Annotated in this window: 53 protein-coding genes (2 of these 53 cut by a window edge); 17 read left to right on the forward strand and 36 right to left on the reverse strand. The window is 66.5% G+C overall.

All coding sequences use genetic code 11. The annotated features are described in order from the left end of the window. The 3 genes from ACSQ1X_RS05575 to ACSQ1X_RS05585 form a co-directional block, all read right to left on the reverse strand. Nucleotides 1–156, reverse strand: the 5' end (the start) of a protein-coding gene (locus ACSQ1X_RS05575) for a glycosyltransferase family 4 protein (RefSeq protein ID WP_436056965.1). 1,035 nt of this gene lie to the left of the window's left edge; 156 of the gene's 1,191 nt are visible here — the first part of the coding sequence; its start codon is at nt 154–156; the stop codon falls past the left edge of the window. A gap of 272 nt (nt 157–428) precedes the next feature. Beyond that, nucleotides 429–581: a hypothetical protein gene (locus ACSQ1X_RS05580; protein ID WP_156372449.1), complete on the reverse strand. Its 153-nt coding sequence runs from the start codon at nt 579–581 to the stop codon at nt 429–431. A 90-nt stretch (nt 582–671) separates the two neighbouring features. Beyond that, nucleotides 672–1,676: a hypothetical protein gene (locus ACSQ1X_RS05585; protein WP_436056966.1), complete on the reverse strand. Its 1,005-nt coding sequence runs from the start codon at nt 1,674–1,676 to the stop codon at nt 672–674. Nucleotides 1,677–1,855: 179 nt separating this feature from the next. Between ACSQ1X_RS05585 and ACSQ1X_RS05590 the strand changes: the two genes are divergently transcribed. Beyond that, nucleotides 1,856–2,035 carry a hypothetical protein gene (locus ACSQ1X_RS05590; RefSeq protein ID WP_436059268.1) on the forward strand — a complete coding sequence of 60 codons (180 nt, stop codon included), beginning with the start codon at nt 1,856–1,858 and terminating at the stop codon, nt 2,033–2,035. An 81-nt stretch (nt 2,036–2,116) separates the two neighbouring features. On the opposite strand, the gene ACSQ1X_RS05595 is transcribed toward ACSQ1X_RS05590, so the two are convergent. Together ACSQ1X_RS05595 and ACSQ1X_RS05600 are read right to left on the reverse strand one after the other, a co-directional pair. Next, nucleotides 2,117–2,365, reverse strand: coding sequence for a hypothetical protein (locus tag ACSQ1X_RS05595; RefSeq protein WP_055804300.1), 249 nt, complete (start codon nt 2,363–2,365; stop codon nt 2,117–2,119). Then, nucleotides 2,358–3,791, reverse strand: a complete 1,434-nt coding sequence (locus ACSQ1X_RS05600; protein WP_436056967.1) for a flotillin family protein — start codon at nt 3,789–3,791, stop codon at nt 2,358–2,360. Before ACSQ1X_RS05600 ends, ACSQ1X_RS05595 begins: the two co-directional genes overlap by 8 nt. 251 nt (nt 3,792–4,042) lie before the next feature. On the opposite strand from ACSQ1X_RS05600, the gene ACSQ1X_RS05605 reads away from it, so the two are divergent. Further along, a complete protein-coding gene (locus ACSQ1X_RS05605; RefSeq protein WP_436056968.1) occupies nt 4,043–5,428 on the forward strand; it encodes a phenylacetate--CoA ligase family protein in 1,386 nt (461 codons plus the stop codon). A 75-nt stretch (nt 5,429–5,503) separates the two neighbouring features. Here the strand turns inward: ACSQ1X_RS05605 and fdxA are convergent, their stop codons facing one another. The 10 genes from fdxA to ACSQ1X_RS05655 form a co-directional block, all read right to left on the reverse strand. Beyond that, nucleotides 5,504–5,830, reverse strand: coding sequence for a ferredoxin (gene fdxA / locus ACSQ1X_RS05610; protein WP_436056969.1), 327 nt, complete (start codon nt 5,828–5,830; stop codon nt 5,504–5,506). Nucleotides 5,831–5,836: 6 nt separating this feature from the next. Further along, complete coding sequence (locus tag ACSQ1X_RS05615; protein ID WP_436056970.1) at nt 5,837–7,327, reverse strand: aldehyde dehydrogenase family protein; 1,491 nt, start codon at nt 7,325–7,327, stop codon at nt 5,837–5,839. A 36-nt stretch (nt 7,328–7,363) separates the two neighbouring features. Next, complete coding sequence (locus ACSQ1X_RS05620; protein ID WP_436056971.1) at nt 7,364–8,152, reverse strand: SDR family oxidoreductase; 789 nt, start codon at nt 8,150–8,152, stop codon at nt 7,364–7,366. Continuing rightward, entirely contained in the window at nt 8,152–9,135 is a 984-nt protein-coding gene (locus tag ACSQ1X_RS05625) for a dihydrodipicolinate synthase family protein (protein ID WP_436056972.1), read from the reverse strand. Before ACSQ1X_RS05625 ends, ACSQ1X_RS05620 begins: the two co-directional genes overlap by 1 nt. Nucleotides 9,136–9,162: 27 nt before the next feature. Continuing rightward, on the reverse strand, nt 9,163–10,005 hold the full coding sequence (locus tag ACSQ1X_RS05630) for an enoyl-CoA hydratase-related protein (RefSeq protein ID WP_436056973.1): 843 nt from the start codon (nt 10,003–10,005) through the stop codon (nt 9,163–9,165). Next, nucleotides 10,002–11,261 (reverse strand): CaiB/BaiF CoA transferase family protein, encoded by a 1,260-nt coding sequence (locus tag ACSQ1X_RS05635; RefSeq protein WP_055804279.1) that lies wholly within the window; start codon nt 11,259–11,261, stop codon nt 10,002–10,004. The genes ACSQ1X_RS05630 and ACSQ1X_RS05635 overlap by 4 nt, the downstream gene beginning before the upstream one ends. Beyond that, nucleotides 11,258–12,640, reverse strand: a complete 1,383-nt coding sequence (locus ACSQ1X_RS05640; RefSeq protein ID WP_436056974.1) for an FAD-dependent oxidoreductase — start codon at nt 12,638–12,640, stop codon at nt 11,258–11,260. Before ACSQ1X_RS05640 ends, ACSQ1X_RS05635 begins: the two co-directional genes overlap by 4 nt. A gap of 9 nt (nt 12,641–12,649) precedes the next feature. Then, the gene (locus ACSQ1X_RS05645) at nt 12,650–13,990 is read right to left on the reverse strand and encodes an MFS transporter (protein ID WP_436056975.1); all 1,341 of its coding nucleotides are present in this window, start codon (nt 13,988–13,990) and stop codon (nt 12,650–12,652) included. Nucleotides 13,991–14,153: 163 nt separating this feature from the next. Beyond that, nucleotides 14,154–14,753: a helix-turn-helix domain-containing protein gene (locus ACSQ1X_RS05650; RefSeq protein ID WP_436056976.1), complete on the reverse strand. Its 600-nt coding sequence runs from the start codon at nt 14,751–14,753 to the stop codon at nt 14,154–14,156. Between the two features lie 324 nt (nt 14,754–15,077). Then, complete coding sequence (locus ACSQ1X_RS05655) at nt 15,078–15,539, reverse strand: DUF4383 domain-containing protein (RefSeq protein WP_055804268.1); 462 nt, start codon at nt 15,537–15,539, stop codon at nt 15,078–15,080. A 125-nt stretch (nt 15,540–15,664) separates the two neighbouring features. Here ACSQ1X_RS05655 and ACSQ1X_RS05660 point away from each other — a divergent pair, with 125 nt between their 5' ends. Further along, nucleotides 15,665–16,270, forward strand: a complete 606-nt coding sequence (locus ACSQ1X_RS05660; protein ID WP_436056977.1) for a hypothetical protein — start codon at nt 15,665–15,667, stop codon at nt 16,268–16,270. Between the two features lie 62 nt (nt 16,271–16,332). Then, on the forward strand, nt 16,333–17,649 hold the full coding sequence (locus tag ACSQ1X_RS05665) for a cell division protein PerM (protein ID WP_436056978.1): 1,317 nt from the start codon (nt 16,333–16,335) through the stop codon (nt 17,647–17,649). A gap of 34 nt (nt 17,650–17,683) precedes the next feature. Here the strand turns inward: ACSQ1X_RS05665 and ACSQ1X_RS05670 are convergent, their stop codons facing one another. After that, complete coding sequence (locus ACSQ1X_RS05670; protein ID WP_055804261.1) at nt 17,684–18,115, reverse strand: hypothetical protein; 432 nt, start codon at nt 18,113–18,115, stop codon at nt 17,684–17,686. A gap of 39 nt (nt 18,116–18,154) precedes the next feature. Between ACSQ1X_RS05670 and purN the strand changes: the two genes are divergently transcribed. Next, entirely contained in the window at nt 18,155–18,718 is a 564-nt protein-coding gene (gene purN / locus ACSQ1X_RS05675) for a phosphoribosylglycinamide formyltransferase (RefSeq protein WP_436056979.1), read from the forward strand. Between the two features lie 571 nt (nt 18,719–19,289). Further along, nucleotides 19,290–19,799 (forward strand): endonuclease domain-containing protein, encoded by a 510-nt coding sequence (locus ACSQ1X_RS05680; RefSeq protein WP_436056980.1) that lies wholly within the window; start codon nt 19,290–19,292, stop codon nt 19,797–19,799. Nucleotides 19,800–19,894: 95 nt separating this feature from the next. Here ACSQ1X_RS05680 and ACSQ1X_RS05685 read toward each other — a convergent pair whose 3' ends face one another. Then, nucleotides 19,895–21,247, reverse strand: a complete 1,353-nt coding sequence (locus ACSQ1X_RS05685) for an MFS transporter (RefSeq protein ID WP_436056981.1) — start codon at nt 21,245–21,247, stop codon at nt 19,895–19,897. Between the two features lie 152 nt (nt 21,248–21,399). Here ACSQ1X_RS05685 and purH point away from each other — a divergent pair, with 152 nt between their 5' ends. Then, nucleotides 21,400–23,070 carry a bifunctional phosphoribosylaminoimidazolecarboxamide formyltransferase/IMP cyclohydrolase gene (gene purH / locus ACSQ1X_RS05690; protein ID WP_436056982.1) on the forward strand — a complete coding sequence of 557 codons (1,671 nt, stop codon included), beginning with the start codon at nt 21,400–21,402 and terminating at the stop codon, nt 23,068–23,070. 112 nt (nt 23,071–23,182) lie between these two features. Here purH and ACSQ1X_RS05695 read toward each other — a convergent pair whose 3' ends face one another. Together ACSQ1X_RS05695 and ACSQ1X_RS05700 are read right to left on the reverse strand one after the other, a co-directional pair. Continuing rightward, nucleotides 23,183–23,383, reverse strand: coding sequence for a hypothetical protein (locus tag ACSQ1X_RS05695; protein WP_436056983.1), 201 nt, complete (start codon nt 23,381–23,383; stop codon nt 23,183–23,185). A 6-nt stretch (nt 23,384–23,389) separates the two neighbouring features. Continuing rightward, nucleotides 23,390–24,379 carry a trypsin-like serine peptidase gene (locus tag ACSQ1X_RS05700; protein ID WP_436056984.1) on the reverse strand — a complete coding sequence of 330 codons (990 nt, stop codon included), beginning with the start codon at nt 24,377–24,379 and terminating at the stop codon, nt 23,390–23,392. Between the two features lie 290 nt (nt 24,380–24,669). Here ACSQ1X_RS05700 and ACSQ1X_RS05705 point away from each other — a divergent pair, with 290 nt between their 5' ends. Next, entirely contained in the window at nt 24,670–26,892 is a 2,223-nt protein-coding gene (locus ACSQ1X_RS05705) for an NADP-dependent isocitrate dehydrogenase (protein WP_055804243.1), read from the forward strand. Nucleotides 26,893–26,988: 96 nt separating this feature from the next. Here the strand turns inward: ACSQ1X_RS05705 and ACSQ1X_RS05710 are convergent, their stop codons facing one another. From ACSQ1X_RS05710 to ACSQ1X_RS05765, 12 genes are all read right to left on the reverse strand, one after another. Next, nucleotides 26,989–27,624, reverse strand: a complete 636-nt coding sequence (locus ACSQ1X_RS05710) for an SRPBCC family protein (protein ID WP_055804240.1) — start codon at nt 27,622–27,624, stop codon at nt 26,989–26,991. 226 nt (nt 27,625–27,850) lie between these two features. Continuing rightward, complete coding sequence (locus ACSQ1X_RS05715) at nt 27,851–28,360, reverse strand: mucin-associated surface protein (protein WP_436056985.1); 510 nt, start codon at nt 28,358–28,360, stop codon at nt 27,851–27,853. Next, on the reverse strand, nt 28,357–29,553 hold the full coding sequence (locus ACSQ1X_RS05720; protein WP_436059269.1) for a serine/threonine-protein kinase: 1,197 nt from the start codon (nt 29,551–29,553) through the stop codon (nt 28,357–28,359). The genes ACSQ1X_RS05715 and ACSQ1X_RS05720 overlap by 4 nt, the downstream gene beginning before the upstream one ends. A 228-nt stretch (nt 29,554–29,781) precedes the next feature. Next, nucleotides 29,782–31,029 (reverse strand): hypothetical protein, encoded by a 1,248-nt coding sequence (locus ACSQ1X_RS05725; RefSeq protein ID WP_436056986.1) that lies wholly within the window; start codon nt 31,027–31,029, stop codon nt 29,782–29,784. A gap of 84 nt (nt 31,030–31,113) precedes the next feature. Then, nucleotides 31,114–32,085 (reverse strand): hypothetical protein, encoded by a 972-nt coding sequence (locus tag ACSQ1X_RS05730; protein ID WP_436056987.1) that lies wholly within the window; start codon nt 32,083–32,085, stop codon nt 31,114–31,116. 130 nt (nt 32,086–32,215) lie between these two features. Beyond that, complete coding sequence (locus tag ACSQ1X_RS05735; RefSeq protein WP_436056988.1) at nt 32,216–33,286, reverse strand: Gfo/Idh/MocA family protein; 1,071 nt, start codon at nt 33,284–33,286, stop codon at nt 32,216–32,218. A 180-nt stretch (nt 33,287–33,466) separates the two neighbouring features. Then, nucleotides 33,467–34,174 carry an ABC transporter ATP-binding protein gene (locus ACSQ1X_RS05740; protein WP_436056989.1) on the reverse strand — a complete coding sequence of 236 codons (708 nt, stop codon included), beginning with the start codon at nt 34,172–34,174 and terminating at the stop codon, nt 33,467–33,469. Between the two features lie 2 nt (nt 34,175–34,176). After that, nucleotides 34,177–35,646, reverse strand: a complete 1,470-nt coding sequence (locus ACSQ1X_RS05745; protein ID WP_436056990.1) for an ABC transporter permease — start codon at nt 35,644–35,646, stop codon at nt 34,177–34,179. Nucleotides 35,647–35,840: 194 nt separating this feature from the next. Continuing rightward, nucleotides 35,841–36,938: a substrate-binding domain-containing protein gene (locus ACSQ1X_RS05750; protein WP_055804214.1), complete on the reverse strand. Its 1,098-nt coding sequence runs from the start codon at nt 36,936–36,938 to the stop codon at nt 35,841–35,843. Between the two features lie 50 nt (nt 36,939–36,988). Next, entirely contained in the window at nt 36,989–38,260 is a 1,272-nt protein-coding gene (mmsB, locus tag ACSQ1X_RS05755) for a multiple monosaccharide ABC transporter permease (protein WP_436056991.1), read from the reverse strand. A gap of 45 nt (nt 38,261–38,305) precedes the next feature. Further along, a complete protein-coding gene (gene mmsA, locus ACSQ1X_RS05760) occupies nt 38,306–39,865 on the reverse strand; it encodes a multiple monosaccharide ABC transporter ATP-binding protein (protein WP_055804210.1) in 1,560 nt (519 codons plus the stop codon). 130 nt (nt 39,866–39,995) lie between these two features. After that, nucleotides 39,996–41,186, reverse strand: coding sequence for an ROK family transcriptional regulator (locus ACSQ1X_RS05765; protein WP_028270515.1), 1,191 nt, complete (start codon nt 41,184–41,186; stop codon nt 39,996–39,998). 228 nt (nt 41,187–41,414) lie between these two features. Between ACSQ1X_RS05765 and ACSQ1X_RS05770 the strand changes: the two genes are divergently transcribed. Next, nucleotides 41,415–42,245, forward strand: a complete 831-nt coding sequence (locus tag ACSQ1X_RS05770; protein WP_436059270.1) for a nitrilase-related carbon-nitrogen hydrolase — start codon at nt 41,415–41,417, stop codon at nt 42,243–42,245. Here the strand turns inward: ACSQ1X_RS05770 and ACSQ1X_RS05775 are convergent. Together ACSQ1X_RS05775 and alr are read right to left on the reverse strand one after the other, a co-directional pair. Further along, on the reverse strand, nt 42,188–43,867 hold the full coding sequence (locus ACSQ1X_RS05775) for a PucR family transcriptional regulator (RefSeq protein ID WP_436059271.1): 1,680 nt from the start codon (nt 43,865–43,867) through the stop codon (nt 42,188–42,190). The genes ACSQ1X_RS05770 and ACSQ1X_RS05775 overlap by 58 nt on opposite strands. Next, complete coding sequence (alr, locus tag ACSQ1X_RS05780) at nt 43,857–45,065, reverse strand: alanine racemase (protein WP_436056992.1); 1,209 nt, start codon at nt 45,063–45,065, stop codon at nt 43,857–43,859. The genes ACSQ1X_RS05775 and alr overlap by 11 nt, the downstream gene beginning before the upstream one ends. Nucleotides 45,066–45,167: 102 nt before the next feature. Between alr and ACSQ1X_RS05785 the strand changes: the two genes are divergently transcribed. Both ACSQ1X_RS05785 and ACSQ1X_RS05790 read left to right on the forward strand, forming a co-directional pair. Then, entirely contained in the window at nt 45,168–46,703 is a 1,536-nt protein-coding gene (locus ACSQ1X_RS05785; protein WP_436056993.1) for an amino acid permease, read from the forward strand. Next, nucleotides 46,700–48,430 carry a flavin monoamine oxidase family protein gene (locus tag ACSQ1X_RS05790; RefSeq protein WP_436056994.1) on the forward strand — a complete coding sequence of 577 codons (1,731 nt, stop codon included), beginning with the start codon at nt 46,700–46,702 and terminating at the stop codon, nt 48,428–48,430. The genes ACSQ1X_RS05785 and ACSQ1X_RS05790 overlap by 4 nt, the downstream gene beginning before the upstream one ends. Nucleotides 48,431–48,448: 18 nt before the next feature. Here the strand turns inward: ACSQ1X_RS05790 and ACSQ1X_RS05795 are convergent, their stop codons facing one another. Further along, complete coding sequence (locus ACSQ1X_RS05795; RefSeq protein WP_055804202.1) at nt 48,449–48,970, reverse strand: gamma carbonic anhydrase family protein; 522 nt, start codon at nt 48,968–48,970, stop codon at nt 48,449–48,451. 105 nt (nt 48,971–49,075) lie between these two features. Between ACSQ1X_RS05795 and ACSQ1X_RS05800 the strand changes: the two genes are divergently transcribed. After that, nucleotides 49,076–49,663 (forward strand): DUF2231 domain-containing protein, encoded by a 588-nt coding sequence (locus tag ACSQ1X_RS05800; protein WP_436056995.1) that lies wholly within the window; start codon nt 49,076–49,078, stop codon nt 49,661–49,663. Between the two features lie 80 nt (nt 49,664–49,743). Here the strand turns inward: ACSQ1X_RS05800 and ACSQ1X_RS05805 are convergent, their stop codons facing one another. Both ACSQ1X_RS05805 and purU read right to left on the reverse strand, forming a co-directional pair. Next, nucleotides 49,744–50,412, reverse strand: a complete 669-nt coding sequence (locus ACSQ1X_RS05805) for a class I SAM-dependent methyltransferase (RefSeq protein WP_436056996.1) — start codon at nt 50,410–50,412, stop codon at nt 49,744–49,746. Between the two features lie 26 nt (nt 50,413–50,438). Further along, nucleotides 50,439–51,299, reverse strand: a complete 861-nt coding sequence (purU, locus tag ACSQ1X_RS05810; protein ID WP_055804196.1) for a formyltetrahydrofolate deformylase — start codon at nt 51,297–51,299, stop codon at nt 50,439–50,441. 354 nt (nt 51,300–51,653) lie between these two features. Here purU and glyA point away from each other — a divergent pair, with 354 nt between their 5' ends. From glyA to ACSQ1X_RS05835, 5 genes are all read left to right on the forward strand, one after another. After that, nucleotides 51,654–52,961 (forward strand): serine hydroxymethyltransferase, encoded by a 1,308-nt coding sequence (glyA, locus tag ACSQ1X_RS05815; RefSeq protein ID WP_436056997.1) that lies wholly within the window; start codon nt 51,654–51,656, stop codon nt 52,959–52,961. Nucleotides 52,962–52,969: 8 nt separating this feature from the next. Then, nucleotides 52,970–53,881, forward strand: coding sequence for a bifunctional methylenetetrahydrofolate dehydrogenase/methenyltetrahydrofolate cyclohydrolase (locus ACSQ1X_RS05820; RefSeq protein WP_436056998.1), 912 nt, complete (start codon nt 52,970–52,972; stop codon nt 53,879–53,881). A 100-nt stretch (nt 53,882–53,981) separates the two neighbouring features. Then, nucleotides 53,982–55,148 carry a sensor histidine kinase gene (locus tag ACSQ1X_RS05825; RefSeq protein ID WP_436056999.1) on the forward strand — a complete coding sequence of 389 codons (1,167 nt, stop codon included), beginning with the start codon at nt 53,982–53,984 and terminating at the stop codon, nt 55,146–55,148. After that, a complete protein-coding gene (locus ACSQ1X_RS05830; RefSeq protein ID WP_436057000.1) occupies nt 55,145–55,816 on the forward strand; it encodes a response regulator in 672 nt (223 codons plus the stop codon). Before ACSQ1X_RS05825 ends, ACSQ1X_RS05830 begins: the two co-directional genes overlap by 4 nt. Nucleotides 55,817–55,951: 135 nt before the next feature. After that, a protein-coding gene (locus tag ACSQ1X_RS05835) for an SHOCT domain-containing protein (RefSeq protein WP_051628801.1) crosses the window boundary here: on the forward strand, nt 55,952–56,109 show its 5' portion. Its footprint extends 118 nt past the window's final position; only the first 158 of its 276 coding nucleotides appear in the window; it begins with the start codon at nt 55,952–55,954; its stop codon lies off the right edge, out of view.

Genomic DNA, 56,109 nt, shown 5'->3' on the forward strand with positions numbered 1-56,109 from the left:
GTGCACCACATCCAGGACCTCTGTGTCCTGTGTCGACGGGGCGATCACCATCACGTCATCGCCCCTCTCCTGCAGATGCTCAAGCACCCGAAGGATGGAGTGTGTCACCCCGTTCATCAGTGGCAGGAATGATTCAGCAACAATTGCGATCCTCACACCTCCACGGTGCGGGCGGTGCGTTGCGCCGAGGGGGAGCGGGCATGACGGGCAAGGGAAGGTTGGGTTAACAGCGGGGCTGCCTTGAGGCGCGACGGCCGCGGTGCACGACGGCGGCGGGCACGACGACGGCGGCGCTCGCCGCCGGCGGGCTGCCAGTGGCAGCCTCGTAGTGGGCCTCCGATTACATGACCCGGTAAATTACAGGGCCCGGATGCTGCCCCTTGACACCCCCAGGCAGACAAGGGACAGCATCCGGACCGGCCTGATGATCAGCGGCCTGCCGCCGAACCCGCCCGGCCCATGGGGTCGGGCCAGTTGCCGATGCGGGACTGCATGGGGTCGGGCCAGTTGCCGATGCGGGACTGGGCGGGTGCGGAGCGGACAATCACGGTGGCGCTGGAAAGCTGGGTGTGGACGGACATGACTTTTCTCCTGACTGAGTTTTCTATTCCGTACGCCGATGGCGTCGGTGGTGGCCATGTTCTGCCTGAAAAAGCGCAGAGGTGACCTGCTCAGTCGGGGGAAGACCCCGGATCAAATGACGGGCTCGCGGCCAGGACGAGGGCGGCGTCCGGCACGAGGCAGCGGCCGGCATCGGGCAGCAAGTTCCAGAACCCGTCGACATCGCCCGACGTCTCGGCGCCTGCGCTGCCCGTGCCTGAGGACGCCGACCCGGACTGGTTCTGGACGCCAGCGAATCGGAACCCCCCTTCGGGGGCAGGTTCGTCAGCCGGCGTGGGCCCGGCGGAAACCACATAGCCGATGGTTGCTGCCAGCGCTCGCACAGCGTGCGTATTCGCCAGGAACTGCAGCGAAGAAAGCGCGCTCCTGACCAGCTGCGGCGCACCTCCTGCGGGCTGGACTCGGGCAACGCTGGAGGCTGCCTCAACGCCGCTGGTGGCTGCGGCACGTTGTGAGGGAAACTCCGACGGCGGGACTCGGGTTCCGTGTGGGTGACCGGGCGCGGCCGTGTCCGGCTTCTGCCTTGGAACCTGGGGCGGGACCTGTGGTCGTGGAAGAGTGGACACGGGGTCCGTCGGAAGTGGCGCCGTAGGCACATGGAGGTCCGGCAGGGTGGAAGCGAGGGAATCCACCACCGACCCGAACTCGTCCACTGTGCCGGTCACCGAATCTGTGACCGTATCAACGAGCGGCGCGGCCGGAAGGAGCGGAGCGGCGGTGTCCACGACGTCGCTGACGACTTGAGTTGTTCCGCTGAGCACAGGATCCACAACGTCCACGACGATCGCAGCAGTGCGGACGGCCGGAGTTGGGACGTCATGGACAGCCTGAACGGGAGGTTCGTCGGGTTCCTGAACGGCTTGCGGCTCGGCGTCCGGGACGATGTCCTGGACGAGCGACGCGGCCGCCTGCCCAATCCCGCCCAGCGGGTTCGGAGCATCAGAGGCGGCATTCGCCGGGCCGGCGGCCAACGCCAGCCAGGAACCGGTCAGAACGACGGCGAGCAGGAGCGGGCGCACGGAAGACCGGCAACGATCACGGAAAGTACGCACCATCCAGATCACCCCCCAGAGGCAATGGAAAATCAGGATACGCCCGGAGCTGTCTCACCGTCCAGACCTCCACGCTTGCGGACCGGAAGACGGCGGACCGGGAGCGTGCCACCGACCGGTGTGCGGGGTTCTCTACAGCCGGATCGGGACGCCGTAAAATTGATAGCAGAGGTGTTCCAGTGATGTCCGGGCCAATCGTCGTCGTCCTGATTTTCCTTGCCGTCGTTGCCCTGCTGGGGGTGATCGGAACGGTGGTGGTGGTCCTACGCGACGGCCGGGGGATCCTGCCGCGGGAGGAGTCCGAACGGCCCTGGATGGCGGGCAACCTGCCCAGTGTTCCGTACTCCCTCTGGAGGTTCTGATCCCGGCCGGCCGCGGATGCCGGCTGCCACGGTTGTCGGTCGGTCACGGCTGCAGGCGCCCAGCGGCGCCTGAAGCGCGACTCAGCGGCCGCCGTCGTGCCTCAACACCTCCGGCAGTTCATCCACATAGACCGTCTGCGGCGGATCAAAATAGATCACCAGTACTTCATCACCCACCGCGTACACGCTGGTCTTATCGAACGGGTGTGCATGGAAAGCCATGATGCCGCCGAGGTAGGGCAGCATGACTTCGCCGATGGTGCCCGGGCCGATGCGCCCGGTCACCCGCCCGATCTTGCCGGTGAGGCTGCGGTCGACGTCCTTACGCATCAGGGGCTTTCGCCGGACGTTTGCCTTCCCTGCTGTTCCTCAGCGCCGAGGAGAGGGCCGGGAGGTAGTCGCCCACCTGGGCGAGGATGCCGCCGAGCATCTTGTTGACGCCTTCCCCGCCGTTGAGCACCGTCATCTGTCCCACGTGCGAGAACGGCTCCGCCGCAGCTGCGATGATGGCTGGCATGTTTTCGGCGAGCTGCTGCGAAATAACAGCGTCCTGGTTGGTCCCGAGGGCCTCGGCGCGTGCTTTGATGCCCTCCGCCTCCGCCAGCGCCTTCGCCTTGATGGCAGAGGCGGCAGCATCACCGCGCGCCCGGGTGGCTGCAGCTTCCGCCTCGCCGGTGACCTTGGTGGCCCCTGCCGCGGCCGCAGCAGCGGTGGCATTTGCCTGGGCCTGGAGTTCCGTCCGGCGGGCGTTCACCTGGGCTTCGAGTTCGGTGCGGCGGGCAAGCGCCTCGGCGGCGCTGATGTCGGCCGCCTTCTGGCCCTCGGCGTCCGTGCGCTTGGCGTAGGCCTTGGCGTCGGCGGGCTTGCGGATGGTGGTTTGGAGTTTCTGCTCTTCGCGGTCAGCCTCAAGCTTGGCCACCTCGGTTTCCTGGACCACCACCTGCTGCCGCGCGGTTGCATCTGCCAGCGGCCCGGCCTGGGCGGCATTGGCCTTGGCCCGTTCGGCGTTGGCCTGCGCCACGGACTGCCGGATGGCCGAGACACTCTGCGCATCGGCAATGAGTGCGGCGGCCTCCGCTTCCTTCTCCGCCGCCTCGCGGTTCCTGGTGGCCTCGGCAATCCGGGCTTCCATCTTCACTTGGGCGATGTGCGGCTTGGCGATGTTCTGGATATAGCCAGTGGGGTCCTGCAGGTCCTTGATCTGGAGCGAATCCACCACCAGGCCCAGCTTCTCCATTTCCACGCCGCTGGCGCTGCGGACCTGCGAACCGAGCTTGTCACGCTCGCGGATGATTTCCTCCATGGTCATGCTGCCAATGATCGACCTCAGGTGTCCTTCAAAGACGTTATATACCTGGCTTTCCATTTTGGGCTGCTGGCCCAGAAAGCGCCTGGCCGCATTTGCAATGAAGGGCGGGGCGTCGCCGATTTTGTAAATAACAACACCCTCCACAATTACCTGTATGCCCTGCGAGGTAACACAGGAAACTTTGAGCTCAGTTTCGTTCAGCGTCAGGGACAGGGTCCGCACTGTCTGAAGTCCGGGAAATACCAGCGCACCCTTGCCCGTGACAATCTTGAAGTCCATTCCGGCCCGCGTTTCCAAGGTTCCGCGGGTCAAACCGGAGATGATCAGGGCCTCGTTGGGTTCGGCCACCTTCCACATCAGCTTTATTGCCACCCAGACAAAGCCGACGACGAGAACCGCCCCGATGATGGCGGCAATTAGCGGGAAGAATGCTGACAAGTCCGGCATGGCCAGGTCCTTTCGAGGGTGTGGATCAGGCATTTCGGTAAAGCCCCAATATTCCAGCTGTTCGTTCCTGGAAGGCCGGAATGCGGGTAATTCCGGACGGCCGGGCCAGCTGTTGTAGACAGTCTGATCGGCGCCCGCTGCGAAGTCCAGCAATTGGGCGGGACAGGGGGAAGAAGGCCCCTGTTATGGTGCCAGCAGACGTGCGATGGTGGGACATGGGTCCGAGGACTGATCCGGAGAGGACACTTGCCGTGCGTGGACTTTCCGGATGGACGCTCCGGGTCGCGTGGGACACCTGGCGTGCTGAGCGCGGGGGCCCGGAGGCGATCAAACGCCTGCAGCAGGCCCGGCTTGCGGAACTCGTGGAGTTCGCCCGGTCCGCGTCGCCGTACTATCGCCGCCTTTACCGGGACCTCCCGGACACGGTCACCGGGCCGAACCAGCTTCCGCCGGTGGGCAAACGGGAGCTGATGGCGAACTTCGACGACTGGGTGACGGACCCGCACATCTCGTTGGCGAAGCTGAAGTCGGACCTGCTCTCCGACCTGTCACAGCTGGGCAGCCTCTACCGCGGGCAGTACCTGGTGGTGACCACGTCCGGCACGTCAGGTGAGCCGGCTGTCCTGATCCATGACCGGTTCTCCTGGGTGATGGTGAACGTGGTGGTCCGGATCCGGGAACGCGGGACCCTGGTGAGGGCCTCGGAAGTGCGGCACTTCCTGCTCCGAGGGCTGCGGGCGGCGGCCCTCGTGGCGTCTGGCGGCCACTTCGCCGGCGTCGTGTTGACCGAAAACGCCCGACGGCGGGCCCCCGCCATTGCCCGGCGCCTCCGGGTCTTCTCGGTGCTGAGGCCGCTGCCCGAGCTGGTGGAGGAACTGAACACCTTCAAGCCGACCCTGCTGTTCGGCTATCCGAGCGCGGTGATCCAGCTGGCCGCGGAGCAGAAGGCCGGGCGCCTCAGGATCCGGCCCGTCCTGGCCATTTGTTCCGGCGAGAACCTGTCCGCCACCGGACAGGCATCCATCGAAGCGGCGTTCGGCTGCCGGGTCACCCAACGCTATCTTTCCTCGGAGGTCCCGGCGCTGACCAGCCAGTGCCGGTACGGCGCTTTCCACATCAACACGGACTGGTACATCCTGGAACCCGTGGACGCGAACTACGTGCCGGTCCCGGCAGGCACCACCTCACACACGGTGCTCGTCACCAACCTGGCCAACCGGGTGCAGCCGCTGATCCGCTACGACCTCGGTGACCGCGTAACGCTCGCCACGGAACCGTGCCCGTGCGGCAGCCCGTTTCCATCCGTGAGTATCGACGGCCGGACGGGCGACCTCGTCTCCTTTGCGGCACCGGACGGGACCGCCGTGACAGTCCTTCCGCTGGCACTCGGCACGGTGATCGAGGAGACGCCAGGAGTGCGCAGGTTCCAGGCCATCCGCACGGGACCGGGGAACCTGACAGTGCGGCTCGAGGCGGAGCCGGGTGCCGCGTTGGCCGTGCTGCGCACGGCGGTGACGGCGCGGTTGGACGAGTACTTCGCTGCCGTTGGCGCCGGACCGGTCGCGATTGAGCACGCAGACGAGCCGCCCCGGCCCGACCGCAGCGGCAAGTTCCGGCAGGTCTGGTCCGCACGGTGAGGTGACGGCGGCTTAAGCGCGAACGGACAGTTGAGGCCCCGAACGGCGGGGCCTCAACTGTCCGTTCGCGCTGATCTAGTGGGTGGGTTCTGCCACCGGCTCGGCCGCCACCACCGGGTGGTCGCGGCCGAGGTTCCCGAGGGCGGAGGCACCCTGCGGCGACCCCAGCTCCTCGAAGAACTCCACGTTGGCACGGATGTATTCGGCCCACTCATCGGGAACGTCGTCCGAGTAGTAGATCGCCTCCACCGGACACACCGGATCGCACGCACCGCAGTCCACGCATTCGGACGGGTGGATGTACAGCGAGCGTTCACCCTCGTAGATGCAGTCCACGGGGCACTCCTCGATGCAGGCCTTGTCCTTCACATCCACGCACGGCTGCGCGATCACGTAGGTCATGGTGCGCTACACACCGGTGTATACGGTTTTGCCCCAGGTGAAGAAGTCCAGCGCGGACTTCCCCTGCTCGCGGAACGTGTTGGTGGAGGAGTCCTTCACGCCGCCGAACGGCACGTTCAGGTCCAGTCCCGCCGTCGGCCGGTTGACCTTGACCACGCCGGCCTGTGCCCGGGCGGCGAAGTCCGTGGCGAGCTTCAGCGAATCAGTACAGATGCCGGCGGTGAGGCCGTAGCGGGAGTCGTTGATGGCGGCCAGCCCGGCCTCGTAATCGGCCACTTCCAGGACCGCTACGACGGGGCCGAAGATCTCCTCGGTGACGGCGGCGTCGTCGAACGGCAGGTCCGTGAGCACTGCGGCGGGGAAGTGCAGCGGACGGTCCGCGTCGCCGTCGTGCGTTTCGTCCAGGATCCCGGAGCCGGTCAGCAGCGTGGCTCCGCGTTCGACGGCGGAACGCACGGCCGCGGTGTTCTGTGTGAACTGCTGGCCGCTCACCACAGCCCCCATCGGGGCGTCCATGCCGTCGCCGGCGGTGTACTGCGCGGCTTCCTCGGTGAGCGCGTCAAGGAACGCGGCGCGGATGCCCGGGGTGACGTAGACCCGGGACGTGGCAGTGCAGGCCTGGCCGGTGAGCCCGAACGCGCCGGCGGCAATCACCTTGGCGGCCTTGCGGGCGTCGGCGTCGTCGAGGACCAGGACGCCGTTCTTGCCGCCCATTTCCAGCTGCACGCGGGCGCGGCGGGCGTTCAGGATTTCCTGCAGTCCCAGCCCCACGTTGGTGGAGCCGGTGAAGGAGAGCCCGGCGATGTGCGGGTCGCGGGCCAGGGCGTCGCCCACCACGCGGCCCTTGCCGTGCACCACGTTGAACACGCCGGCGGGCAGCCCGGCATCCTGCAGGGCGCGGGCGAGGTGCGTGGCGGAGAGCGGGGTGAGTTCGGCCGGCTTGATAACGACGGCGTTGCCGCTGATCAGCGCCGGTGCGGACTTCCAGGCCGGGATGGCGATGGGGAAGTTCCACGGCGTGATCAGCCCGACGACGCCGAGCGGCTCGCGACGGGTGGTGATGGTGGTGTCCGGCAGGCCGCTGGGCAGCACTTCGCCGGTGGCGGCCCAGCCGAGCGAGCCGAAGAAGCGCAGCACGTCCGAGGCACGCTTGACCTCGCCCTTTGCCTCGGCGAGGGTCTTGCCTTCCTCGCGGACCAGATCCTCGGCGATGGCGGTCTGGCGTTCGATCAGCAGGTTTCCGGCTGTGATGAGGATGGCGCCCCGGGACGGTGCGGGCAGTGCCGCCCATCCCGGCTGCGCTGCTGCGGCGGCCGTGATGGCGGCGTCCACGTCCGCGGCGGTGCCGCTGGGGGAGAGGGCTGCGAGTTCGCCCGGGCGGGCCGGGTTCATCCGCTCCGTGTCGGCCTCGCCGAGCCATTCGCCGTTAATGAGGTGCCTGGCGGTGATGAGTTCGCGGTCGGTCGAGGTGGTCACGTCGGTGGCTGTGGAAGTCATGGGGTTCCTTTGGGAATCGTGGGGAGGTCTGAGGAGCTACAGGCTGCGGATCAGGCCGCCGTCGCAGCGGAGTGCGACGCCGGTGATGTACGACGCCGGGGCGCTGCACAGGAACGCGGCAGCGGCGCCGAACTCCTCCGGCTCCCCGTAGCGGCGGGCGGGGATGGTCTTGCGGGATTCGAGCTGGATCTCCTCCACGGCGGTGCCTCGGCGCTTGGCGGCGGCCTGGTCCAGCTCGGCCACCCGGTCCGTGGCGATGCGGCCGGGAAGGAGCATATTGACTGTGACCGAGTCCAGAGCCACCTCGGCGGCGAGGGTCTTGAGGTAGCCGGCCAGTGCGGCCCGGCCGGTGTTGGACACGGCCAGGTTGGGCAGCGGGGCCACCACTCCGCTGGACCCGACCGCCAGGATTCGGCCCCAGCGCCGTTCCCGCATGCCGGGAAGCACCTGCGAGATCAGGGCGTGGTGCGGCTTGACCAGCAGCTCGAACGCGGCGGCGATGTCCTCGGAGCTGAGCGTCGCCGCGGCACCGGGCTTGGGGCCCGGACCGTTGAGCACCAGGATGTCGATGGGGCCGAGGTCCGCCACTGTCTGGTCGACGGCGGACTCGATGCCTTCCGGCGTGGTGAGGTCCGCCTCGATGGCGATGGCTCCTGTGCCGTACGCCGTATGGAGGTCGGCGGCGATCTCCTTGGCGCGATCGCGGCGGCGGCCAATGACCGCCACGCGGACGCCCTCGGCGGACAACGCGCGGGCCACAGCGAGGCCCAGGCCTCCGGTGGAGGCGGCCACCAGGGCGGTTTTTCCGGCGATTCCGAGGTCCATCAGTAACTCCCTACAGCGGTGTGTTCGTGGGTGGCAGCTGACTCGAGCGCGGCGGCGGCTTCCCGCAGGTGCGTGAGCATGCTGTAGCGCAGCCTCTCGGGGAACTCCGCGGCCGGAGCCCGGACGCCCGAATCCTTGATGAGTCCGCGCTTCCGCAGGCACTCCTTCCGGACGGCCAGGGCGATTTTGGCCTGCTGCTCGAAGTTGACCAGAGGCAGGTACGGCAGCAGCTGGTCGCGGGCGGCCTCGTACCCGTCGCGCTGCCAGGCGCGGACACAGGCAATCAATGCTTCGGGATAGGAGAACCCGGTCATGGCGCCCGCTGCGCCGGCCATCAGCTCGTCCAGCAGGCCCTGCCCGCCCAGCCCGCCGAAAACGGAAACCTCGACGGCGGCCGTCAGCTCCGCGATGGCCACGCTGGTGGGCGGCGCTTCGGCCTTCACCGCGACAACGAAACTGCACCACTTCACCACGGAAATGAGCGCCTTGGTGCTGATACTGACTCCGCTGGCCAGCGGATAGTCCTGCAGGACCACCTCCGCGCCGGTGGCCCGGTGGATGGCGTCCAGGTGTGCGATCACCACTTCGGGCCGGGCGGAGTTGGCCTGCACCATGACGGCCGCCAGGCGCTCGCCGGCCACGGCCTGGGCTGCCTTGATTTCGTCGATGGCGGGCCGGGTGGCCAGCGCGGTGATGCCCACGACCAGCGGGAGGTCCGTGCATTCGACGGCGATCTCGAGCACCTGGCGGCGCTCCTCCGCGGTGAGGGCCGCGGCCTCGCCGAACACACCCAGGACCGTCAGCCCCGTGGCGCCGATGGCTTCGTAGTGCTCCACCAGTTCGGACAGGCTGTCCAGGTCCACGTCCAGGGTGCTGCCCTGGAACGGCGTTGCCACCACGCCCCAGACGCCGGGCGCCAGGGATTCGCGTGCCTGTGGTTCGCGGGGATCGTTCCCGGCTGCATCATTCTGTGGTTCGTTCATGGAATCCTCCTCGAAATTTGTTGGGGGTCAGCGGCCGGGCCAGACCGGCGGCCGCTTTTCCTGGAAGGCGCGGACGCCTTCGGCCGAGTCCTCGCTGTCGAGCGCCGCCATCAGGGCCGGCAGGCGGAGCCCGCGTGCCTCCTTGGCAGCGAGGTGCTGCGTCTGCGTGACCATCTGCTTCACGGCCCGGACGGAGGTGGGGGCGCAGGCAAGGACCTGGTCCACCCAGCGCTGCACCGCGGCGTCGAGCTCTTCTGCCGGGACCACCTCGTTGACCAGTCCCATGGACTGCATTTCCGCGGCGTCAGCTTTCCGGCCGGTCAGCAGCATGCCCATCGCCTGGGTGTAGGGGATGCGACGCACCAGCTGGTGGATGCCGCCGTCGAGCGCCAAACGCCCCACCCGGGGTTCCGTCAGCCCGAACCTGGCGTTCTCCGACGCCACCACGATGTCCGCGCCGAGCACGATCTCCATGCCGCCGCCCAGTGCGTAGCCGTTCACCCGGGCGATCACGGGCACATCCAGCGACGTGCGCAGGCTAAGCCCGCCAAAACCGTTCGGATCCAGGCCGGCCCAGTACTCCAGGCCGGTCTTGTCCACGGCCGAGGCGGACATGTCCGCCCCTACGCAGAAGGCACGCGTGCCCGCACCCGTGATGACCACGGCGCGCACGGAGGGATCGGCCTCCAGCTGCGCCCAGATCTCGTTGAGCCGTGCCTGGGCGGTGCCGTCGACGGCGTTTAGCACGTGCTGCCGGTCGATCACCACCGTGGCCACATGGTTCTCGATGGTCAGGGTGACCTGGTCCACTGGTGAGGGGGCAGCGGAAGCGGCGCCCGCCGTCGTGCTTTCCACAGAAGTTGCCGTCACCGGAGCACCCCGAGTTCCTGAAGACGCTTGATGGTGGCCTCGTCGAAACCGTTCTCGAGCAGGACCTCCACGTTGTGCTCACCCAGCCGGGGCGCCACGCGGCGGACGGTGGGAGGGGTGGCGGAGAGCCGGATGGGCGCGTTGAGCATGCGCACTGTTCCGACGCCGGGGTGTTCGGCCTCGACGATCATGCCGTTGGCTTCGGTCTGCGCATCGGCGAGGGCCTGTTCCAGGGTGTGGACGGGGGCGTTGAGCAGCCCCTGGTCCTCCAGCTTGCCGGTCCAGTACTCGGTGGTGTTCGTGGCGATGCGCTCGCGGAAGATGGCCTGCAGCGCCGGCTTGTGCGCGAACTGCTGCTCCAGGTTTGCGAACTCGGGCCGCTGCGTCAGGTCCTCGTCCAGCCCGAGGGCTTCGGAGATGCGGGCCAGCGGGTCCGGGGTGAAACCGCCCACCATGCACACGGCACCGTCGGTGGTTTCGAACACGCCGCTGAGGGGCATGGCGCCCCAGTTGACCTCGTAGCCGCGGTTGAGCTGCATGCACGCCTCCTGCATCTGCAGGTGCAGCATGGAGTCGTACATGGTCACCTCCACTTTCTGGCCGACGCCGGAGGTTTCACGGGTGCGCAGCGCCAGCAGGATGCCCTGCATGAGGTGCATGCCGGTGATGTAGTCGCACAGCGTGGTCGGGTAGATGGACGGCTTCTGGTCGTCCGATTCCCGGCGCCACATCACACCGGAGTAGGCCTGCGCGATCGCGTCCTGGCCGCCCTTGTGCGAGTACGGTCCCACGGGGCCGAAGCCCGTGCCGGAGGCCCAGATAATGCCCGGATTCTCGGCCTTGAGTTCCTCGTAGCCGAAGCCCATCCGTTCCATGACACCGGAGCGGAAGTTGCTGACCACCACGTCCGCGTCCGCCATGATGGCGTGCAGTACGTTCCGGCCTTCCTCGGTGCGCGTGTCGATCGAGACGCTGCGCTTATTCCGGTTGATGGACAGGAAAATCGGGTTGTCCTGGCCGTCCTTGTCCGGGAACGAGTTGCGCGAGATGTCCCCGGCGCCGGGGCGTTCCACCTTGATGATGTCCGCGCCGTAGTCGCCCAGCATCTGGGTACAGGACGGGCCCATGAACACCTGGGTGAAGTCCACGATCTTGATGCCGTCCAGCGGCAGCGGGGTAGTGGTGGGTTCAGCAGCGGCGGCGGGTGCCGCCGTCGTGCGTTCCAGCTCTGTCGTTTCCAACGTCACCGTGCTCATGCCGGAACCGCCGCTTCGGCGTCAACGGTGGCGTTCGACGACGGGACGTCGCCCGGGTCGGCGCCGTGCCGGCGCATGCCCTGCTGGATGTCCAGCGCGGACACGTCGCGGACCAGGAGGCCGTTTTCGACGGCGAGTGCGGCGGCGGCGCCGACGGCCTGGCCCATGGCCATGCAGGGCGGGATTTCTCGGGACATCTTCTGCGCCTCGGGGGTGGCGGAGTAGTGCCGGCCGGCGACGAGGAGCTGATCCACTTCCTTGGGCAGCAGCGAGCGGTAAGGGTAGTAGTAGTCGCGGCCGCGGGCCACGGTGTCGGCGAAGTGGCGGCGCTGCGTGACGTCGTCCTTGGTCATGACGTACTCGCCCTGCAGCAGCCGGGTCTGACGGACGCCCATCTGCGAGGCGACGTCCAGCATGTAGCAGTTTTCGAAACCGGGCAGGTTGGCGCGGACGTAGTCCACGGCCTCGGAGATCCGGTCGCGGGCGGCGAACTCTGCTGCGGTCATGTCCGCCGGGTCCGTGCCGTCGAAGCCGGTCATGTGCGGGGCGTTGCACCAGACCACGCCGTCGATGGGGGTCTTGAGCCACCACAGTTCCCAGGCGCCGCCGAGGAGGCGCTTGATCTTGCGGTTGATGGCGCGGGCTTCCTTCGGGTTGGCCTGCTCGAAGGCTTCGGCGGCGTCCGTGTTCACGTTGCCCAGGCGGAAGACGAGCGTGGTGAGGTAGTTGTCCTTGGCGTAGCTGGCGCCGGCCCGGGAGGCGACGTCGATGTCGCCGGTGGTGTCGATGACGACGTCGGCCATGAAGGCCTGCGGGCCCAGTTTTGTTTCGCAGATGACGCCCTTGATCACGCCGTTGTCCACGATGGGGCGGGAGAACCAGGAGTGCAGGCGGAGGTCCACGCCGGCCTCGCGGACCAGGTCGTTGGAGACGCGCTTCCAGCCGTCCGGGTCGAATGCCGCGGCGTAGCAGATGGGCTTGGGGTTGGTGTGGGAGTGGAAATCGAAGGTGCCGTAGCGGCCCCACTTGTTCCAGAGTTCCTCGGAGGTCTTGCGGTCATCGGCCGGCGGGACGACGGCTAGGCCCAGCTTCTGCAGCCGTTCCACGTATTCGGAGACGATGCCCGTGACCGTGATTTCCTGGCCGTTGATCATGTCGTCCAGTACCAGCACCATTCCGCCGGAAGCGAGGCCGCCGAGGGATGAGTAGCGTTCCAGCAGGGTGACCTTGGCGCCGGAGCGGGCTGCGGTGACGGCCGCGGCCACGCCTGCGGGGCCGCCGCCGACCACGAGGACGTTGGAACGGGAGATGACCGGGGCGGTGAGGTCCGCCGTCGTGGTGCTGAGTTCCAGGGAGTTGAACGTTGCGGGGGAGGTCATGGGGAGTCCTTACTTTCCGACGAAGATGCCGTTGGAGCGGCGGGCGGCGAGGTAGAAAACGATGCTGAGGATGGACAGGACGGCCACGTAGACCGGGAAGATCCAGCTGAGGTTCAGGGATTGGAACCAGACCAGCAGGTAGGAGGCGGTGCCGCCGAAGAGCGCGACGCCGATTCCATAGCCCAGGGCTACGCCCGTGCCGCGGATGTTCTTGGGCATCAGGGAGGAGCTGACCACGTTGTAGAGGGTCATGTTCAGCACCAGGACGATGGAGCCGCCCAGCAGGACTGCCGCGAAGCCGCCGATGCCCGGCTGGACGTAGAAGAGCATGAGGAACACCGACGGGATCGCCAGGATGCGGGTGATGAGGAACCAGCGGGACATCGACTTGCCGTCGGTCAGCTTGCCGATGATCCAGCTGCCAGCCACCAGGATGACGCCCAGGACCGTGGTGAGGGCGAAGACGGCGGTGGGGTCTTCCTTGAACCCGCTGCGGGCAGCGCTGGGAAGGCCAACGTTCCAGGCGTAGTTGTAGGCCTGTGCTGCGCCGACGACAAAGATGATGGCCAGCACGGAGAGCCAGTGCTTGCGGACTCCGGACCAGACGGCGCGGGGAGTGTTGCTGGCCATTTCCTCGGCCTTGAGGGTTTCCGGGAGCGAACGGCGGAGGTAGAGGACCACGAAACCGAAGAGGGCGCCGACGATGAACGGCACGCGCCAGCCCCACTCGGCCATGACGGCACCGCCCAGGACCAGGCTGCACAGGAAGCTGATCAGTGAGGCCAGCAGTATGCCGATGTTCACGTAGAAGCTCATCAGGCCGGCGACATAACCTTCGCGGCCCTCGGGCGCCAGCTCCAGGGCATGGGACGTGGAAAGCGGGGCTTCGATGCCTGTGGAAATGCCCTGCAGCACGCGGCAGACCAGCAGGATGACGCCGGCCCACGCGCCGATCTGCTGGTAGCTCGGGGTGACGGCGATGATCAGCGTGGTGCCTGCCATGAGCATGATGGACAGCAGCATGACCCGGCGGCGGCCCACGCGGTCGGCCAGGGTGCCGAGCAGGATGCCGCCCAGCGGACGGAAGGCGAACCCGACGGCGAACACGGCCAGCGCGTTCAAGGTGGCGGAGAGCGGATCGGTATTGGGGAAGAAATTGGGCCCGATGAAGGCAGAGAGGAGGCCGAAGACCATCCAGTCGTACCACTCGAGGGCGTTGCCGAGGCCGAGGCCCAGCAGGCCCTTGCGGACCTCGGGGGTGAATTTTTCGTGTTTGGTGCGGGATGAGGGGGAGGGGGACGTGACGGCGTTGTCCGTCCCTTGGGGGTCTGCCGTTTGTGTTTCGAGCATGGAAGTGTCCTTACGCTTACGCCGCAATGGGCGTGGGAGGGTATGACGCAGGAACGCCTGTTGGAAAAGGCGCTTCATGCGAAGGATGCAAGGAGTGTCTGCGGCCACGGTTCGTGTCCGGACAGTTAGGGGATAACGCAGGTGCCGGTTGGGGACGGCAGTGCTACCACGCGTGTGGTGCGTTGACCCAGATGGCTACGCATACCTCTTCGTAGCTGTTCTTGTACCAGTGCGGGATCTCCGAGGAGTACGTGATGGAGTCGCCCTCCTCAAGGCTGTAGCAGACGCCGTCCAGGAAGACGTCCTTGCGGCCCGAGATGATGTAGCAGAACTCCTCACCGCTGTGGGTGAAGGGTGTGCCGCTGGTGTCATGCCCCGGGGGCGTGCTGATCCACTGCGCTTCGATGTTTCCGTCGCGGTTGGGGGTCAGCAGTTCGTGAATTGCTTCGCCCACCGACTCGCGGGTCACGTTTTTCAGGTTGCGTCGGTCCGACTTTCGAACGACGGGGGACTTGGATTCATTTTGGCCAATGAAGAACCTCCCTACGGGGACGTCCAATCCGTGGGCCAGCTGTGCCAGCGTGGTGAAGGAAGGGTTGGCCAAGCCGCGTTCGATCTGGCTGACGATTGCCTGGCTGAGGCCGGTGATGTCCGAGAGCTGGGCCAGGGTCATGCCTTTGGCCTTCCGCATGGAGCGCACCTTGTTTCCGACGGTCGCCAGAAGTTCGCTGGTGGCCGGTGGGGCGGGTGTCTCGGTGGTCATCGCGCTTCCTTCGTTGGTGAGCTAACTCACACAACTATAGTGAAGATTTTTAGCGAGTCAACGATTTCTTCTTGATTAAAGTGAAAATCTTTACAGGAGTGCAGATTCCGGGCCGCTGCTGCCCGCGATCCCGCCCCGGCCGCCCGCCGTCGTGCTCTTCCGCCCGCCGTCCGGCCGCCCGCCGGCGTGCCCTTTAAAGCAAAAAGCTGGTGCAGCCGCCTGCGCCTACGCAGGGCAACTGCACCAACCGGTGGTTAAAACATTCAGATTGCTATGAAGCGTTCCTCATTAGCGGCTCCTTATGTCCCGGCTACGCGATCCGGGCTACCTGCGGTCCTCGGCCAGATGCCTTGAGAGGATCCAGCCGGCGCCAATCATCACCACACCCAGCACCATGAGGGTCCAGCTATCCAGCGTGTTCAGCGACAGGAAATTGGCCGCCGATCCCACTCCGACACTGAGCCCGAAGATGCTGAGGACGATGTACAGCGCGCCAAAGCCCATAAGGAAGTTCCGGGCGCCCATTCCATTGCGGGACATTGCCCAGCCTGTTGCACCGATGACCAGCTGCACAATGTTCAGCAGCATGGATACCTGGAACAGGTTGAGGAACATGGCGTGCGAATCAGGCCCCAAGAACCTTAGTTCGCTGTACTGCTGGGTAATGCCCGGGATAAACGCCAGGACACCCGCCAACATCAGGACAATACCTACACCCATGCCAACGTTCTGGACGTCGGTACGCCCGAAGTGAACGCCATGTGCATGTGGCGATGCGGTAGTCATTTTTCTGCCTCCAACCACTGATTGCGGACAATCCAATTTTACGGCTCAGTAACGAAAAAAGCGCTGGGGGATGGGGAGTTCTGCCCAGCGACAGGACGGTCCCGTTCTGCTGAACTGGCAGGACCATGAGCCTTGTAACACCGACCCTCCGAACCCTGCTGGCCGTCGTCGTGCTTATCTCCGCCGCCGGCTGCAGCGTGGCCGTGCCGGCCGGGACAGCGCCTGCTATCGGGATACTGAGGATGGGCGAACCCGGGCACCTCAACCCCGGCCCCCTCAACCCCGGCCCCCTCAACAGGGCCGAGCAGCTCCTGCCCAAGGTGAACGCGCAGCCGTGGGCGGCGCCGCTGCCGGTGGTGGTGCAGTCGGCCGGCAAGGACATGCAGTGTTCCATCAGCGCCGATGCTGCTGCCTGCCACCTGCTCACGGACGTCCCGCCCCGGCCCGGTGACATCAAGGGCCAATGCACAGGGGTCAGCGAGTACCGCGGCGGGTATGCGGTGGTGACGCTCGACGGCGGCGCCCAGTACGGGTTGTGCGGCAACGGAACGTCCCCGATGGAGGCGGAGGAAGTGGCCGGACCGGAGTTTCCCGGGCCGTGGATCCAGGACGGCGAGACGGTGCGGCTGGGCAACATGGTGTGCGAACGGGCGCCGGGCGCCATGACCTGCGCGCATCTTCGGACGGGCCACGGCTTCATGATCAGCACGGACAACTACGAGCTCTGGTAACTCCGGGCTTTGAGCCTGTCGCACACGTGCCCGGGGCGCCTCCCGTGACACCATGGAACACGATGAAACTGCGCGCTGATCAGACCGGAGACCGTGGCATTCCCATGCCCTTGTGGCTGCAGGGGGCGCTCGAGTCGGCGCAGGCAGCGGTCATCTCCGCGCTGGTGGTGCTGGCGCCCATCGTCGCCGTGTGGGCAACGGCCGGATTCCAGAACAACAACTTCGACGCCCTGGCCCGGCTTGGCGGCCAGGCCTGGCTGCTGATCCACGGCGTGCCGCTGCATCTGACGACCGTGGCGGGGGAAGCCGCGGCGCAGCCGGAATCGGGCACGCTGTCGCTGATCCCGCTGGGCCTGACGCTCATCCCGTTCCTGCTGGCGTGGCGGGCGGGCCGGCGCCTGGCCCGGGCCTCGTACACGGACCAGCTGTGGCAGGCCCTGCTGGGTTCCTGGCTGGTGTATGCCGGCTTCGGGATGGCGACTGGCTTCGTGTGCCGCACCGACGACGTCGCCATTTTCCTCTGGTTCGCCGGGCTGATGCCGCTGGTCCCGTTCGGCCTGGGCATGGTGGTGGGTGCCCGGCGCGAAGCGGGGTCCTGGAGCCGGCTCATCGGCGTCGACGCGGTGGACTGGATCGCGCGGACCAGCCAGCATTCCCGCTGGGCCGGTTCCTACCTCGGCTCCGCGGTCAAAGCCGGCTTCGTCGCGCTGATGGCTGCCTTCACCATGTCCGCCGCGCTGCTTGCGGTGGACCTCTTTATCCACTGGGACCTGGTGATCGCCGTGTATGAAGGGCTCGACGCCGGCGCAATGGGCGGTGCCGTGCTCACCATCGCGCAACTCGGCTTCCTCCCCAACCTGGCCGTCTTTGCGCTCGCCTGGACCTCCGGCTCCGGCTTCGCCCTGGGCGTCGGCTCGCAGGCCGGCCCGCTGGGAACCGCCGTTGGCCCGCTGCCGTCCATCCCGGTGTTCGCCGCGCTACCCTCCGGATCACTGGATTACGGCTTCGTGGCGCTGGTGGTGCCGGTCCTGGCCGGTGCACTGGCAGGCTGGTGGTTCCTGCGCGAAGGCGAAAACCACTTCGACGAATGGCTGTCCATCAAGGTCCGTTCCCGCTGGTTCACGGCATCGGCATCAACCGTCGTCCTTGGAGCAATCATCGGCGTCGCGGCGGGCCTGATGGCGGGAGGCCTGGCTTGGATGGCCCGCGGGTCGGCCGGGATCGGCCGCCTCACGGACATCGGCCCGGACCCGTTGGGCACCTCGCTGTGGGTGGCCGCCGAGGTCGCCATCGGCGTCGTGATCGGCTACGCGGCGGGACCGTGGCTGGAACGCCAGCAGAAACTGCGTGAAGCGGACCTGGAAGTGTCCAAGCCGTAGGAGGTGCCGCCGTCGGGCGTTACTTTCTTTAGGCTCAGCGGAGCTGGGCGGGGAGGGACTTCTGCAGCTGCGTCTGGCACTGGGTCAGCGCCTGCTGGGTCAGTGCGCTGCGGGAGCACTGCTGGAAGTCGCGGACCTGGTTGAAGAACACCGCGGAAACCAGGATCAGCAGCACCATCACCGCCGACACCACCAGCCCCGAGATGGTCCCGAAAAGGACCAGCTTGGATTCCTTGAGCTTGATGGCCCGGACCAGCACCATGACGCCGAGCACGATGCTCGCTGCCGTCAGGATGGCGGTCAGCCACACGTAGGTGACGTCCAGCTGGTAGACGAAGAAGGCGCCAAGGACGGCCACGATAAAAGCACGGAACAGGTTGTGCGTCTTCAGCAGCGACGTCTTCGCGGCCTCGGTGAGGGGTTGCCGGGCCTGCTGGGGACCTGCGGGGTCCTTCGGGGGGTTCATGTTTTCCAGCCTACGCGAGCGGCCCCATAAGCTAGAGCCATGCGCATCGTTGTCCTCGTGTCCGGTACCGGCTCCAACCTCCAGGCCGTCATTGACGCCGTCAAGGCGGGCGAGCTGGACGTGGAGATAGCCGCCGTCGGCGCGGACCGGCCCGGGACCTACGGCGTGGAGCGTTCGGCCGCTGCCGGAATCCCGACCTTCGTGGTGGACTTCAAGGCCTACGCCGACCGTGCGGACTGGAACTCGGCGCTGACCGAAGCAGTGGCCGCATATGAGCCGGACGTGGTGGTCTCCTCGGGTTTCATGCGGATCGTCAGCCCCGAGTTCATCGACGCGTTCGGCGGCAAATACCTCAACACGCACCCGGCCCTGCTTCCTGCTTTCCCCGGAGCCCACGGTGTCCGGGACGCTATGGCCTACGGCGTCAAAGTCACGGGCTGCACGGTTCACTGGGCGGACGCCGGCGTGGACACGGGCCCCATCATCGCCCAGGAAGCCGTGGCCATCCGCGACGACGACACCGAGGACACCCTGCACGAACGCATCAAGGTGGTGGAGCGCAGGCTCCTGGTCTCGACCCTGGCGCAGCTCGCCGCCGCCTAATTCTTGTCGTGTGCGCACCCAACTGACTGGCACTTAACGTCGTGAAACGCGGTTTTCACGACGTTATCTGCGAGTCAGTTGGGTGATCGTGCGCAGTTCTGTGGATAACTCCTGAGTGCGGGCCCGGCGTTTGAAATCATGAGGAATGCGAGATCCGAACCCACTGCCCGCCCCGCTGGGTGATGCACCCTTCACTGTCTACGAAGCTGTCGACGCCGGCGTGACTCCCGGGCGTCTTAGGTTCCGTGAACTGCGCGTCCCAAGCCGCGGCGTCCGCATCCCAAGTACCGGGGAGCCTCTCGACCGGCTCAAGCTCGTCAGGCCGTACACGGTGGTGACCCCGTTCTCGGCGGCCTCGCACACCACGGCTTTTGTATTGTGGGGGCTTCCGGGGTACCTCCCAAATCGGGACGATGAGCGGATACATATCTCGCGTCCTGACACGATGGCTATTCCGCGTCGCCGAGGCGTGGTGGGGCATGTCGGGCAGTTCTTTTCCGACGAGGTAATCAACCTCGGAGGCTTGTTGATTACCACCCCTGCACGGACCTGGCTGGATTGCTCACGGAAGATGAGCATCAATGAACTGACCGTTGTGGCAGACCACCTGCTAAGGATTCCCCGGCCCGAATTCGAGGGCCGAACGGAGCCGCACGCCACGCTGGAGGAACTCGAGGACATGCTGGACCGGCACAAGGGAACTCCCGGCATCCGCAAAGCCCGGCTCGCTTTGGAACAGGCGCGCGTGGGAGCGGATTCGGCGCCGGAAACCCGCCTGCGGCTGGCTTTGGAGAACGCGGGCCTGCCGGAGCCCAAACTGAACGTTCCCGCGGAGGTGCGTCCCGGCGTCGTGCGTCAACCGGACCTCGCCTATCCGGAACACAAAGTGGCGGTGGAGTATGACGGCGACGGGCATTCCGAGGCGGCGCAGATTATCCGGGACATCGCCCGTGAAGAGGATTTCAGCCGTGGCGGGTGGACACTTGTCCGGATATCCAAGCGGCATATGGTCAACGATGCCCGGCCGGCGGTGGCAAAGGTCCGTACGGCACTCGTGAGCCGCGGCTGGGTACCCAAGTGACTGGCAGTTAACGTCGTGAAAAGCGCGTTTCGCGACGTTAACTGCCAGTCAGTTGGGGTTGGGGGAGCGGGGGGCTTGCTTGGCGGATGGGCCGCTTACGCCAGCGTGCGCTGCTTGGTCTCGGGGGAGAAGAACGCCATCCACAGCACCGACAGCAGGACCAGGCCGCCGGCCAGCGCGAACGACGTCGCCAGGCCCAGCTGCGGCCACAGGACGGAGGCGAAAATCAGCGGGCCGAAGCCTGCCCCCAGCCGGGAGAACGTGGACGCCCAGCCGAAACCCGTGCCGCGCAGGTCCGTCGGGTACAGCTCGGAGACGTACGTGTACAGCACCGGGATGGCCACCTGCACGATGAAGCCGAACACCAGCAGCCAGAACACAGCGGCCGACGGGATGTCCACCACGAATGCCACGATCACCAGCGTCAGCGCCGACAGCGGCCCGGTAATTGCCAGGATCCACTTGCGGCCCACCCGCTCAACCAGCACTGCGGCCACCACCACACCCAGGAGCCCGACGGCGGCCATGGACGCCGTCGTGAGGAATGCCTTGTAGTCCTGGAAACCGGCGCCGATGAGGATCCGCGGCATCCACGTCAGGGACAGGTAGTAGACCAGCAGGATGCTGAAGAACAGGGACCAGGCGGCCGCGGTGATCTTCCAGTTGAAACGCCAGACGCGGACCAGCTGGAGCCAGGCGCTCCCGGCGGAGAGCCGCGGGGCATCCTGTGCTTCAGGCAGGCTGTAGGCGCGGGGCTCGGCGCCGGTGGCCTTGACCAGGTCGTCGATGACCTTGGCGGCCTCGTCGCGGCGGCCCTTGCGGATGAGGAACAGCGGAGACTCGGGCACGCTGCGCCGCACCCAGAACACCAGCAGGGCCGGCAGCACCATCACCAGCATGGTCAGCCTCCAGTCCGCGAACGCGGCCACGAGCCAGGCGGAGACGAAGCCGCACAGGGCGGCGCCCACCGGCCACCAGCCGTCCATCGCCGTGAGCACCCTGCCGCGCTGCTTTCGCGGCGTGAATTCACCGACCAGGGCGTAGTCCACGGGAATGCACCCGCCCAAGCCGAAACCGGCCATGAAACGGAACACGCAGAACCAGATGAAATCGGGGGAGAAGGCACCCAGCACCGTGAAGAGGGAGAAAATCAGCAAGGTGGCGGTGAAGGCCTTCTTGCGTCCGATAGTGTCCGCGATGGTGCCCCAGGCGAACGCGCCCAGCGCCATGCCGACCAGGTTCGCCGTTCCGATCCACGCGGCGTCGCCGGGGGACAGCGCCCAGTGGGTGGACAGCAGCGGAATGAGGATCCCGTTGAGCGTCACATCCCAGGCATCGAACATAAAACCCAGGCCGCCGATCAGGAAGATCCGGCCCTGGACCTTCCACCGCCACGGCAGTTCCTGGACCACCTGTTCGCCGTTGGGCACAGTGGTGTAAGTATTCATCTCGGCCTCCTGGGAAAACTCTACGTCGCAGTGGCGGGTCTGCGCGCGGCCTTCACACACCGGCACGCAGGGAGGGCATCCGGCGGGACGCGATAAACTGGCCTCATCCCCACCAACCGCGGCACCCACCGTGTCAAAAGACGGAGACCTTTGTGAGCTTTACGCAGCTAGACCGTGTTCCCATCCGCCGAGCCCTGATCTCGGTCTACGACAAGACCGGTCTGGAGGAGCTCGCGAAGGGCCTGCACGAAGCAGGCGTCAAGATTGTTTCCACCGGGTCCACCGCGAAGAAGATCGCTGCCGCCGGCATCCCGGTGCAGGAAGTCGAGGAAGTCACCGGCTCCCCGGAAATGCTCGACGGCCGTGTCAAGACGCTCCACCCCCGCGTCCACGGCGGCATCCTGGCCGACCGCCGGGTTCCCGCCCACATGGAGACGCTGGCCAAGATGGAGATTGAGGCGTTCGACCTCGTCGTTGTGAACCTCTACCCGTTCGTGGATACCGTCAAGTCCGGTGCCGCGCAGGACGACGTCGTCGAGCAGATCGACATCGGAGGGCCCGCAATGGTGCGCTCCGCGGCGAAGAACCACGCTGCTGTCACGATCGTCACGGATCCGAACTTCTACGGCGATGTTGTCCGCGCCGCCGCCGAGGGCGGTTTTGACCTGAAGACCCGCCAGCGCCTGGCCGCCAAGGCCTTCGCGCACACCGCCAGCTACGACAACGCCGTGGCCACCTGGACGGCCAGCCAGTTCCTCGACGAGGACGGCGACGGCGTGATTGACTGGCCCGCTTACGCAGGCGTGGCCCTGGAGCGTTCCGAAGTGCTCCGCTACGGCGAAAACCCGCATCAGCAGGCCGCACTGTACGTTGACAGGGCTGCTCCGGCCGGCATCGCCCAGGCGGACCAGCTGCACGGCAAGGCCATGAGCTACAACAACTACGTCGACGCCGACGCCGCCCTCCGCGCCGCGTTCGACTTCGCCGGTCCCGCCGTCGCCGTCATCAAGCACGCCAACCCGTGCGGCGTGGCTGTTGGCTCTGCTGACGCGGCGGACCCCATCGCCGACGCCCACGCCAAGGCCCACGCCTGCGATCCCGTCTCCGCGTTCGGCGGCGTCATCGCGTCCAACCGCACGGTCACAGCCGGCATGGCTCGCACCGTGGCGGGCATCTTCACCGAAGTGGTCATCGCCCCGGACTTCGAGGACGAAGCCGTGGAGATCCTCTCCAAGAAGAAGAACATCCGCCTGCTGGCACTCCCCGAGGGCTACGGCCGCTACCCGACGGAGTTCCGCCAGGTGTCCGGCGGCATGCTGGTGCAGGCCACCGACAAGGTGGACGCTGAGGGCGACAACCCTGCGAACTGGACCCTGGCGGCCGGCGAAGCCGCAGACGACGCAACGCTGGCAGACCTGGCGTTCGCCTGGACCGCCTGCCGCGCGGCCAAGTCCAATGCCATCCTGCTGGCGAACCACGGCGCCGCTGTAGGCATCGGCATGGGCCAGGTCAACCGGCTCGATTCCTGCAAGCTGGCCGTGGAACGCGCCAACACCCTCGGTGTGACCGTGGAGTCCGAGGTTGAGGGTGCCGGCGGTGCCTCGAACGCAGACGCGTCCGGCGCTCCCGAGCGGGCCCGCGGTGCGGTGGCTGCTTCCGACGCCTTCTTCCCGTTCGCAGACGGCCTGCAGATCCTGATCGACGCCGGCGTCCGTGCCGTGGTCCAGCCCGGCGGTTCCGTCCGGGACGACGAGGTCATCGCCGCGGCCAACGCCGCCGGCATCACCATGTACTTCACGGGTGCGCGGCACTTCTTCCACTAGGAAGACGGACAGACCCGGTCACCGGCTCCGGTGGTTGAGCCTGTTGAAACCCTGACCGCGTACGACGGCGACCGCCCCCGGGAGGGGACGGTCGCCGTCGTCGTTTATTCAGTTAGTCCCCGTCAGGTTCGTGGTCAGCCTCAGTTTGGGGGAGCCGGACCTCGCGCGGTTTCGCGTCGGCCAAGCGCTCCGGCGTCCAGTAGGCGAGGATGTCCTCCGGCGCCTGGCTGATCTCGCTGCGGCTCACGGCGTCGCCATTCGAGGACCCGTGATCCGAAGGTTCGTGTTCCGAAGCGGCATTATCCGTAGTCACGGGCTGTCAGTTGGCGGACGATGCACTCGAGTAGGCCTGCTGGATGACGGAGCCCCAGTACGGTCCGTACATGACCTGGGACCGGCTGCCGTAACCGTAGCTGTTGATGGAGTTCTGGTACCCGCCGGAGCTGGTGCCGATGAACCACGGGCCGCCCGAGGATCCGCCGGTCATGTCGCAGGGGATGCCCTGGGACTGGAACTGCGGGTTGTAGGGGTCGTTGCTGGCCGGCCCGGTGCAGCTAACGAGTGACGAACCGTCGAACGGCGCCGCTGCGGGGTAGCCGTAGGACTTGTATGTCAGGCCGCGGGCTGCGTTGAACTGGACACCGGAAGCGCCAACGACGTCGGCAAGGCTCTGGCCGTTGAGCGGTGAGACCACGGCGAAGCCCGTGTCGTACTGCATGTCGCCCGCGGAGCTCCACTGCGTGGGGGCATACAAGGCCTTGGCTGCCCACTTGCCGTAGGGGGCGGCGCCGTCCAGGTAGGCCGGGACGAAGATGAAGTTGGTGGCGAAGGCGCCCGGGCCCTCGTTGATGCAGTGGCCGGCGGTGGACACGGTGCTCTTGTTGGTGGACACCACCGAGTTGCCGGAGCAGACGTAGTTGCTGCCGCCCAGGGTGAAGAAGACCTTGCCGATGTGGGACACCGGACTCTCGTCGGCGTGCAGGGGCGCGGGTTTGCCGTTGCCTGCCTTGCCGGCAATCTTGGTGCTGGAACCCTTTTCCACGGCGGCGGCCGGGGAGGCGTTACCGCGCTGCAGCGCTTTGCTGGCGAGCACGTCGCCGGGGACCGCGGCACGCATGCGGTCAGCGGTCCAGTAGTTGGCGGCACTTGTGCTGTCCACTGACTGGCTGGCAACCTGCCCGCCGTCCTGGGGAGACGGGGCCTGCGGGGATGCAGGCGCGGCAGTTGCTCCGGCAGCTGCACTGACGGCAAGCAGGGCGGCGGCGGACAGGCTCAGGAGGCTGGTGGCCAGAGACTTCGATTTCGTCATGGGTGTCCTCAACAGAAAAGTTTGCGCCGGCCTCAGGTGGTGGCCGCCGCTGGTGGAGATCAACCTACCCACTGTGACAATTGTTGTAAATAGATACTCAAGTTTCGTATTGTGCCTGGTGGGATGTGGTTCCCGTCTCTCCGCGAGCCGGCCAGTGCGACCGTCGGGGGCATGCTACGCGTCGCTGAACGCCACGATGGGCGCCGACGCGCCCTGCTCGGGTAAGTTAAGAATGTTGAAATAACGCCAGAGTTCCAGATGTATGTATACCTTCAGGAGACGCCCCACCAATGGCCAAGATTATTTATACCCACACTGACGAAGCGCCCATGCTGGCCACCTACTCGTTCTTGCCGATTATCGAGGCCTACGCGTCGACTGCCGGTGTGGAAGTGGAGACCCGCGACATCTCCCTCTCTGGCCGCATCATCTCCGTGTTCGGTGACTACCTCACCGAAGAGCAGCGGATCAGCGATGCCCTGGCCGAACTGGGTGCCCTGGCAAAGAAGCCGGAAGCCAACATTATCAAGCTGCCCAACGTCAGCGCCTCGATTCCGCAGCTGAAGGCCGCGATCGCCGAGCTCCAGTCCCAGGGCTACGACCTCCCGGACTACCCTGACAACCCGTCCTCCGACACCGAGACGGACATCCGCTCGCGCTACGACAAGATCAAGGGCTCGGCCGTCAACCCGGTCCTGCGCGAAGGCAACTCCGACCGCCGCGCGCCCCTGTCCGTGAAGAACTACGCCCGCCAGAACCCGCACTCCATGGGCGCCTGGACGCCGGAGTCCAAGACCAACGTGGCCACCATGGGTGCCGAGGACTTCCGCGCCAACGAAAAGTCGGTGGTCATCGAAGCTGATGACACCGTCAAGATCCAGCTGGTCAAAGAAGATGGCACCGTCAAGGTCCTGAAGCGCGGGTTCCCCGTCCTGGCCGGCGAGGTTGTTGACGGCACCGTGATGCGCGCCGCCGCCTTGGACGAATTCCTGGCAGCCCAAGTTGTCCGCGCCAAGGAAGAAGGCGTGCTGTTCTCTGCACACCTGAAGGCCACCATGATGAAGGTCTCGGACCCCATCATCTTCGGCCACGTGGTGAAGGCCTACTTCACTGAACTGTTCGACACGTACGGCGAGCAGCTTGCCGCCGCAGGCCTGAGCGCCAACAACGGCCTGGCCTCCATCCTGGGCGGACTCGAAGAACTTCCCGAAGACGTCCGCGAAGGCGTCCAGGCTGCCATCAAGAAGGGCCTCGCCGAAGGCCCCGCACTGGCGATGGTGGACTCGGACAAGGGCATCACCAACCTGCACGTTCCGTCCGACGTCATCGTGGACGCCTCCATGCCCGCGATGATCCGCTCCTCCGGCCACATGTGGGGCCCGGACGGCAAGGAAGCCGACACGCTGGCCGTCCTCCCGGACAGCAGCTACGCCGGCATCTACCAGGTTGTCATCGACGACTGCCGCGCCAACGGCGCCTTTGACCCCACCACCATGGGCACCGTGCCGAACGTAGGCCTCATGGCCCAGGCGGCCGAGGAATACGGCAGCCACGACAAGACCTTCGAGATCCAGTCGTCCGGCGCCGTCCAGCTCGTGGACAGCAAGGGCAATGTCCTGATCGAACACCAGGTGGCCCCGGGCGACATCTGGCGTGCCTGCCAGGCCAAGGACGTGCCGATCCGCGACTGGGTCAAGCTGGCCGTCACCCGCGCCCGTGCCTCCGAAACCCCCGCCGTGTTCTGGCTGGATGAAGAGCGTGCCCACGACGCCAACCTGATTGCCAAGGTCAAGGAATACCTCAAGGAGTACGACACCGAGGGCCTCCAGATCGAGATCATGTCCCCGGTCAAGGCCACGGCCTTCACTCTCGAGCGCATCCGCAAGGGCGAGGACACCATCTCGGTGACCGGCAACGTGCTCCGCGACTACCTCACGGACCTTTTCCCGATCCTCGAACTGGGCACCAGTGCCAAGATGCTCTCCGTGGTTCCGCTGATCAACGGCGGCGGACTCTTCGAGACCGGCGCCGGCGGCTCCGCCCCGAAGCACGTCCAGCAGTTGCTGAAGGAAAACCACCTGCGCTGGGACAGCCTGGGTGAATTCCTGGCCCTCGCCGTCAGCTTCGAGCACCTCGCCACCACTACGGGCAACAAGCGTGCCCAGGTTCTCGCCGACACACTGGACCGGGCCACCGGCACGTTCCTGCTCGAGAACAAGTCCCCCCGCCGCAGCGTCGGGGAACTCGACAACCGCGGAAGCCACTTCTACCTCGCCAAGTTCTGGGCGCAGGAGCTGGCCAAGCAGACCGACGACGCCGAGCTGGCCGCCGATTTCGCCGCTGTGTCCGAGGCACTGACCTCCAACGAAGACACCATCGTCGCCGAGCTGCTCGCGGTTCAGGGCTCCCCGGTGGACATCGGCGGTTACTACCACCCGGACGTTGCCAAGGTTGCCGCGGTGATGCGTCCGTCCGCGAAGTTCACCGAAGTGCTCTCGGGACTGGCCAAGTAGCCGGACCCGCCAAAACGCAGAACGCCCCGCCTCCCATCACGGGAGGCGGGGCGTTCTGCTTGCCTGAAGGCTACTGCGAAGTGCCGGCTGCTGCAGCTAGCGCTGGACGTGCTTGCCGAACGGAGGCTCGGTGGCCATATCCGGATCCGTGTTCACGGGCTGCTCCGTGGGCACGGCGTCATAGCCCACTTCCTCCTCGAGGGGAACGGCGGTCGCGGCGTCGAGCGGAATTTCCGCCGTCGTGCCGGCTGCTGTTGCCGCGCCGGCTCCGCTGACGGCGCCTTCGCTGACGCGCTCCCGCCATGCGCCGGTCTCCACTTCGCGTTCCTCGATGAACTTCTTGAAGCGTTTAAGGTCCGAGGCCACCTGGCGGGAATCAAGGCCCACCGCCGCCCCCACCTTTTCGACCGCGGAGTCGGGCTCCCAGGCGAGTTCCACGCTGACCTTGGTTTCAGTCGGGTTGAGTGCTTCGAACCATACTGTTCCGGCGTTGCGGGGCTCGTCGATGCTCTCCCACGTGACGCGCTGGTCCGGCTGCTGGACGGTGATCCGGGCGTCGTATTCCCTCTTGACGCCACCGATGCTGGTCTGGAAGTGCACTGTGGTGTCGTCGAGCTGCCGCACGTCTTCCACGCCGCTCATGAAGTGCGGGAAGTCCTCGAACTGGGTCCACTGGTTGTAGGCCTGGCTCAGCGGGACGCTTACGTTGATGGATTCCTGGACAGTTGCCATGCGTACATCACTCCTTCAGCTGGCGGGCCGGTGGCCCGTGGTTCTGATCTCGTTGCGGGCTTCGTGGGCACGCTTAACAAACCTAGCGACATTCGCGGCAAATAGTAAGTTTACTGATGAAAAAATGCGGTACGGCTACCCGGGAGCGGAGGCCGACGGCGGGATCCCCGGTCGGCGGATCCACCTTACCGAACGCTCCAGGTGGTTCCGGCCGCCGTCACCGGCGTCAGCGTCCTGAGGCGCCTTTGCCCTTTTCCCCTTTTCCTGGGACTACTTGAGCGGGTGCAGGTGCGGGGGCGGGGACTTCGGCAGCGGGAGCAGGGGCTGCTTTCGCTGCTTCTGCCGCCGCCGCATCGGCTGCTGCCTTGGCAGCTGCTGCCGCGTCGGCCTGGGCCTTCGCTGCGGCCTGCGCAGTAGTGAGGTCCGCCCGCACGGCCTCGATGGCCTTCATGATGCTCTGATGGCGTTTGAACGACACGCTTCCCTCGGCCGCTGAAGCGTCAAGCTGCACCACGAGTTCGTCGAGCGACTTGAGGGCGCCGGATGTGTCGTTGCCGGCCGCGGACTGTGAAACCGTTAGCACCTTTGCCTGCAGTGTCTGAGCGGCATCAGGTTCCAGATCGGGCGCTGTGGAACTGCAGCCGGCGAGGGCGGCCGAAAGCAGGCCGGCCGCGATTAGCGTCCGCCAGCGGCGGGGCGGCACTATGCGAAGGCGGTTGTCTGCACACGACGTCATGGTTCCACGCTCTTCTGTAGTTGCTCCAGATGTTGTCCCAGCGTGCCGGTAACCGCCGGGTACTGAACAGGCTCCGGCGCGTTGGGCGTGTTGACCATCAGAAGAATCAGGGCGCCCACAACGAAGAGGGCGAACGCGGCCAACGCAGCAGCTAGCTTGCGGCGGCCCGCGGCGCGGATACGGGCGCGGGGCGGGCCACCGCGGCTGGCCGCCAACTGGGCCGTTGTGCGGGCGCCGGTCCCCGATTCCATTTCCTTCGTGCTGTCCGGGAGCACGAGGGGCGGCCGCGACGGCGGTGCCGGCAGAATGCGCGTCGGTTCCTCGGACACGGTGCCGGGCACTGACTCCGGGGAGACCAGGGCCTGCCGAAGGGCGGTCTCGAGATCAGCTGCCGTCGGACGGTCCATGGGGTCTAGTGCTGTCATGGATGTGATCAGGGTGGCCCACTCGGCCGGAACATCGCCGGGGATTTCCGGGGCCCGGTGTAGGCGCGCCACCGCAGATTCAATTGCGCTGCCTGGGTACTCCACGGCTCCCTTGATGCACTCCAGCAACACGAGGCCAAGGGAGTAGATGTCGCTGGCGGGACCAAGATCGGCGCCCCGTGCCTGTTCCGGGCTCAGGTAAGCAGCCGTTCCCACCATGGTCCCGGTGGCGGTCAGGCGGGTGCCGTCGACGATCCTGGCAATGCCGAAATCGGTCAGTTTGGGGCGCAGGGGCTCTCCGGGGCGGACCTGTACCAGGAGGATGTTGGCTGGTTTGATGTCACGGTGGATGATGCCCAGGTTGTGGACGTACGCCAGGGCATCGGCCACGCCGGCTCCGATCACTGCCAGTTCATCCAGTGGGACGGGGCTGTGACGGATCCTGCTGCGGAGGTCCTGCCCCTCAACGAGTTCCATCGTGAGGAACGGGCGGGGCTCTTCAGGCACGCGCGAGTCGATTCCGGCGTCGAACAGCGTCACGAGGCTGGGGTGGTTCAGGGTGGCGAGCAGCTGAATCTCGGCTTCCTGACGCTTCAGCTCGTCCGCGTCAGCCGATTGCGGGGCAAAGAGCTTCAATGCCACGTCGCGGCCAAGGTTCTCGTCCCTGGCCGTGTACACCGAGGCCATGCCGCCGCGTCCGATGACCTCGCCGAGGCGGTATCGGCCGGCCAGGACCTCCGCCGTTTGACTGGGCGAACTCTCCACGATGTCCCCATCCTTTTCAGCGTTCCCTCGGAACGCGCTCTAGAGAATGATACGGGGACGGGTATGTATTTTCATAAGGGTACTTGGTAGTTGGGCCTCCTCGGGGGAAATGGCCGTGCCCGGAGGGCTGACCCGGAGAGCCCTGAGCGGCTTTCCGGGCCAGTCCCGTCCGTGGCCCAGCTGGCTTGGCGGGCAGGGCGACGGCGATGCCGGCACCCGCCCGCCGGCAGCTTAGGCCTTCCTCCGCCGGGCCAGCACCAGCATGATGATCATGCCGCCGGCGAGGAGGAGAAGGGCAGCGATTGCCAGCTCAAGGTTGGCTCCCGTGTTGGCCAGCATCGGTGAATTGGAAGCTGCCGTGACCTTGGCACCCGTGCCGGTCGGCGTTTGAGCCGACGGATTCATACCCGTTCCGGTAGCGGCACCGCCCGGGCTGTTGACGCTCGGGACGTTGCCGCCTGATTCGATGCCACTTGCTGGAGCACCCGGGATGGTGCCACCCGGGACGGTACCGCCGGGGATGGTGCCACCATTGGCAGGACTTCCGGTTGAAGGACCTCCGGTGGCTGGTCCGCCGATACCCAGATCTACGCCGAGGTCGATCCCAAGGTCAACGCCAAGGTCGCCTGAGCTGTCGGTGCCCGTGTCGGTTGATCCGCCAACACCGAGATCGACTCCCAGATCAACGGCGGTATCCGTGCCGTTGTTCGCGAGGAGACCGAGCCCCAGGTCGACGACGGCGTCAAGATCTGCTGTCGTATTGTCGGTTCCTGCAGTGCCGGTATTGGTGCCGAGATTGACGTCCAGAACCGCGGCGACGTCGGCGGTGGTGGTGTCAGAGCCTGCCGTCCCAATGGTGCCGTTGCCCACGTTGACGTCCGCGATTGCTCCGAGGTCAGCGGTGGTGGTGTCGGTTCCTGTGGTCCCTGAATCTGTGCCGACCCCGAGCCCCAGGTCGACGACGGCGTCAAGATCTGCTGTCGTATTGTCGGTTCCTGCAGTGCCGGTATTGGTGCCGAGATTGACGTCCAGAACCGCGGCGACGTCGGCGGCGGTGGTGTCAGAGCCTGCCGTCCCAATGGTGCCGTTGCCCACGTTGACGTCCGCGATTGCTCCGATGTCAGCGGTGGTGGTGTCGGTTCCTGTGGTCCCTGAACCTGTGCCGACCCCGAGCCCCAGGTCGACGACGGCGTCAAGATCTGCTGTCGTATTGTCGGTTCCTGCAGTGCCGGTAGTGGTGCCGAGGCCAAGGTCCACGACGGCGACGAGATCGGCAGTGCTGTTTTCCGGCGTTGGGTCACCCAGTAGGCCCAACGACGAGTTGGCGGCAACTGCCGCTGAGACCGTGGCGGTAGTGCCGGACATGAGACCGTCGGAACCGCTTGTTGTATCCGCTGCACTGGCAGCGGTGGAGCCGAGGGCTAGGAGCCCGCCGGCGAAGAGGGTGCTGAGCAGCCCTCTGCGGATATTTGCGTGCATGGTGATATCTCCTGAAAGTTGTTTGTCGGGCGCCCATGGCAGCCCGGATGGCCGTTTTCTGCGCAGGGCGCAGGGAAGGCCTAACTAGTCAGGAGATGAACCGGGGTCGAAAGACACCGGCGCAGGGGAATTCTGCAGGGGGCCGCTGACCGGGACTGCGTGACTCAGCGGAACGTCGATGTGAAAGTCAGAAAGCCAGGCCGCGCCGCCGGCACCGCCGCCTGCGGATTGGCTGCTTCCCGACCCGGAGCACGGAACAGCCGGCAGCGCAGCGGGGTCCGGGGTTCCGGGCTCCGGGTGCGGAGCTTCGAGGCTTCCGGCATGCGGAGCCGCTGGCGGCGTACCAGAACGATTTGAGGCATGCAGGACAGCTGATTTATCGACGTCGGTGACGGGCAGTTCGCGGGAACTTTCAGCGTCTGCGCGAACGTTCAGGACCAAAGATGGTGCGTCCTCGCCAGCGGATCCACCTTCCGAAGCGGAGAGGCCCGGAACAGTCGGAAACGCTGCTGCGGCACCATAATCCGGAAGCAAATCAACACCAGTCAGCAGGTCGCCAACCGGCTCCACGACGGGATCAAGCGCGGGAACGGCTTCGCCGGCCGCCGGCAATGCCTGTTGGGCTATTTCGACGACGATTCCGTCGGCCGCCTCGACAACCGGTGCCGTGGCGGCGCCGGTGGTGCTGGCCGGGACAATCTGGTTCACCAGCGGGACGGCTTCAATCAGCTGGTCAACGGTGCCGGTTGCAGAACCGGTGAGGGGCAGGAGGAAGGCGGTAAGTTCAGCCGCGCTTGGCTGGGCGGGAAGTACGGCACCGCCCGCATCAGCCGCGCCCGGAGCGATAGAAGGTGCCACAGCGACCAGGGTGCCCGCGACAGGGTTGACTGCGGCTTCGGTTGCTGAGGAGACAGAAGGGCTGACGTTCCCTAGTAATGAACCGGGATCTGATGCGACGTCAGCGCTGGCGCCGGCGGCTGACAGGGTCAGCCAAGCTGTGGCTGCTGCGCCGGCAAGGAGCAAAGGACGGAGCGCGCGCCATGACGAACGTTCCATGTGCACCACCCCCCGGCTCCCCGAAAAATCGACGATTGCCTACAGCCTAGGCACGACCTAGATCTGGAGTCCAGAGGTTCACGACAAATAATCCGGCGAATTGATTATTTCCCGCCCATTCAAATCGGGGTTAGTGGGCATCATTCGGGTAGCTCACGCCCAGCTGCGCACGGACCCCGTCGAACAGCCGCATGACATTCAGCGAATCCTCGAGCGGCATGACCGGGCTCTCCGTAAGCCCTTGCTGGATACATCTGGTGACCTCGCGGAGCTCGTAAGAATAACCGCGGCCCACAACGTCGAAGTGCTCTGTGCGCGGTTCCGCCATGCCGACCCTGACCAGGATTTCCCTGGGATTGTTGATGGACCCCATGGTGTGTAGATAGCCCAGGCTCCCCGCGACGGTGGCTGCGCGCGGACCGTAGGCCATCAGCGACGACGTCAGCTGGGCCTGCCCGCCGTGGTGGTACTCCAGGGTTAACGCATTCTGGGTGTCCACGCCGTCGTCGTTCACTGATCCCGTAGCGCTGACGGCCTGCGGGAAACCCAAGGTGCCCAGAGCCCACAGCAGGGGATACACCGTCAGGTCAAGGAGTGCCCCACCGCCGTCTTTGAGAGCCCACAGCCGTGCGCTGGGGGAGTAGACCGCCGGGAAGCCGAGATCCGCGGTGACCCACTGGACTGTCCCGAGTTCCCCGGACGCCGCGATTTCGAAGGCCCGCTGCATGCTCGGCAGGAAACGGCTCCACATCGCTTCCATCATGAAGAGATTCTTGGAACGCGCGAGGTTCACAAGTTCCGCGGCTTCCCGCGCGTTGATGGTCAGCGCCTTTTCGCACAGCACATGCTTGCCCGCCTGGAGGGCCGCCAGCGCAACTTCGTAGTGCTGGGCGTGCGGAGTGGCCACATAGACGACGTCCACGCCGTCGTCGGCGAGGAGCCGCCGGTAACCCGGCCCGCCGTCGTCGTCCCCGTACGCCCTGGCAAAACCGTACTCTGCCGCGAAAGCATCAGCCGTCTTTTGGCTTCTCGAGCTGACCGCATACAGCTCCGCATCAGCGAGAAGGGCAAGGTCCTGCACCATCGACCGGGCGATACTGCCTGTCGCCACTATTCCCCACCGCAGCGGACGTCCGGTGGAAGAACGGGGATCCTGGTCGGACTGGCTGAATAGCCACGGCTTCGCGATGGGGGCACTCATTGTGCCATCCTCTCACCCGACTGCGGGAGCGGTAGGGAATTACCCGCAGGAAGTGACGGAGGATCCGAATTTTTCGCGCGAAAAGTGAGAGAGCGTCAGATTAAAGGCGGCAGGAGCTGAGAGAGCGTTTGGGAATCGCCCTGCTCAGCTCCCGCTTGCGCCCCGGGTCCGCTACACCGCTTACGCCGTAGCGGCCGATGCCACCCTGGTGCGGGCGGGCTCTTCGGTGAGGCGGCCCTGCTGGAGCCGGAAGCGGCGGTCCGTCTTGTTGGCGAGCTGGCGGTCGTGCGTGACCACCAGGATGGTGGTGTTGTGGTCGCGGCTCAGCGAGCTGAGGAGCTCGATGATGTGTTCGCCGGTCTGCTCGTCCAGGTTGCCCGTGGGCTCGTCGGCGAGGATGAGCTTGGGCTCATTGGCCAGTGCCCGGGCAATCGCCACGCGCTGCTGCTCGCCGCCGGATAAACGGTTGATGCGGCGCACGTGCTTCTCCGGATCCAGCTGCACCTGCTCCAGCAGCTCCTTGGCCCGGGCCAGCCGCACAGCCTTGCGCACTCCGGCGAACTCCATGGGCAGCATGACGTTGTCCACGGCGGACAGGTTGGGGATGAGGTTGAACTGCTGGAACACGAAGCCGATGTCGCGGCGCCGGTACTCGGTCAGCTTGCCGTCCGGCATGCTGGCCAGGCTGACGCCGTTGACGACGACGTCTCCGCTGGTGGGTTTGTCCAGCGCACCCAGCAGGGACAACAGGGTGCTCTTGCCGCTGCCGCTCTTGCCCACGATGGACGCGAGCGTCCCCTGTTCGAGTTCGAAGCTGACGTCGTTCACGGGTTTGATGGTGCGGTCGCCGGACTTGAAGGTGCGGACGAGACTCTTGACTTCAATCATGGTTACTCTCCTCGGAGGACTTCGATGGGGCGGATGCGGGCGGTCAGGAGTGCAGGAACCAGGGCTCCGATAATGGCCACGCCGAACACCGCGGCGATACCGGCGGCGATCACGCCGGGGGAGGCGCTCGCGGTGACGGTGGTCAGCAGCTGCGACGCTCCGCCGAACGGACCGCCCTGGCCGCCTGGAAGACCGGCGCCACCGCCGGGGAACCCGGCCGCCCCGCCAGGCATGCCGCGTCCGGTGGTTGCCGCCGTCGTCGTACTGGTGTTGGAACTGATCAGCGCGGAGGCGATGCCGCCGCTGGCGAAGGAGGCGACGGCGGCGCCCACCACGCTGCCGAGCGCCACGAGAACCAGCGCCTCCAGGACAAACTGAAGCCCGATGGTGCGGTTGGGGGCGCCGATCGCCTTGAGCACACCGATTTCACGACGGCGCTCGCGGACCAGCATCACCATGATCAGCAGGATGATCAGGCCGGCCGTGCCCAGTGCCGCGACGAACGCGATGAACGAGATGTTCTTGACGCTGTCCAGCGAGCTGACGGCGGTTTCGAGGTTCTGGCCCCGGGTGACGTCGGCCTTGTCGGTGCCGAGCGCGGACTGCAGGGCGGTCTTGGTGGAATCGACGTTTTCCAGGGTGTCCACCGTGACGATCATGGTGGAGAGCTCGCCGGGCAGTTCGGCCAGCGTCTGGGCGGAGGGGAGGGTGACGTAGAGGGCGTTGTTGCCGAACGTGGTGCCGGCGTCGAACAGGCCGGCCACGGTGTAGGTCTGGTCGTTGATGGTGAATGTGGAACCGACCTTAAGGCCGTTCTTTTCCGCAAGGGTGGTGCCGAGGAGCGCGGTGGCCGATTCCGCGGTGTAGTCGCCCAGGCCGGTGCCTTCGGTGATCGCCAGGGCCTTGCCCGTGCTGTCCACCTCGGCGCCGACTCCGGTGGCCGTGATAGGCAGACTGCGCACCGGCTGGGCGGTTCCGGTTGATCCGCTGGTTCCCTCGCTGGCCTGGTTGCGGTTGCCGAGCGTTCCGGCGTCGATGGCGGCAGTGAGGCTGGTGGTCAGCGTGGTGGTGGACTGCCCTCCGGGTCCGCCCTGGCCGCCGCCGGGTCCGCCCGCCTGGGTACCGGAGGCTTGGGTTCCGGCGGCGGACTGTGCTGCCGCCTCGGTGGCGTTGCGCAGCCGCAGCGCCTTGGTGCCGACGACGCTGGTGACGTTGGGTACGGCGGCCGCGGTGGCGGCCTGCTCTGCCGTGAGCGGTTCGCCGCCGCCTTCGAAGCCCTGGCCACCGGCCGGATTGACGGTCAAAACGGTGCCCACGGATGCGTTCAGTTCAGCGACTTTGGCGGCAACCGCCTGGTTGGCCACCAGCATGGACAGGGCCAGGCCGATCGCCACGGCCAGCACTGCCACCACGGCCCCGGTCCGGACCTTGTTTCTGAAGGCATTGCCTATACTTCGGGCGAGGACGCTCACGGTACTCCTAGAATCTCTGGCCGGACGGAATGACCGGCTGCTGATCCAACAGTGGTGCGCGTGGCTGTGCAGAGAACGGGCCGAAGCTATGTTTGCGCTGTGAAGGCCGGCGCCCGGGGTACGCAAAAGCCCCGGCCCACCCTCTCGGGTGAGCCGGGGCTCGTCACTGCGGTTGGAGGCGCCTCAGCGCGGAACTACTTGGTGATCGGGCCGAGTACCGGATCGTCCACGTAGGCCGTCTTGACGTTCTCCTTGGTCACGATGACCGGATCCAGCAGGTACGCCGGAACGGTCTTGACCTTGTTGTTGTAGGACTTGTCATCGTTGATCTCAGGCGTCTTGCCGGCCTGGATGTCCTTGACCATCGTGATTGCGTGCTCAACGAGCTTGCGGGTGTCCTTGTTGATGGTGGAGTACTGCTCGCCGGCCATGATGGACTTGACGGACTCAACCTCGGAGTCCTGGCCGGTGATGATCGGAAGCGGCTTGCCGGCGGCCTTGACGGAGGTCAGGACTGCACGGGCCAGGGTGTCATTCGGGGACAGGACGCCGTCCAGGGACGCGGTGCCGTAGCTGCCGGTCAGCAGGGTGTCTGCGCGACGCTGGGCGTTCTCAGCCTTCCAGCCCTGGGTGACAGCCTGCTCGAACGAGGTCTGGCCGGAGACAACCTTGAGGGTGCCGTCGTCGATCTTCGGCTTGAGGACACTCATGGCGCCGTCGAAGAAGACCTTTGCGTTGGCGTCATCCGGGGAACCGGCGAAGAGCTCGATGTTGTACGGGCCGGAAGGCTTCTTGGCCTTCATGCCGTCCAGCAGCGCCTGGCCCTGGAGTTCGCCCACCTTGAAGTTGTCGTAGGCCACGTAGTAGTCCACGTTCTCCGTGTTCAGGAGCAGGCGGTCATAGGCGATGATGGTGGCGCCGGAGTCCTTGGCCTGCTTGAGCTGCGTGCCCAGCTGGGCGCCGTCGATGGCACCCACGATGATGACCTTTGCACCCTTGGTGACCATCGCGCTGATCTGGTTCTGCTGCTCGGAGACGCCGCCGTTGGCGAACTGCACATCGGCCTTGAACCCGGAACCGTTCAGGCCGTCGTTGAACAGCTTCTCGGCCAGCACCCAGTTTTCACTGGTCTTCTGGGGTAGGGCGACGCCGATCGAGGAGTTCTTGGGGAATGCCTCGCCGCCGCTGCTGCCACCTGTGGTGCCGGTCTCGGCGCGGCCGCAGGCAGTCAGCGCCAGTGCCGCAATAGCAGCGATTGCTGCTGCCTTTCCTGCTTTACCAATCATTTGCATTGCTTGGTTCACTTTCTATAGATGGTGTGCGGAGAATCGTGGGGAAGCGCTCAGGCTTCCTTGCGGATGGCGTCCTTCGTGGATGTCGTCTCATCCGGCTGGAGCTCGCTGCTGCTGCGGCCGAAGTTCTTCATCATCATGCCGATGATTGATTTCTTGCCCTGGGTCTTGTTGTAGACGTCGAAGGCGACGGCGATCAGGAGCACGAGGCCCTTGATGATCTGGGTGAGGTCGGCACCGACGCCCAGGAGCTGCAGGCCGTTGTTCAAAACGGCCATCACCAGGCCACCGACGATGGAGCCGATCACGGTGCCCACGCCGCCGGTCACGGCAGCGCCGCCGATGAAGACGGCTGCGATGGCGTCCAGTTCCCAGCCGACGCCGTCGAACGGACCGGACGCGGTGGAGCGGCCGACGAAGATCATGCCGGCCAGGCCGGCGAGGATGGACATGTTCATCATGACCAGGAAGTTGACCTTCTTGGACTGCACGCCGGACAGCTCGGCTGCGTGCCGGTTGCCGCCAACGGCGTAGATGTGGCGGCCGACGATGGTCTTGGAGGAAATGAACCCGTAGATGAGGACCAGGACGGCCAGGATCAGGCCCGGGATCGGGAAGGACGTTCCCGGACGGCCGGTGGCGAACAGGTACGTGGCGTACAGGATGGCACCGCAGATCAGGACGAGCTTGAGGATCATTACCCAGGCCTCGGGGACTTCAGCGCCGAGGGCAATGGCCCGGCGGCGTGAACGGACTTCGCTGAAGATGACGAAGGCAACGGCCAGCAGGCCCAGCAGCAGGGTGAGGTTGTTGTATCCCGTGGACGGCCCCACCTCGGGGAGGTATCCGGAGCCAAGGTACTGGAAGTCGTTGGGGACCGGGATGGTGTTGGACTTGCCGACGAACTGGTTGAAGCCGCGGAAGAGCAGCATGCCGGCCAGGGTCACGATGAAGGCGGGGATGCCCACATAGGCGGTCCAGAACCCTTGCCAGGCCCCGATCAGAGCCCCGAGGGCCAGGCCGAGCAGTACACCGGCGTACCAGGGGATGCCCCAGTCACGGATGGCCAGGGCCACGGTAACGCCGACAAAAGCTGCCACCGAGCCCACGGAGAGGTCGATGTGGCCGGCGATGATGACCAGCACCATGCCGATGGCCAGGATCAGAATGTAGGAGTTGCCGTTGAAGAGGTTGATGACGTTGCCCGGGGTGAGCGTGCGGCCCTCGGTGAAAATCTGGAAAAAGACGATCAGTGCAACCAGGGCGAAGATCATGCCGAATTGGCGGGTATTGCCGCCAAATAACTTCTTGAGCGCGTTCATTGTTTCGGTCCTTGTGTCTGGAAGGTTCTGGAGGTATCCAGAAGGTCAGGCGGCGGTCTTGCGGGCGGATGTCATGAGCTTCATCAGGCTTTCCTGGCTGGCTTCATCCTTGTTCAGGACACCGGTGATGGCGCCTTCGAAGATGGTGTAGATGCGGTCCGAGAGTCCCAGCAGCTCAGGCAGTTCGGAGGAGATCACGATGACTCCCTTGCCCTGGTTGGCCAGCTGCTGGATGATGCCGTAGATCTCGTACTTGGCGCCCACGTCGATGCCGCGGGTGGGCTCGTCGAGGATCAGCAGGTCCGGATCGGTGAACATCCACTTGGCGAGCACCACCTTCTGCTGGTTGCCGCCCGAGAGTTTGGCGACGCCTTCTTCCACTGAGGGCGTCTTGGTGCGCAGGGACTTGCGGTACTGCTCCGCAACTGTGAATTCCTTGTTGGGGTCCACGATGTTGTGCTTGCTGATTTTCTTCAGGTTCGCCGCGACGGTGGTGGTCTTGATGTCATCGAGGAGGTTCAGTCCCAGGGACTTGCGGTCCTCGGTGACGTAGCCCAGCCCGGCGTCAATCGCGTGGCGGACGGAGCGGAGGGTGATCTCCTTGCCGTCCTTGTAGATGTGGCCGGAGATGAACCGTCCGTAGGAGCGGCCGAACACGGAACGGGCAAGCTCGGTGCGGCCGGCGCCCATGAGCCCGGCAAAACCGACAATCTCGCCGCGGCGCACGAAGAAGTTGGAGTTCTTGCAGACCAGGCGGTCCTGGATCTGCGGGTGGCCCACGTTCCAGTCCTTGACCTCGAAGAACACCTCGCCGATTTTCGGTTCGTGGTCCGGGAAGCGTGACTCCAGCGTGCGGCCCACCATGCCCTTGATGATGCGGTCCTCATCCACGCCGTCGGCCTTCACGTCGAGGGTCTCGATGGACTTGCCGTCACGGATGATGGTGATGGAGTCCGCGATCTGTTCGATCTCGTTCAGCTTGTGCGAAATGATGATGGACGTGATGCCGCGGCCCTTGAGCCCCAGCATGAGGTCCAGCAGGTGCTGGGAGTCGGATTCGTTCAGGGCTGCCGTGGGCTCGTCGAGGATCAGGAGCTTTACTGATTTGCTCAGCGCCTTGGCGATTTCGACGAGCTGCTGCTTGCCGACGCCGATTTCCTTGATGGCGGTATCGGGATCCTCCCGCAGACCCACCCGGGCGAGCAGTTCAGTGGACCGCGTCCGGGCCTCGGCCCAGTCGATGATGCCGCGTTTGGTGGGCTCGTTGCCCAGGAAGATGTTCTCCATGATGGAGAGCTCCGGGATGAGCGCGAGTTCCTGGTGGATGATCACGATGCCGGCATGCTCGCTGGCCCGGATGTCCTTGAACTGCTGGACTTCGTTCTGGTAGACGATGTCGCCGTCGTAGGTGCCGAACGGATACACACCGGACAGGACTTTCATAAGGGTGGACTTGCCGGCGCCGTTCTCGCCGCAGATGGCGTGGATCTCGCCGGCCTTCACCCGCAGGCTCACCTCGGACAAAGCTTTAACGCCGGGGAATTCCTTGGTGATGGAGCGCATCTCGAGAAGAATCGGATCGCTTTGCGTGGTCTGGGACGTCATTTGCCCTTACGCCTCCAATGCATGACTTCGTTGTCCGCCCTGCAAACCGCAGGGCCGTCTGATGAAAAAGTAAACTTGATCACAGCCGTTGTCGTCAAGTCTTTAACGCAACAGCCAGATAACGAATAGGTTAGGAGCGGCGGATTCCCGCATGCTGGAAAACGAGGGCGGCCGCCCCGAGGGCCTCCGCCCGGTCGCCGAGTGAGGACATTGTCAGGGTTGTGGTCTCGCCGATGACGGGCACTGCGTGGCGCACCAGGCCCCGCCGGATGGGGTCCAGGAGCAGGTCTCCCAGCCCCGCCAGGGGACCGCCCATCACAATGACTTCGGGGTTGATGAGGTTGGCCACGTTGCCCAGGGCCCGGCCTACGGCCAGGCCGGCGTCGTCGATGACACGCAGTGTCGCGGAGTCCCGCTCCAGGGCCTTGCGGACGATGTCCTCCGCGCTGAGCGGTTTCTCCTCGCCGCGGCTGAGGAGCTCGATCATGGTGGTTGTGGAAGCAATGGTTTCCAAGCACCCCCGGTTCCCGCAGCGGCAGATGAGGCCGTGCTCGTGGATAGTGGCGTGGCCGATCTCGCCGGTGATGCCCACGTTGCCGTAGTACGGGGCGCCGTTGAGGATCAGCCCGGCGCCAATGCCCGAGCCGATCTTCATGAACATCAGGTTGCTGATGCCGCTGTGGGGTCCCCACGTGACCTCTGCCAGGGCGCCTAGGTTGGCGTCGTTGTCAATGAACACGGGGAAATTCAGGGTCTCTTCAAGGTAGTGCAGGATGTTGATGCCCACCCACTCGGGAAGGATGGCCCCCTGCGCCACGGTGCCCGTCCGACGGTCGATGGGGCCCGGGATTCCGACGCCGGCGCCCACTATGGCGCTGCGTTCCACGCCGCTTTCCGCCAGCAGTTTGGCAAGGAGTTCGACGGCGGCCCGGATGCCTTCGTCGGCGTGATGGCCTAATGGCAGCAGCACGGATTCCTCGGCGATGATGTGGTAACTCAGGGTTGCGAGGACCACCCTGAGGTGCCGCCGTCCGAAGTCGATTCCCACGGCGACCGCACCGTTGCTGTTGAGCCGGACGTTCAGTGCACGCCGGCCGGAACTGGTGATCGGCTCCGTGGACGCCAGTCCGGCGTCCTGCATGATCTTGACGATGTTGGAGACCGTGGCGGTGGACAAGCCGGTCTGCCGAGCGAGTTCAGCCTGGGTTGATGGACCGTTCAGGAGGCACTCGATGATCCGTTGCTGGTTCAGGTGCCTCAGGGCGGACTGTGAACCAGGGTTCTTGGTTCGGCTCCTCGTTGAGCGCGGTGATGAGGGCATGCAATGAAGCGTGCACCATCTGCACCGTTGTAGTCAAGAAGTTAACGCAAGGCATCATTGCAGGACCCTTGCCGCACGCACGGACGTTCCGCACTGCGGGCCCCGGTTTCCGGGCGGAAATGCACCTACGGCACAGTCTGCACCCTCGCTAGGCTGGTAGGAAGAGGCTGCAAGAAGAGGCGGCCCGCGTTTCCCGCGGGCATCCCGGAGACTATAGAGGTGGTAACGGTGCTGCTGGCACTCCTGCAGGCGAACGCCGCTGTACTTGATGTGGAAACCAACTGCGGGGCAATTGACGACGCCGCCCGCTCGGCCGCGTCCGCCGGGGCGGGGGTGCTGCTCACCCCGGAGCTGTTTCCCGTGGGGTATGCGCCCCTCCGGGTCCGGTCCGGACTGGATCCCGCAAGCCTTCCGGCCATCCGCCGGACGCTCGCCGGCATCGCGCGGAAGAACCGCATCGCCCTGGTGTACAGCCTGCCCGCCCTCACCTCGGACGGCCGGTGGCAGATCACCTCCACGCTGGTGGACCGAGAAGGGGCCGAGGTGCTGAACTACGCCAAGGTCCACTTGTTTGGCGAGGAGGAGCGCACGGCGTTCAGCCCGGCCGCCGAACCTCCCGCCGTCGTGGACTTCCAAGGCATCAAAACGTCCATGGTGATCTGCTACGACGTCGAGTTTCCCGAAGCCGTTCGTGCCGCCGCGGTCCGCGGCGCAGAACTGCTCCTGGTTCCCACGGCCCTGTCCCGGGGATTCGACTCCGTCCCGCAGGTCCTGCTGCGCGCAAGGGCTCTGGAGAGCCAGCTGACCGTGGCCTATGCCAACCACTCGGGGGAGGAAGACGGCTGTGAGTTCCTGGGCGGCAGCGTCATCGCCGGTCCCGACGGCTCCCTGCTGGCCGCTGCAGGACCGGCGCCGGAACTGCTGTACGCCGAGGTGTCCGCCGTCAGCGCCCGCAACGCGCGGGAAGCCGTGCCGTACCTCAGGGAGCGCCGGCCGGAGCTTTACTCGGACTGGGAGGGCGCGGCTTCCGTTGCCGGCGGAGATTCGTCCACGTACTGAAGGGCGAACCAGAGCTCCGCGCGGACCTGGGCCTGGTTGAGGTCGGTCTCCAGAAGCTCGGCCACGGCGTTGATCTGCCGGCGGACGCTGTTCCGGTGCAAGCCCAGGGCTTTCGCCGTGGCGTCCCAGCTCCCGTTCTCTCCGAGCCACGTCCGCAGCACCGCCAGCTGGGCGGCGCGCCGCTCGGGATCCTCCTGGCCAAGAACCGGCTCCAGCAGGCGTGCCGCCAGCATGGTCCCGGCCTCGCGGCCAAGCAGTCCGGCCACGGACCAGGTCACCTCGTCCACCCGGGCGCTCCTGCCGGTTGCCTGAACCCGGGCGCGCAGCGACGTCACCCGCCGGTACGCGGACGCCAAGGCCTGGAACTCGGTGGCATCCCCGATCACCAGGCGCCAGCCGAGTTCCTCCGCCTCTGCCAGCAGGGCCTCGTCGACCTTGAGGCGGGTGATGGCGGCAAAACCGTAGTCAGTGATCTCCACCAGCTTGGTGTCGAACATGCGGCGCCACTGCAGGAGTTCCCGGACGGGGCTGTCGCCAGCAGGACCGCCGGGTTCCGCCTTCACACCCTGGACAACCCGCAGCTGCGCCGAGCGCGTGGAGGAAATGCTCTGCGCCAGGAGGTCTTTGAGTCCGTTGATGTGCTTCGTGCCGCCGGAGGCCACGCTGTCCGGATGGAGCAACAGCGCGGTCGCGAGCTGGCTGGGTGCCAGCGAGCCGCTGGTTCGCTGCCGCACCAGCAGTTCCAAGAGTCCCACCACCGAGGACACCACGCTGTTCTGGGCTGGCGTGAGCGGTCCGCCGGAGCCCAGGATCAGCGCGCCGAGGTTGGCATCCCGGGTGCTGCGGAGCGGGTGGCCGAACACCGTGGACGGCCTCGGTTCCTCGAGGGACTCCATCTCAACCCGGGGGCCGCTGCCACCCAGTAGCCGTTTCAGCAGCGGCTGCAAAGCCGAGAGTTCGACGGCGGCGGGCGGGGCCTGGTTGCCGGCCGGGCCGGCAGCGCCAGTTCCGCTGCTGTTGCCGCTTCTGCCGTCGGCCGCAGCCCGGGCGCGGATCCTGCCGTCGGCCCCGACGAGCAGCGCCCAGACCGGAACCCGCTGCACCAACGCCGCCAGGAGCTCGTGCTCCGGCCTGGCCGACAGGACCGCCCGCATCAGCTGCCGGTTGGTGTCCGCCAGTTGCCGGAACACCCTGGCGTTGTCCGACTCCAGCAGCTGCGAGAACGCCAGTCCGATCGCCGCAAACGGAACAGTCCTGGGAAACTCCACCAGGGTCAGGTTGTGGCGACGGCATGCCGCCAGCACGGTCCCGGGCACGGCGTCGAAGTACGGTTCCAGTCCGAACCCCAGGGCCCCCACCCCGGCGCCGACCAGCCGCTCCACATAGGCGTCCACCTTTCCCTCGCGGCCGCCCTCGCCGAGGAACGGCAACCCGGCGGTGAGGATAAACTCGCCGTCGAGAAGGTAGGGCGTCGGATCCTCCAGTTCGCTCGGCTCCACCCAGCGGAGCATCCCGGCACCGTTGCCGCCGTCGTGGAGTATCCTCAGCTCCGGCGGCAGCTTCTGCAGGAACTGCTCCAGCGTGACGAAGCCGAGCCGCTCGACGGCTGCCTCAGGCGCCAACGGGAGCACCGGCTTCCTGGTAGTCCGGGCACTCGTAGGCGCGCGGCAGGCGCGGGGCAATCCGGTTGATGATCTCGTCACCGTGGCTGCCGATCGCCGCGCCCCAGTCATCGGCGCTCGCGGCCCCGGTGCGCGGATCGCCAAATAGCACAGCTGTGTCACCAACGGCCACGCCCAGGGAATCCGGGCCCAGGTCCACCATGAACTGGTCCATGCAGACCTTGCCGATCACCGGAACCCGGCGGCCCCCGACGAGGATCAGGCTGCGGCCCGTGATGCCCTTGGGGATCCCGTCCGCATAGCCCAGCGGGATCAGCCCCAGATACCGCGGCTCGTGCGTGATGGCCTGGTGCTCGTAGCTCACGCCGGTCCCGGCTGGCACTTTCTTCACCAGCACCACCGGGGCCGTGACCGTCAGTGCGGGGCGCAGGCCGAAGTCGGCCGGAGCCAGGTGGTCGGCCGGAGCCAGCCCGTAGAACGCCAGGCCGGCCCGCACCATGTCGAAGGCGAATTCCGGCCGGTCAAGGATGTTGGCCGAACTCGAGACGTGCCGGAGAGCCGGTTCCAGGCCCGCCGCCCTGGCCGCACGGACGGCTTCTTCGAAAGCCTCCACCGCCGCCAGGTTGGCCGGGTGTGCCGGAACGTCGGCCCAGGCCAGATGCGTCCAGACGCCGCGCACGCAGAGCGTGCCGTCACGCTCTGCGGCCCGGGCAGCGGTGACGAGTTCCGCCCAGTCCTCCGCCCGCGCCCCGCCGCGACTCAGCCCCGTGTCCAGTTCAAGATGGACGACGGCGGGACGGCCCAGCTGGCGGGCGATGCCGGCCACGACGTCGAGCTGGGCGACGCTGCCCAGCGACACGTCGACGTCGTACGCCAGCGCTTCCCGGATCGTCTCGCTGGAGGCGGATGCGAGGTACAGCCAGGACAGTACCGGAGCGGTGATGCCCGCGCGGCGCAGGGCAATCGCCTCATGAAGCTGCGCCGTTCCCAGCCAGTCCGCCCCGGCCGACAGCGCCGTCCGGGCGACGTCAACGAGTCCGTGGCCGTAGGCGTTGCCCTTCACCACCGCCATGAAGTGGGGTGCCGCGGAGCGCTGGCGGAGAGTGCGGATGTTGTCTGCGATGGCCGAAAGGTCAACGCTGACCTGTCCGGTGAGCGCCGCGTTCCGCGTGCCCTCTGTGTGTGCATTAAGTCTCATGCCAGAAGACTATAGGTCATTTTGCACAACGATGAGAGGTGGCTCACAAACCTAAGCTGTACCAGGGGAAAGCCGCTAACTACTCACGAACGGACGTCAATGATGACTGTGCCTACACTCACCGGCCGGCCGCCGGCAGCTGCCCGCCGTCCGGGCCTGGCTGCACAACTGCTGCGCCGCAAGCCGATCGACCAAATGGTCAGCGAGGCCGACAACGGCCATGGCGGCACCAAGCTGGTCCGCAGCTTTGGAGTTCTGCAGCTGACCATGATCAGCGTCGGGGCCACGCTGGGAACCGGCATCCTGGTCATCCTCGGCGAATCCGTGCCGCTGGCCGGCCCCGCCATCTGGATTTCGTTCGCCATCGCCGGGCTTGCCGCCCTGCTCTCGGCCGTGTCCTACGCCGAAATGGCCGGTCTGGTCCCGGTGGCAGGCTCCAGTTACTCCTACACCTACGCCACGATGGGCGAAGGCATGGCGTGGATCTGCGGCTGGTGCCTCGTGCTGGAGTACGCGGTGTCAGTGGCCGCCGTGGCCGTCGGTGCAGGCCAGTACGTGAACGCGACCCTCGCGGTGTTCGGGCAGGTCCTGCCGGATGCCGTCTCGCAGCCGCCCGGTGACGGCGGCATCATGAACATCCCGGCCATGGTCATCGTGGTCCTCGCGACGATCCTGCTGGTTCGCGGGGCCAGGGAGAGCGCCTGGATCAACACCGCGATCGTGGTGATCAAGGTAGCCATCCTCCTCTTCTTCTGCGCCGTCGCATTCACGGCCTTCAACGCCGGCAACTTCGAGCCGCTGCTGCCGATGGGCGCGGCAGGCGTCTCGGCCGCCGCCTCGACGGTCTTCTTTTCCTACATCGGCTTCGACGCCGCCTCCACGGCCGGCGAGGAAGCGCGCAATCCCAAACGGGACCTGCCGCGCGCCATCATGCTTTCCATGGTGATCGTCACCACCATCTATGTCCTTGTGGCTGTCGCCGCCATCGGCGCCCGTCCCTGGGGCTGGTTCGACGGCACCGAGGCCGCCCTGGTGAAAATCCTTGAGGAAACCACAGGCCAGCCGTGGATCGCCCTGGTCTTCGCCGTCGGCGCCGTGCTGGCCATCGCCAGCATCGTCCTGACCGTCCTCTACGGCCAGACCCGCATCCTGCTCTCCATGTCCCGCGACGGCCTCATCCCCAGGATCTTCGGCCGCGTCTCCTCCCGCACCGGCACCCCGGTTGCCGGGACCGTGATCGTGGGCGTCCTCGTGGCCCTCACGGCCGGGCTGGTTCCGCTCGGTGACCTGGCGGACGCCACCAGCATCGGCACCCTGTTCGCCTTTGCCCTGGTCAACGTGGCCGTCATCTACCTGCGCCGCAACCGGCCCGAACTCAAGCGCACCTTCCGCGTGCCGCTGTTCCCGCTGACCCCCATCCTCGGCGCGCTTATGTGTGCGTACCTTATGGCCAACCTCGGCGCCGACACCTGGGCCGTGTTCGGCATCTGGATGCTGGTGGGCCTCGCAGCCTACTTCGGCTACGGCCGGAAGCACTCCAGGGTGGCGGCGCTGGGCCACGAGGAATACCGTGAACTGAGCGGGCGCGAATCTTCACCACTGTCCACCCCCGAACCGACGAAGGCAGACCTTTCATGACCATCGCCACCGAACTGCCGGCCAACAACCCCGCTACGGCCCCGGGCCCCGAAGCCGCCACCGCCGCGGGCCGGGCTGCCGACGCCCCCATCACCATGCTGAACCCGGACTTCCCGTTCAGCTACGACCACTACCTCGCGCACCCGGACGGCCTCGGCTCGGTCCCGCCCGAGCTGTACGGCACCCAGGTGGCGGTGGTCGGCGCGGGACTGTCCGGCCTGGTCACGGCCTACGAACTGATGAAGCTGGGCCTCCGCCCGGTCATGTACGAGGCCGACCAGATCGGCGGCCGGCTGCGGACTGCCAGCTTCCCGTCAGCTCCCGGCGTGGTAGCGGACCTCGGCGGCATGCGGTTCCCGGTGTCCGGCAAAGCGTTCTACCACTACGTGGACCTGCTGGGCCTGCAGACCCAGGAGTTCCCCAACCCGCTGGCCCCGGTCACCTCCAGCACCGTGATTGAACTGGCCGGGCAGAAGCACTACGCGAGCACGCCGGCGGACCTGCCGCCGTTCTTCCGTGAAGTGGCGGACGCATGGAAAGCGGCAGTGAACGACGGCGCCCGGTTCAGTGAGATGCAGGACGCCATCCGGGCGCGGGACACGGCCCGGATCAAGGAGATCTGGAACGAACTCCTGCCGCTGATGGACGAACAGACGTTCTACGGCTTCATCGCGGCCAGCGAGTCCTTCAAGAAGGCCGGCTTCGCGCACCGCGAGGCATTCGGGCAGGTGGGGTTCGGCACCGGCGGCTGGGATACCGACTTCCCCAACTCGATCCTCGAAATCCTCCGCGTCGTCTACACCGACGCCGATGACCAGCACCGCCTCATTGCCGGGGGAGCGCAGCGGCTCCCCGAGGCGCTGTGGCAGCACGCGCCGTCGGGCATGGCCCACTGGCCGGAAGGAACGTCACTGGCGTCCCTGCATTCAGGCTCCCCGCGGGGCGCCGTGGACCGCATCAGCCGGGACGCCAACGGCGACCTGCGCCTGCGCGAACGCTGGGGCCGGGAGGCGAGCTATCCCGCCGTCGTCACCACGTGCCAGTCCTGGCTGCTGTCCACCCGGATCCACACCGAGGAAGCACTGTTTCCGGCGGAGCTGTGGACGGCGATCGAGCGCTCGCACTACATGCAGTCCTCCAAGACCTTCGTGATGGTGGACCGCCCGTTCTGGAAGGACACCGATCCCGCTACGGGCCGGGATGTCCTGTCCATGACCCTGACCGACCGGCTGAACCGCGCCACCTACCTGCTCGACGACGGTCCGGACAAGCCCGCCGTCATCCTGCTCTCTTACACGTGGAACGACGACGCGCTGAAGTGGCTGGCGCTCGACGCCGACCAGCGGGTGGAGCTCATGCTGCACTCCCTGGAGCAGATCTACCCGGGCGTGGACATCGCCAGCCACATCATCGGCCAGCCCATCACCGTCTCTTGGGAAGCGGACCCCAACTTCATGGGCGCCTTCAAGGCGAACCTGCCCGGGCACTACCGTTACCAGCAGCGGCTGTTCACGCACTTCAAGCAGGACAAGCTGCCGGAAGCCCAGCGCGGGATCTTCCTGGCCGGCGATGACGTGTCCTTCACCGCCGGTTGGGCCGAGGGCGCCGTCACCACCGGCCTCAACGCGGTGTGGGGCGTGGTGAACCACCTGGGCGGCCGGTCAGCCGCCGGGAACCCGGGACCGGGCGAGCTGCTGGACGCACTGGGACCGATCAGCCTGGACTAGCCCGGGCTGCTGACCCTGTTAGCCGGCGTGAAGCTCCCGGTGCGCCTGCGCGAGCTCGCGGTAGTGGGCGGCGTTGCGCTTCACGCCGTCGAACTCCTCGTCGGTGAGTTCACGGCGGACCTTCGCCGGGACGCCGGCCACCAATGACCGGGGCGGGATGACGGTTCCTTCAAGGACCACGGCGCCGGCGGCCACCAGGGAGCCGGCGCCGATCACCGCACCGTTCAGGATGGTGGCGCTCATGCCGATGAGGCAGTCGTCCTCGACCGTGCAGCCGTGCACCACGGCACTGTGGCCGACGCTGACGCGGGCCCCGACGCTGCACGGGAATCCCGGGTCGGCATGCAGCACAACATTGTCCTGCAGGTTGCTGCCCTCACCAACGGTGATGGCGGCGGTGTCGGCCCGCACGGAGACACCGTAGAACGCGCTGGCGTCCGCGGCGAGGGTGGCTTTGCCGATCACGGAGGCGCTGGGGGCGACGAAGACTGATGGGTGGACGTCCGGGCTGGTGCCGGCGAAAGGATAAAGAGGAGCCATGTGCCCAGCCTAGGACACTGCTCGCGCCGGCCTTCGGAAGCAGGCTCCACAGGCGGGCTTTGTGACCTAGTGACGCCGCCGACGGGTCTCACTACCATTGGGGCCATGGAACTACGGGATTTTGGCCCGTCAGGGCTGCAGCTGCAAGGACTTCACCTGCGGCCGGACGGTGGCGGAGTGCCCGGCCGGTTCCGCCGGCTGATGCGGCGGATTGAGCAGCTGGAGGCCCTTGACCCGGCTGTCCGTGCGGTCGAGCCGCCGGCTGGCCGGCTGGTCCGCAACCGGCGTCTTCGCAGCTTCCTGCACGGCGATGCAACCGGAATACCGCTGCACGGCATCCTGACCGACGCACCATTCGGCGCATGGTTCATGGCCATGTACCTGGACCTGTACTCCGACCCCGGGACGCAGCGGGCGGCCACCCGGCTGGTGGGCCTTGGCGTTCTGGCCGCGGCGCCCACCGCACTGACCGGATGGGCCGAGTGGGCGTTGGCCGGCCGCGGAACGAAGCGGGTTGGCATCGTCCATGCCGGTTTGAATGGTGCGGCCGTGCTGATTTTCGCCGGGTCCTGGGCCGCGCGGCTCCGGGGCCGCCGCAAGCTCGGCGTCGGCCTGGCGCGCGTCGGGGCTCTCGTCTTAGTGGCGAGCGCTTTGCTGGGCGGATATATGGGCAGCGCCCGCCGGGGAGCGTAGACCCTCCCCGCTTCCCCAACTGACTCGCACTTAACGTCGTCAATCGCGGGTTCCGCGACGTTAAGTGCCAGTCAGTTGGGTCAGGGCGGGGGAGTGCGGAGGACCAGGAACTGGTAATGCTGCGTCCAGTGGCCGGCACCCGGCCCGGACTCCGCGCCCGTGCCTTCCGGCCACGTCACGAATTCCTCAACGTCGCCGTGCCGGCCGAAGATCCGTTGGAGCGCCGCGTCGCTGCGGCGGCTGAAAAAGCGCGGCGGCTGGATCTCGTCTTCGGGGTTGAGGACTTCTTCATCGTCACCGGACCAGAGCCCGACGGCGATCGGCGCCCCCGGCGCGGCCACCCGCACGAGTTCACGGACGACGTCGTCGATGTCCTTGTTGGGGATGTGCAGCAGCGTGCTCATGGTCCACAGTGCCGGGAAAACGCCGTCGGCGAAGGGCAGGCTCCGCACACTCGCGACCGAGACATTCAGCCCCTTGGACGTAGCCAGCCGCACTTGTTCCTCGGACAGGTCCACACCCGTGTAATGGACGCCGGCCTGGACGAACTTGAGGCCGTCGAGGCCCCCGCCGGAGCCGATTTCCAGTACGGCGTGCCTGCCTTCGGCCTTCAACCGGGCGATGAACCGTTCCCGCTGCTGCACCCGCTGCGGAGTCAGGGGATGCTCCGGATGAAGGAGGGCACGCTGGTTGTAGAACGCGGCCAGCCGGTCCTCGCCGCTGAGCCCCAGGGCTCCGGAGTCCTCCACGGCCGGCGCCACCTCCTGCCCGGACCCTAGTTGAAGACGACGGTGCGGTTGCCGTCCAGCAGCACGCGGTGCTCGGCGTGCCACTGGACGGCCTGGGCCAGGGTGCGGCCTTCCACATCGCGGCCCATCTGCACGAACTGTTCCGCGGTGCGGCGGTGGTCCACGCGGATTACTTCCTGTTCGATGATGGGCCCTTCGTCCAGGGCGGCCGTGACGTAGTGCGCCGTGGCGCCGATCAGCTTGACGCCGCGGGCATGGGCCTGGTGATACGGCCTGGCACCCTTAAAGGACGGCAGGAAGGAGTGGTGGATGTTGATGGCCTTGCCGGTGAGCTCCGTGCAGAGCTCGTTGGACAGGATCTGCATGTAGCGGGCCAGGACGGTCAGCTCGATGTCCTGCTCCGCAATGATCTTGCGCAGCTGGTCCTCTGCCTGGACCTTGGTGTCCGCAGTGACCGGGATGTAGTGGAAGGGAATGCCGTAGAACTCCGCCAGCCCGGCCAGGTCCTGGTGGTTGGACACGATGGCGGGGATCTCGATGGGCAGCGTGCCGGAGCGCTGCAGGAACAGGAGGTCGTTGAGGCAGTGCGCCGACTTGCTCGCCATCAGCAGCGTGCGGACCTTCCGGCCGGCGGGGTTGAGGCTCCACTGCATGCCGAAGGCCTCCGTCACGGGCTGCAGCGCGGCGTGGACTTCTGCCTGCGACGCGTCCGTGGTGGCTTCGACGCGCATGAAGAACGTGCCGGTTGCGTGGCTTCCATACTGCTGCGAGTCCGTAATATTGCAGCCGGCCACGAGCAAAGCTCCCGCCACGGCATGCACGATACCGGGCCGGTCCGGGCAGGAGAGGGTCAGAACATAAGCGGAGGTCAGCTGGTCTTCAGTCACGAATAACAGCCTACCCGCGCCGGAGGCAGCGCTCTCAACGCGATTCGGACAGGACTCGGACGGGATTCACGCGGGATTCCGACGGGATTCGGAAAGGTTTTGATAGGCTTATCCGGTCGCAACTGGCGTTGGATGGCTAACCATCAGGGAGCGGCATTGACGAAGACCACGGATCGTACGCCTGGGCCGAGGGTCATGTTTTGCCGGCCGGCAGTTTAACCACTGCCGTTCCTCTGCGATGTCCTGCCCTCAAGCGGGTTGCCCTCACCGGGTTTCCCCGTAATCAAGGGGCCGGGCAACGTCACAGCCGGTAGCCTGACCTTAGCAGCGCCCATCCCTAGCCAGGAGTTATTCGTGACTACTTCTCCGACTTCCGTTAGCACTTCCTCCACCGTCAGCAACCTGCCGTTGGCGGAGCTCGACCCCGAGATCGCCGCAGTACTGGACCAGGAGCTTGGCCGCCAGCGCGGCACCCTGGAAATGATCGCCTCGGAAAACTTCGCCCCGCGCGCCGTCATGGAAGCCCAGGGCTCCGTCCTGACCAACAAGTACGCCGAGGGTTACCCGGGCCGCCGCTATTACGGCGGCTGCGAATACGTGGACATCGCTGAGCAGTTGGCGATTGACCGCGTCAAGGACCTGTTCGGCGCAGAGTACGCCAACGTCCAGCCGCACTCCGGCGCCCAGGCCAACGCCGCCGCACTGTCCGCCATGATCACCCCCGGCGACAAGATCCTGGGCCTGTCCCTGGCTCACGGCGGCCACCTGACGCACGGCATGAAGCTCAACTTCTCCGGCAAGCTCTACAGCGTGGCTGCCTACCAGGTGGAGCAGGACAACTTCCGCATCGACATGGACAAGCTCCGCGAGCAGGCCATGGCCGAGAAGCCGCAGGTGATCATCGCCGGCTGGTCCGCCTACCCGCGCCACCTGGACTTCGCAGCCTTCCGCTCGATCGCCGATGAAGTCGGCGCGCTGCTCTGGACCGACATGGCCCACTTCGCCGGCCTGGTGGCCGCGGGCCTGCACCCGAGCCCGGTGCCGCACTCCGACGTCGTCACCTCCACGGTGCACAAGACCCTCGCAGGCCCCCGCTCCGGTGTGATCCTGGCCAAGCAGGAATGGGCCAAGAAGCTCAACTCCAACGTCTTCCCCGGCCAGCAGGGCGGACCGCTCATGCACGTCATCGCCGCAAAGGCCGTTGCCTTCAAGATCGCCGGCACCGCTGAGTTCAAGGAGCGCCAGGAGCGCGTCCTCGAGGGCGCCAAGATCATCGCCGACCGCCTGAACCAGGCTGACGTCGCAGAAGCCGGTGTCTCCGTGCTCACCGGCGGCACCGATGTGCACCTGGTCCTGGTGGACCTGCGCAACTCGCAGCTGGACGGCCAGCAGGCCGAGGACCTCCTGCACTCCGTGGGAATCACCGTGAACCGCAACGCTGTTCCGTTCGACCCGCGCCCGCCGATGGTCACCTCCGGGCTGCGCATCGGTACCCCGGCACTGGCCACCCGCGGCTTCGGCGCCGAGGAATTCACCGAGGTGGCCGAGATCATCGCCACCGCCCTGAAGGCCGGCTCCGCCACCGACATCGAGGCCCTGCAGGCCCGCGTGGACAAGCTCGCCGCCGACTTCCCGCTCTACCCGCAGCACGAACAGTGGTGAACCCGTCCATGGCGCAGACCGCGAAAATCCTTGACGGCAAGGCAGCTGCAGCTGCGATCAAATCCGAGCTGACCGAGCGTGTCGCGGCACTGAAGGCCCGCGGCGTCACCCCGGGCATTGCCACAGTGCTCGTTGGCGCGGACCCTGCCTCGCAGCTGTACGTGTCTATGAAGCACAAGCAATCTGTGGAGATCGGGATGAACTCGATCCAGCGTGAGCTTCCGGCCGATGCGACCCAGGCCCAGGTTGAGGACCTCATTGATGAACTCAATGCGGACCCCGCCTGCCATGGGTACATCGTGCAGCTGCCACTGCCCAAGCACCTGGATACCGACGCAATCCTCGAGCGGATCGACCCCGCCAAAGATGCAGACGGCCTGCACCCGACCAACCTCGGCAGGCTGGTGCTCAACGTCAACGGTGAGATCACCTCGCCGCTGCCATGCACGCCCCGCGGCGTCATTGAGCTCCTGGAACGCAACGGCTACAACCTGGCCGGCAAGCACGTTGTGGTGGTGGGCCGTGGTGTCACGATCGGCCGCACGATCGGCCTGCTGCTGACCCGGCGGGCAGTGAACGCCACCGTCACGTTGACGCACACCGGCACCGAGAACCTCTCGGAGCTGCTGCGGCTGGCGGACGTCATTGTGGGCGCGGCGGGTGCCAAGCACATCGTCAAGGCTTCGGACGTGAAGCCGGGCGCGGCGCTGCTCGACGTTGGTGTCACCCGTGAAACCGATCCCGAGACGGGCAAAAGCAAGGTCCACGGCGACATCGATCCCGCAGCTGCCGAGGTGGCCGGCTGGATCTCGCCGAACCCCGGCGGCGTGGGTCCCATGACCGTGGCCCTGCTGATGACCAACGTGGTCGAAGCCGCGGAACGCAAAGCGGCGGCGGAACGCCACGCCGGCGTCGCCTAAGCTACACGGAATGCAGACAGGGCGCCTACTCCCGCGGGAGTAGGCGCCCTGCGCCGTTAAGCGGACGACGCGGGTACGCCGCCGCCGCTAGGCTCGGAGTATGCCGCGCCGATTCCAAGGTCCGCCCACCGCCTTCGTGGTGATCGCCGTGGCCGTTGTCCAGGTCGTGGGCACAGTCTTCGCCGCTGCGCGGCAGCCCGACCACCGGCCCCTTGACGTGCTGGCTTTCGTGCTGCTGCTCGCCGGCCCGGCGGCGCTGTCCCTGCGCCGGCGCTGGCCCGGCGTGATGTTGCCTGCGGCTGCTGCGGCGACGATCCTCTACCTTGCCGCAGGCTACCCGTGGGGTCCTGTCCTGCTGTCCCTGGCGCTGGCCATCGTCTTCTCGGCGGCCGCCGGACGACGCTGGCAGACCTGGACCGTGGCCGGGACCTGCGCGGCGGCGCTGGCTGCCTTCTTTGTGGCCAGCGGGGACGAAGGCGCCCTGATCCGGGCCGTCGCCGGAACGTCCTGGCTGGTGATCCTGGTGCTGCTGGGGGAGGGTGCCAGGCTCCGCCACGAGCGCGTGGCCGAAAGGCGGCGGCAGCGCGAGTCCCGGGAGCAGGCCGCCCGGGACGAATACCGGCTCGCCCTGGCCCGGGATATCCATGACGTTGTGGCGCATTCCCTGTCCCTCATCAACGTCCGCGCATCAGTGGCGCTGCATCTGGGGGACCGGGACCCGGAACAGTTCCGTCCCGCCCTGGAAGCCATCAAATCGGCTAGCAAGGAGTCATTGGATGAAGTCCGCCAGCTGCTGGGCGTGCTCCGGGATGACGCGCCGCTCCGACCTGCCTCGGGTCCCGGGCTGCGGAAACTGCCCGGGCTCGCCGAGAACGCGCGGCGCACGGGACTGGACGTGAAGCTGGACATCCGGACGGATCCCGGCACCGGCGGGCCGCCCGCCGCAGCCGAAGAGGCCGCGTACCGCATCGTTCAGGAGGCCCTCACCAATGTGGTGAGGCACGCCGGAGCCCGCCGCACCGCCGTCGTGGTTGAAATTCCGGCGGTCGGACCCGACGCCGGACACCTCACCGTTACGGTCGACGACGACGGCCGCGGAGCTGCCGGGGCACCGGAAGGCAACGGGCTGCGGGGGATGCGGGAACGCGCGGCTGCGCTGGGCGGCAGCGTGCGGTTCCTGCCGCTCAACCCGGGCTGGCGGGTCCAGGCAGTGCTGCCGCTGGCCAGTCACCCCACCGATGGCGACCGGAACGGGGACCGGGCATGATCCGCATCCTGATCGCCGATGACCAGACGCTCATCCGGGCCGGATTCCGTGCACTCCTGGATGCTGAACCGGACATGGAGGTCGTGGCCGAATGCGGAACCGGCGACGACGCCGTGAGGCTGGCCGCCCGCGAGAGGCCCGACGTCGTGCTGATGGACATCCGCATGCCGCAGGGCGACGGGCTCGAGGCGACCCGCACGATCCTGGCCGACCCGGCGCTTCCCGGAACGCGGGTCATCATTCTCACCACCTTCGAACTTGACGAGTACATCGCCGAGGCTGTGCGCGCCGGTGCCGCCGGCTTCCTGGTCAAGGACACAGAACCGGAGGAACTGCTCCGAGCGGTCCGCGTGGTGCACGACGGCGACGCACTCCTGTCGCCGTCGGTGACCCGCCGGATCATGGCCCAGCTGGCCGTGCAGTCCTATGCGACGGGCAAACCGTCCGACGCCGCACTGGACCGGATTACCGAACGCGAACGGGAAGTGCTCCGGCTGGTGGGGGAGGGACTGAACAACGCGGAGATCGCCGGGCGGCTCTTCATCACGCCGCTGACCGCCAAGACCCATGTCTCCCGGATCATGACCAAGCTGCAGGTACGCGACCGCGCTCAGCTGGTGGTGCTGGCTTATGAGTCGGGGCTGGTCCGCCCCGGCTGGAGCATCTAAGGTAACCCGGCTGCCTCCCTGGGTAGTAGGGCGTACGCCGCAAGTGCCTCCCGCCGCCGGACGACGGCGCAGCGCGCCGAAACCAGACTTGAAGCGGAGCCGAAATCCGGCTCGCAGAGAGAGTCTGGAGCTGACATGCTGACTGCAATTAGCACTGCTTTTGGGACCGTCCCCGCCCACGCGCCGTGGTACGACGGCGGCTTCTCACCTTGGTTCCTGCTGTTCCCGCTGTTCTGGATCCTGGTGATAGGCCTGCTAATCTTCGTTGCCCGGCGCACTTGGCGGACTAACCA

Origin of the sequence: Arthrobacter sp. LjRoot78, assembly GCF_964254335.1 — a bacterium.
Classification (GTDB): Bacteria; Actinomycetota; Actinomycetes; order Actinomycetales; family Micrococcaceae; genus Arthrobacter.

Bases quoted from the DNA above. Each gene is read 5' to 3' on its own strand.
- ACSQ1X_RS05580 (WP_156372449.1), bottom strand. From the start codon at position 581: ATGTCCGTCCACACCCAGCTTTCCAGCGCCACCGTGATTGTCCGCTCC.
- ACSQ1X_RS05585 (WP_436056966.1), bottom strand. From the start codon at position 1,676: ATGGTGCGTACTTTCCGTGATCGTTGCCGGTCTTCCGTGCGCCCGCTC.
- ACSQ1X_RS05590 (WP_436059268.1), top strand. From the start codon at position 1,856: ATGTCCGGGCCAATCGTCGTCGTCCTGATTTTCCTTGCCGTCGTTGCC.
- ACSQ1X_RS05595 (WP_055804300.1), bottom strand. From the start codon at position 2,365: ATGCGTAAGGACGTCGACCGCAGCCTCACCGGCAAGATCGGGCGGGTG.
- ACSQ1X_RS05600 (WP_436056967.1), bottom strand. From the start codon at position 3,791: ATGCCGGACTTGTCAGCATTCTTCCCGCTAATTGCCGCCATCATCGGG.
- fdxA (WP_436056969.1), bottom strand. From the start codon at position 5,830: ATGACCTACGTGATCGCGCAGCCGTGCGTGGATGTGAAGGACAAGGCC.
- ACSQ1X_RS05615 (WP_436056970.1), bottom strand. From the start codon at position 7,327: ATGACTTCCACAGCCACCGACGTGACCACCTCGACCGACCGCGAACTC.
- ACSQ1X_RS05620 (WP_436056971.1), bottom strand. From the start codon at position 8,152: ATGGACCTCGGAATCGCCGGAAAAACCGCCCTGGTGGCCGCCTCCACC.
- ACSQ1X_RS05625 (WP_436056972.1), bottom strand. From the start codon at position 9,135: ATGAACGAACCACAGAATGATGCAGCCGGGAACGATCCCCGCGAACCA.
- ACSQ1X_RS05635 (WP_055804279.1), bottom strand. From the start codon at position 11,261: ATGAGCACGGTGACGTTGGAAACGACAGAGCTGGAACGCACGACGGCG.
- ACSQ1X_RS05640 (WP_436056974.1), bottom strand. From the start codon at position 12,640: ATGACCTCCCCCGCAACGTTCAACTCCCTGGAACTCAGCACCACGACG.
- ACSQ1X_RS05645 (WP_436056975.1), bottom strand. From the start codon at position 13,990: ATGCTCGAAACACAAACGGCAGACCCCCAAGGGACGGACAACGCCGTC.
- ACSQ1X_RS05650 (WP_436056976.1), bottom strand. From the start codon at position 14,753: ATGACCACCGAGACACCCGCCCCACCGGCCACCAGCGAACTTCTGGCG.
- ACSQ1X_RS05655 (WP_055804268.1), bottom strand. From the start codon at position 15,539: ATGACTACCGCATCGCCACATGCACATGGCGTTCACTTCGGGCGTACC.
- ACSQ1X_RS05660 (WP_436056977.1), top strand. From the start codon at position 15,665: ATGAGCCTTGTAACACCGACCCTCCGAACCCTGCTGGCCGTCGTCGTG.
- ACSQ1X_RS05665 (WP_436056978.1), top strand. From the start codon at position 16,333: ATGAAACTGCGCGCTGATCAGACCGGAGACCGTGGCATTCCCATGCCC.
- ACSQ1X_RS05670 (WP_055804261.1), bottom strand. From the start codon at position 18,115: ATGAACCCCCCGAAGGACCCCGCAGGTCCCCAGCAGGCCCGGCAACCC.
- purN (WP_436056979.1), top strand. From the start codon at position 18,155: ATGCGCATCGTTGTCCTCGTGTCCGGTACCGGCTCCAACCTCCAGGCC.
- ACSQ1X_RS05680 (WP_436056980.1), top strand. From the start codon at position 19,290: ATGAGCATCAATGAACTGACCGTTGTGGCAGACCACCTGCTAAGGATT.
- ACSQ1X_RS05685 (WP_436056981.1), bottom strand. From the start codon at position 21,247: ATGAATACTTACACCACTGTGCCCAACGGCGAACAGGTGGTCCAGGAA.
- ACSQ1X_RS05700 (WP_436056984.1), bottom strand. From the start codon at position 24,379: ATGACGAAATCGAAGTCTCTGGCCACCAGCCTCCTGAGCCTGTCCGCC.
- ACSQ1X_RS05705 (WP_055804243.1), top strand. From the start codon at position 24,670: ATGGCCAAGATTATTTATACCCACACTGACGAAGCGCCCATGCTGGCC.
- ACSQ1X_RS05710 (WP_055804240.1), bottom strand. From the start codon at position 27,624: ATGGCAACTGTCCAGGAATCCATCAACGTAAGCGTCCCGCTGAGCCAG.
- ACSQ1X_RS05715 (WP_436056985.1), bottom strand. From the start codon at position 28,360: ATGACGTCGTGTGCAGACAACCGCCTTCGCATAGTGCCGCCCCGCCGC.
- ACSQ1X_RS05725 (WP_436056986.1), bottom strand. From the start codon at position 31,029: ATGCACGCAAATATCCGCAGAGGGCTGCTCAGCACCCTCTTCGCCGGC.
- ACSQ1X_RS05730 (WP_436056987.1), bottom strand. From the start codon at position 32,085: ATGGAACGTTCGTCATGGCGCGCGCTCCGTCCTTTGCTCCTTGCCGGC.
- ACSQ1X_RS05735 (WP_436056988.1), bottom strand. From the start codon at position 33,286: ATGAGTGCCCCCATCGCGAAGCCGTGGCTATTCAGCCAGTCCGACCAG.
- ACSQ1X_RS05740 (WP_436056989.1), bottom strand. From the start codon at position 34,174: ATGATTGAAGTCAAGAGTCTCGTCCGCACCTTCAAGTCCGGCGACCGC.
- ACSQ1X_RS05750 (WP_055804214.1), bottom strand. From the start codon at position 36,938: ATGCAAATGATTGGTAAAGCAGGAAAGGCAGCAGCAATCGCTGCTATT.
- mmsB (WP_436056991.1), bottom strand. From the start codon at position 38,260: ATGAACGCGCTCAAGAAGTTATTTGGCGGCAATACCCGCCAATTCGGC.
- mmsA (WP_055804210.1), bottom strand. From the start codon at position 39,865: ATGACGTCCCAGACCACGCAAAGCGATCCGATTCTTCTCGAGATGCGC.
- ACSQ1X_RS05765 (WP_028270515.1), bottom strand. From the start codon at position 41,186: ATGCCCTCATCACCGCGCTCAACGAGGAGCCGAACCAAGAACCCTGGT.
- alr (WP_436056992.1), bottom strand. From the start codon at position 45,065: ATGAGACTTAATGCACACACAGAGGGCACGCGGAACGCGGCGCTCACC.
- ACSQ1X_RS05785 (WP_436056993.1), top strand. From the start codon at position 45,168: ATGACTGTGCCTACACTCACCGGCCGGCCGCCGGCAGCTGCCCGCCGT.
- ACSQ1X_RS05790 (WP_436056994.1), top strand. From the start codon at position 46,700: ATGACCATCGCCACCGAACTGCCGGCCAACAACCCCGCTACGGCCCCG.
- ACSQ1X_RS05795 (WP_055804202.1), bottom strand. From the start codon at position 48,970: ATGGCTCCTCTTTATCCTTTCGCCGGCACCAGCCCGGACGTCCACCCA.
- ACSQ1X_RS05800 (WP_436056995.1), top strand. From the start codon at position 49,076: ATGGAACTACGGGATTTTGGCCCGTCAGGGCTGCAGCTGCAAGGACTT.
- ACSQ1X_RS05820 (WP_436056998.1), top strand. From the start codon at position 52,970: ATGGCGCAGACCGCGAAAATCCTTGACGGCAAGGCAGCTGCAGCTGCG.
- ACSQ1X_RS05825 (WP_436056999.1), top strand. From the start codon at position 53,982: ATGCCGCGCCGATTCCAAGGTCCGCCCACCGCCTTCGTGGTGATCGCC.
- ACSQ1X_RS05830 (WP_436057000.1), top strand. From the start codon at position 55,145: ATGATCCGCATCCTGATCGCCGATGACCAGACGCTCATCCGGGCCGGA.